The sequence below is a fragment of the Streptomyces sp. NBC_00669 genome (genome assembly GCF_036226785.1).
GTDB lineage: Bacteria > Actinomycetota > Actinomycetes > Streptomycetales > Streptomycetaceae > Actinacidiphila.
In genome coordinates this window covers 747563-803439 of record NZ_CP109018.1, presented here as the reverse complement: position 1 = coordinate 803439, position 55877 = coordinate 747563, and the positions used below count along the sequence as shown (strand labels likewise).

53 protein-coding genes (2 of these 53 running past the window's edge) are annotated in these 55877 nt (G+C 73.8%); 22 read left to right on the top strand and 31 right to left on the bottom strand.

Annotation, left to right across the window (positions count from 1 at the left end; genetic code table 11):
• From OG896_RS03270 to OG896_RS03260, 3 genes are all read left to right on the top strand, one after another.
• Nucleotides 1-660, top strand: partial view of a pyridoxine/pyridoxamine 5'-phosphate oxidase gene (locus OG896_RS03270; RefSeq protein WP_329362207.1) — the 3' portion only. It extends 66 nt beyond the left edge of the window; 660 of the gene's 726 nt are visible here — the last part of the coding sequence; its start codon lies off the left edge, out of view; the stop codon is at nucleotides 658-660.
• 159 nt (nucleotides 661-819) lie between these two features.
• Complete coding sequence (locus OG896_RS03265; protein WP_329362206.1) at nucleotides 820-1914, top strand: EamA family transporter; 1095 nt, start codon at nucleotides 820-822, stop codon at nucleotides 1912-1914.
• A 259-nt stretch (nucleotides 1915-2173) separates the two neighbouring features.
• Nucleotides 2174-3265, top strand: coding sequence for a DMT family transporter (locus OG896_RS03260; protein WP_329362204.1), 1092 nt, complete (start codon nucleotides 2174-2176; stop codon nucleotides 3263-3265).
• On the opposite strand, the gene OG896_RS03255 is transcribed toward OG896_RS03260, so the two are convergent.
• On the bottom strand, nucleotides 3254-3898 hold the full coding sequence (locus OG896_RS03255; RefSeq protein ID WP_329362202.1) for an FMN-binding negative transcriptional regulator: 645 nt from the start codon (nucleotides 3896-3898) through the stop codon (nucleotides 3254-3256). The two genes, OG896_RS03260 and OG896_RS03255, sit on opposite strands and share 12 nt — an antisense overlap.
• Complete coding sequence (locus OG896_RS03250) at nucleotides 3892-4653, bottom strand: pyridoxamine 5'-phosphate oxidase family protein (RefSeq protein ID WP_329362200.1); 762 nt, start codon at nucleotides 4651-4653, stop codon at nucleotides 3892-3894. Before OG896_RS03250 ends, OG896_RS03255 begins: the two co-directional genes overlap by 7 nt.
• A gap of 35 nt (nucleotides 4654-4688) precedes the next feature.
• Between OG896_RS03250 and OG896_RS03245 the strand changes: the two genes are divergently transcribed.
• Nucleotides 4689-6020: an aminotransferase class I/II-fold pyridoxal phosphate-dependent enzyme gene (locus OG896_RS03245; protein WP_329362198.1), complete on the top strand. Its 1332-nt coding sequence runs from the start codon at nucleotides 4689-4691 to the stop codon at nucleotides 6018-6020.
• 113 nt (nucleotides 6021-6133) lie between these two features.
• Here the strand turns inward: OG896_RS03245 and OG896_RS03240 are convergent, their stop codons facing one another.
• Both OG896_RS03240 and OG896_RS03235 read right to left on the bottom strand, forming a co-directional pair.
• Nucleotides 6134-7108, bottom strand: coding sequence for a serine/threonine dehydratase (locus OG896_RS03240; RefSeq protein WP_329362196.1), 975 nt, complete (start codon nucleotides 7106-7108; stop codon nucleotides 6134-6136).
• 70 nt (nucleotides 7109-7178) lie between these two features.
• Nucleotides 7179-8192: a DMT family transporter gene (locus tag OG896_RS03235; RefSeq protein WP_329362194.1), complete on the bottom strand. Its 1014-nt coding sequence runs from the start codon at nucleotides 8190-8192 to the stop codon at nucleotides 7179-7181.
• Nucleotides 8193-8264: 72 nt separating this feature from the next.
• Between OG896_RS03235 and OG896_RS03230 the strand changes: the two genes are divergently transcribed.
• Nucleotides 8265-9179, top strand: a complete 915-nt coding sequence (locus OG896_RS03230) for a LysR family transcriptional regulator (protein WP_329362192.1) — start codon at nucleotides 8265-8267, stop codon at nucleotides 9177-9179.
• 140 nt (nucleotides 9180-9319) lie between these two features.
• On the opposite strand, the gene OG896_RS03225 is transcribed toward OG896_RS03230, so the two are convergent.
• Together OG896_RS03225 and OG896_RS03220 are read right to left on the bottom strand one after the other, a co-directional pair.
• Nucleotides 9320-9817: a Rieske (2Fe-2S) protein gene (locus OG896_RS03225; protein WP_329362190.1), complete on the bottom strand. Its 498-nt coding sequence runs from the start codon at nucleotides 9815-9817 to the stop codon at nucleotides 9320-9322.
• A 78-nt stretch (nucleotides 9818-9895) separates the two neighbouring features.
• Nucleotides 9896-12001 (bottom strand): S9 family peptidase, encoded by a 2106-nt coding sequence (locus OG896_RS03220; RefSeq protein ID WP_329362188.1) that lies wholly within the window; start codon nucleotides 11999-12001, stop codon nucleotides 9896-9898.
• A 32-nt stretch (nucleotides 12002-12033) separates the two neighbouring features.
• On the opposite strand from OG896_RS03220, the gene OG896_RS03215 reads away from it, so the two are divergent.
• From OG896_RS03215 to ung, 6 genes are all read left to right on the top strand, one after another.
• Nucleotides 12034-12852 (top strand): HipA family kinase, encoded by an 819-nt coding sequence (locus OG896_RS03215; protein WP_329362187.1) that lies wholly within the window; start codon nucleotides 12034-12036, stop codon nucleotides 12850-12852.
• Entirely contained in the window at nucleotides 12849-13232 is a 384-nt protein-coding gene (locus OG896_RS03210; protein ID WP_328472549.1) for a DUF3037 domain-containing protein, read from the top strand. Before OG896_RS03215 ends, OG896_RS03210 begins: the two co-directional genes overlap by 4 nt.
• A gap of 218 nt (nucleotides 13233-13450) precedes the next feature.
• Nucleotides 13451-14212, top strand: coding sequence for a 3-oxoacyl-ACP reductase FabG (fabG, locus tag OG896_RS03205; protein ID WP_328472551.1), 762 nt, complete (start codon nucleotides 13451-13453; stop codon nucleotides 14210-14212).
• A 37-nt stretch (nucleotides 14213-14249) separates the two neighbouring features.
• Nucleotides 14250-15011, top strand: coding sequence for an SDR family oxidoreductase (locus OG896_RS03200; RefSeq protein ID WP_329362183.1), 762 nt, complete (start codon nucleotides 14250-14252; stop codon nucleotides 15009-15011).
• Between the two features lie 110 nt (nucleotides 15012-15121).
• Nucleotides 15122-16087, top strand: a complete 966-nt coding sequence (locus tag OG896_RS03195) for an aldo/keto reductase (RefSeq protein ID WP_329362181.1) — start codon at nucleotides 15122-15124, stop codon at nucleotides 16085-16087.
• A gap of 165 nt (nucleotides 16088-16252) precedes the next feature.
• On the top strand, nucleotides 16253-16927 hold the full coding sequence (gene ung / locus OG896_RS03190) for a uracil-DNA glycosylase (RefSeq protein WP_329373643.1): 675 nt from the start codon (nucleotides 16253-16255) through the stop codon (nucleotides 16925-16927).
• 73 nt (nucleotides 16928-17000) lie between these two features.
• Here the strand turns inward: ung and OG896_RS03185 are convergent, their stop codons facing one another.
• Nucleotides 17001-17417, bottom strand: coding sequence for a hypothetical protein (locus tag OG896_RS03185; protein WP_329362179.1), 417 nt, complete (start codon nucleotides 17415-17417; stop codon nucleotides 17001-17003).
• Nucleotides 17418-17552: 135 nt separating this feature from the next.
• Here OG896_RS03185 and OG896_RS03180 point away from each other — a divergent pair, with 135 nt between their 5' ends.
• On the top strand, nucleotides 17553-18494 hold the full coding sequence (locus OG896_RS03180; protein ID WP_329373642.1) for a Gfo/Idh/MocA family protein: 942 nt from the start codon (nucleotides 17553-17555) through the stop codon (nucleotides 18492-18494).
• Here OG896_RS03180 and lnt read toward each other — a convergent pair.
• From lnt to OG896_RS03165, 3 genes are all read right to left on the bottom strand, one after another.
• Complete coding sequence (lnt, locus tag OG896_RS03175) at nucleotides 18472-20181, bottom strand: apolipoprotein N-acyltransferase (protein WP_329362177.1); 1710 nt, start codon at nucleotides 20179-20181, stop codon at nucleotides 18472-18474. The two genes, OG896_RS03180 and lnt, sit on opposite strands and share 23 nt — an antisense overlap.
• A 334-nt stretch (nucleotides 20182-20515) precedes the next feature.
• Complete coding sequence (locus tag OG896_RS03170; protein ID WP_329362174.1) at nucleotides 20516-21061, bottom strand: DoxX family protein; 546 nt, start codon at nucleotides 21059-21061, stop codon at nucleotides 20516-20518.
• Between the two features lie 137 nt (nucleotides 21062-21198).
• Nucleotides 21199-21795, bottom strand: a complete 597-nt coding sequence (locus OG896_RS03165; RefSeq protein WP_329362172.1) for a histidine phosphatase family protein — start codon at nucleotides 21793-21795, stop codon at nucleotides 21199-21201.
• A gap of 392 nt (nucleotides 21796-22187) precedes the next feature.
• Here OG896_RS03165 and OG896_RS03160 point away from each other — a divergent pair, with 392 nt between their 5' ends.
• Nucleotides 22188-23618 carry a dihydrolipoyl dehydrogenase family protein gene (locus tag OG896_RS03160; protein ID WP_329362170.1) on the top strand — a complete coding sequence of 477 codons (1431 nt, stop codon included), beginning with the start codon at nucleotides 22188-22190 and terminating at the stop codon, nucleotides 23616-23618.
• Between the two features lie 103 nt (nucleotides 23619-23721).
• Here OG896_RS03160 and OG896_RS03155 read toward each other — a convergent pair whose 3' ends face one another.
• Nucleotides 23722-24432, bottom strand: a complete 711-nt coding sequence (locus tag OG896_RS03155; protein ID WP_329362169.1) for an SDR family oxidoreductase — start codon at nucleotides 24430-24432, stop codon at nucleotides 23722-23724.
• Nucleotides 24433-24554: 122 nt separating this feature from the next.
• On the opposite strand from OG896_RS03155, the gene OG896_RS03150 reads away from it, so the two are divergent.
• Both OG896_RS03150 and OG896_RS03145 read left to right on the top strand, forming a co-directional pair.
• Entirely contained in the window at nucleotides 24555-25142 is a 588-nt protein-coding gene (locus OG896_RS03150; RefSeq protein WP_329362167.1) for a TetR/AcrR family transcriptional regulator, read from the top strand.
• A 471-nt stretch (nucleotides 25143-25613) separates the two neighbouring features.
• On the top strand, nucleotides 25614-29723 hold the full coding sequence (locus tag OG896_RS03145; protein WP_329373640.1) for an ABC transporter ATP-binding protein: 4110 nt from the start codon (nucleotides 25614-25616) through the stop codon (nucleotides 29721-29723).
• Between the two features lie 161 nt (nucleotides 29724-29884).
• Here the strand turns inward: OG896_RS03145 and OG896_RS03140 are convergent, their stop codons facing one another.
• Together OG896_RS03140 and OG896_RS03135 are read right to left on the bottom strand one after the other, a co-directional pair.
• Nucleotides 29885-30586 carry a response regulator gene (locus tag OG896_RS03140; RefSeq protein ID WP_329362165.1) on the bottom strand — a complete coding sequence of 234 codons (702 nt, stop codon included), beginning with the start codon at nucleotides 30584-30586 and terminating at the stop codon, nucleotides 29885-29887.
• Entirely contained in the window at nucleotides 30583-32202 is a 1620-nt protein-coding gene (locus OG896_RS03135; RefSeq protein ID WP_329362164.1) for a sensor histidine kinase, read from the bottom strand. The genes OG896_RS03140 and OG896_RS03135 overlap by 4 nt, the downstream gene beginning before the upstream one ends.
• A 299-nt stretch (nucleotides 32203-32501) precedes the next feature.
• On the opposite strand from OG896_RS03135, the gene OG896_RS03130 reads away from it, so the two are divergent.
• The 3 genes from OG896_RS03130 (at nucleotide 32502) to OG896_RS03120 (ending at nucleotide 35373) form a co-directional block, all read left to right on the top strand.
• The gene (locus OG896_RS03130; RefSeq protein WP_329362162.1) at nucleotides 32502-33317 is read left to right on the top strand and encodes an ABC transporter ATP-binding protein; all 816 of its coding nucleotides are present in this window, start codon (nucleotides 32502-32504) and stop codon (nucleotides 33315-33317) included.
• The gene (locus OG896_RS03125) at nucleotides 33307-34182 is read left to right on the top strand and encodes an ABC transporter permease (protein ID WP_329362160.1); all 876 of its coding nucleotides are present in this window, start codon (nucleotides 33307-33309) and stop codon (nucleotides 34180-34182) included. Before OG896_RS03130 ends, OG896_RS03125 begins: the two co-directional genes overlap by 11 nt.
• Nucleotides 34183-34308: 126 nt before the next feature.
• Nucleotides 34309-35373 (top strand): ABC transporter substrate-binding protein, encoded by a 1065-nt coding sequence (locus OG896_RS03120; RefSeq protein WP_329362158.1) that lies wholly within the window; start codon nucleotides 34309-34311, stop codon nucleotides 35371-35373.
• A gap of 122 nt (nucleotides 35374-35495) precedes the next feature.
• Here OG896_RS03120 and OG896_RS03115 read toward each other — a convergent pair whose 3' ends face one another.
• The 9 genes from OG896_RS03115 to ku all read right to left on the bottom strand — a co-directional run bounded on the left by OG896_RS03115 (nucleotide 35496) and on the right by ku (nucleotide 45112).
• Entirely contained in the window at nucleotides 35496-36431 is a 936-nt protein-coding gene (locus OG896_RS03115; RefSeq protein ID WP_329362156.1) for an NADP-dependent oxidoreductase, read from the bottom strand.
• 5 nt (nucleotides 36432-36436) lie between these two features.
• Nucleotides 36437-37330, bottom strand: a complete 894-nt coding sequence (locus tag OG896_RS03110) for a GNAT family N-acetyltransferase (protein WP_329362154.1) — start codon at nucleotides 37328-37330, stop codon at nucleotides 36437-36439.
• Nucleotides 37331-37473: 143 nt separating this feature from the next.
• Nucleotides 37474-38490 carry a transporter substrate-binding domain-containing protein gene (locus OG896_RS03105; RefSeq protein ID WP_329362152.1) on the bottom strand — a complete coding sequence of 339 codons (1017 nt, stop codon included), beginning with the start codon at nucleotides 38488-38490 and terminating at the stop codon, nucleotides 37474-37476.
• 149 nt (nucleotides 38491-38639) lie between these two features.
• Nucleotides 38640-39485, bottom strand: a complete 846-nt coding sequence (locus tag OG896_RS03100; RefSeq protein WP_443056916.1) for an amino acid ABC transporter ATP-binding protein — start codon at nucleotides 39483-39485, stop codon at nucleotides 38640-38642.
• Nucleotides 39482-40489 carry an amino acid ABC transporter permease gene (locus OG896_RS03095; RefSeq protein WP_329362150.1) on the bottom strand — a complete coding sequence of 336 codons (1008 nt, stop codon included), beginning with the start codon at nucleotides 40487-40489 and terminating at the stop codon, nucleotides 39482-39484. Before OG896_RS03095 ends, OG896_RS03100 begins: the two co-directional genes overlap by 4 nt.
• Before the next feature lie 552 nt (nucleotides 40490-41041).
• Complete coding sequence (locus OG896_RS03090; protein ID WP_329362148.1) at nucleotides 41042-41587, bottom strand: hypothetical protein; 546 nt, start codon at nucleotides 41585-41587, stop codon at nucleotides 41042-41044.
• Nucleotides 41588-41718: 131 nt separating this feature from the next.
• A complete protein-coding gene (locus tag OG896_RS03085) occupies nucleotides 41719-42330 on the bottom strand; it encodes an acyl-CoA-like ligand-binding transcription factor (protein WP_328472591.1) in 612 nt (203 codons plus the stop codon).
• Entirely contained in the window at nucleotides 42327-44027 is a 1701-nt protein-coding gene (locus OG896_RS03080) for a DHA2 family efflux MFS transporter permease subunit (RefSeq protein ID WP_329362146.1), read from the bottom strand. The genes OG896_RS03085 and OG896_RS03080 overlap by 4 nt, the downstream gene beginning before the upstream one ends.
• A gap of 110 nt (nucleotides 44028-44137) precedes the next feature.
• Nucleotides 44138-45112, bottom strand: a complete 975-nt coding sequence (gene ku, locus OG896_RS03075) for a non-homologous end joining protein Ku (RefSeq protein ID WP_329362144.1) — start codon at nucleotides 45110-45112, stop codon at nucleotides 44138-44140.
• 38 nt (nucleotides 45113-45150) lie between these two features.
• Between ku and ligD the strand changes: the two genes are divergently transcribed.
• Nucleotides 45151-46038, top strand: a complete 888-nt coding sequence (gene ligD, locus OG896_RS03070) for a non-homologous end-joining DNA ligase (RefSeq protein WP_329362142.1) — start codon at nucleotides 45151-45153, stop codon at nucleotides 46036-46038.
• 95 nt (nucleotides 46039-46133) lie between these two features.
• On the opposite strand, the gene OG896_RS03065 is transcribed toward ligD, so the two are convergent.
• The 4 genes from OG896_RS03065 to OG896_RS03050 form a co-directional block, all read right to left on the bottom strand.
• Nucleotides 46134-46628: a DUF1269 domain-containing protein gene (locus OG896_RS03065; protein WP_329362140.1), complete on the bottom strand. Its 495-nt coding sequence runs from the start codon at nucleotides 46626-46628 to the stop codon at nucleotides 46134-46136.
• Nucleotides 46629-47148: 520 nt separating this feature from the next.
• Nucleotides 47149-48390 carry an IS4 family transposase gene (locus OG896_RS03060; RefSeq protein WP_329362138.1) on the bottom strand — a complete coding sequence of 414 codons (1242 nt, stop codon included), beginning with the start codon at nucleotides 48388-48390 and terminating at the stop codon, nucleotides 47149-47151.
• A gap of 45 nt (nucleotides 48391-48435) precedes the next feature.
• Nucleotides 48436-49113 carry a hypothetical protein gene (locus OG896_RS03055; RefSeq protein WP_329362136.1) on the bottom strand — a complete coding sequence of 226 codons (678 nt, stop codon included), beginning with the start codon at nucleotides 49111-49113 and terminating at the stop codon, nucleotides 48436-48438.
• A gap of 164 nt (nucleotides 49114-49277) precedes the next feature.
• The gene (locus tag OG896_RS03050) at nucleotides 49278-49946 is read right to left on the bottom strand and encodes an alpha/beta fold hydrolase (protein WP_329362133.1); all 669 of its coding nucleotides are present in this window, start codon (nucleotides 49944-49946) and stop codon (nucleotides 49278-49280) included.
• A 279-nt stretch (nucleotides 49947-50225) separates the two neighbouring features.
• Between OG896_RS03050 and OG896_RS03045 the strand changes: the two genes are divergently transcribed.
• Complete coding sequence (locus OG896_RS03045) at nucleotides 50226-50942, top strand: helix-turn-helix domain-containing protein (protein ID WP_329362131.1); 717 nt, start codon at nucleotides 50226-50228, stop codon at nucleotides 50940-50942.
• Between the two features lie 44 nt (nucleotides 50943-50986).
• Here OG896_RS03045 and OG896_RS03040 read toward each other — a convergent pair whose 3' ends face one another.
• The 5 genes from OG896_RS03040 to OG896_RS03020 form a co-directional block, all read right to left on the bottom strand.
• Complete coding sequence (locus OG896_RS03040; RefSeq protein WP_329362130.1) at nucleotides 50987-51424, bottom strand: VOC family protein; 438 nt, start codon at nucleotides 51422-51424, stop codon at nucleotides 50987-50989.
• Nucleotides 51425-51647: 223 nt separating this feature from the next.
• Nucleotides 51648-52082 carry a DUF779 domain-containing protein gene (locus OG896_RS03035; RefSeq protein ID WP_329362128.1) on the bottom strand — a complete coding sequence of 145 codons (435 nt, stop codon included), beginning with the start codon at nucleotides 52080-52082 and terminating at the stop codon, nucleotides 51648-51650.
• 329 nt (nucleotides 52083-52411) lie between these two features.
• Complete coding sequence (locus tag OG896_RS03030; RefSeq protein WP_329362126.1) at nucleotides 52412-53137, bottom strand: hypothetical protein; 726 nt, start codon at nucleotides 53135-53137, stop codon at nucleotides 52412-52414.
• Nucleotides 53134-53601, bottom strand: a complete 468-nt coding sequence (locus OG896_RS03025; protein WP_329362124.1) for a hypothetical protein — start codon at nucleotides 53599-53601, stop codon at nucleotides 53134-53136. The genes OG896_RS03030 and OG896_RS03025 overlap by 4 nt, the downstream gene beginning before the upstream one ends.
• A 252-nt stretch (nucleotides 53602-53853) precedes the next feature.
• Nucleotides 53854-54723, bottom strand: a complete 870-nt coding sequence (locus OG896_RS03020) for an alpha/beta fold hydrolase (protein ID WP_329362122.1) — start codon at nucleotides 54721-54723, stop codon at nucleotides 53854-53856.
• Between the two features lie 100 nt (nucleotides 54724-54823).
• Between OG896_RS03020 and OG896_RS03015 the strand changes: the two genes are divergently transcribed.
• Together OG896_RS03015 and OG896_RS03010 are read left to right on the top strand one after the other, a co-directional pair.
• Nucleotides 54824-55258, top strand: coding sequence for a winged helix-turn-helix transcriptional regulator (locus tag OG896_RS03015; RefSeq protein ID WP_329362119.1), 435 nt, complete (start codon nucleotides 54824-54826; stop codon nucleotides 55256-55258).
• 457 nt (nucleotides 55259-55715) lie between these two features.
• Nucleotides 55716-55877 carry the 5' end (the start) of a GH92 family glycosyl hydrolase gene (locus OG896_RS03010; protein ID WP_329373637.1) on the top strand. 3144 nt of this gene lie beyond the right edge of the window, so only the first 162 of its 3306 coding nucleotides appear in the window; its start codon is at nucleotides 55716-55718; its stop codon lies off the right edge, out of view.

Here is a 55877-nt window from a genome sequence, read left to right as displayed (position 1 = left end):
GCGCTGCTCGCCCGTACCCGGGCCGCGCCCGTGCTCGCCGGGCCGCTGCCGCACCTCGACCCGGCGGCCGTGCCCGACGCCCCCGGGCCGCTGTTCGCGCAGTGGCTGGACGCGGCGCTGACCGGCGCGGTGCCCGAACCGCACGTCATGACGCTCAGCACGGCAGCGGCCGACGGCACGCCCAGCGCCCGCGTGCTGATCCTGCGCGGCATCGACACCGCCGACTGCGCCTACGACTTCGCGTCCGACTCCCGCAGTCGCAAGAGCCGCGACCTGGCCGCCAACCCGCGTGCCGCGCTGACCTGGTACTGGCCCGCGCAGGGCCGGCAGATCCGGATGGCGGGACCGGTCGGCGTGCTCGGCCCCGATGCCACCGCCCGCGACTTCCTCGGCCGCGGCGAGCACGCGCGCGCGGCCGCGTTCGCCGGTCCGGTGAGCGCGCCGCTGTCCGGGCCGGAGCAGTACGACGAAGCGCTGCGGGCCGCCCGCGAGCTGGTCGCCGCCGAGCCCGGCCGGGTGCCCGCCACGCACACGGTGTACCGGCTGCGGGCGGCCGAGGCGGAGTTCTGGCAGGCCGACCCGGCGCGTTTCCACGTACGGGTGCGGTACGAACGCCGGGCGGCGGGGGAGGGCTGGGCGCGGACGCTGCTGTGGCCGTGACCGCGCGCGAGCCGACGCCGGGACCGCCGTTCCGCGGGGCGTCACCGCCCCGACCAGCGGGTTCCGGATGATCGGCTTCCGGATCGGGGCGGGCGGACGGGGCTCGGCAGCGGCGGCGTTCGAGGTGACGCTGCTGTCGGGGACTGCCATCATGTCCTGATGCGGTCAACTCAGGTGCGGAGCGGCGGGGTCGGGCTCGCACTGCTGTCCGCCGTGGCCTTCGGCGGTTCCGGGGTGGCGGCGAAGCCCCTCATCGAGGCCGGGTTCGAACCGTTGCACGTGGTGTGGATGCGGGTGGCGGGCGCCGCGCTGGTGCTGCTGCCCGTCGCGGTGCGGCACCGCCGACTTCCGCTCCAGCGGCCCGGGTTGGTGATCGGCTTCGGGCTGCTCGGCATCGTCGGCGTCCAGGCGCTGTACTACCTGGCGATCGCCCGCATACCGGTCGGCGTGGCCATCCTCGTGGAGTACCTCGGCCCGGCGCTGCTGCTCGGCTGGGTGCGGTTCGTGCAGCGGCGGAAGGTGCGGCGCGCCGCGGTGGTCGGCGTGGTCCTCGCGGTCGGCGGCATGTGCTTCGTGGTGGGGATCTGGTCCGGGTTCGCCTTCGCGCCGGTCGGCCTGCTCTGCTCCTTCGGCGCGGCCTGCTGCCAGGTCGCGTACTTCGTCCTGGCCGACCACGGCGCGCAGGATGGCGCGGCCGCGTCGCCGGGGTCCCCGGACCGCGAGCGCGCGGGCGACGGGCTCGCGGACGGGCTCGGCGACGGGTTCGTGGACGGGCTTGGAGACGGTTCCGACGGCGGGGGAGCCCCGGACCCGGTCGCGGTGATCGCGCACGCGCTGCTGTTCGGCACCGCGTCCCTCACCCTGGTCGCGCGCCCGTGGGACATCGCCTGGACGTCGCTCGCCCACCAGGTGCCGCTCGGCGACGCGGACGTTCCCGGAATCCTGCTGGTGGGCTGGATCGTGCTCGTCTGCACGGTCGTGTCGTACCTGACCGGCGTGATGGCCGTGCGGCGGCTCAGCCCGCAGATCGCCGCGGTCGTCTCCTGCGTCGAGGCCGTCGTCGGCGCGGTGCTGGCCTGGTTCCTGCTCGGCGAACACCTGGGCACCCCGCAGCTGTTCGGCGGCGCGCTCGTGCTGGCCGGTGCGTTCGTGGCGCAGACGGCCCTGCCCGCGGCAGCGGGGGAGCCCGCCCCGGCCGCGTCCCCGACGGCTCCGGAACCCTGCGTCGAGCCGGACCTGGCGCCCCGGCGGTAGCGCGCCGCGACCTGGGGCGGTGCGGTCAGGGCGGTCAGCGCGGGCGGGCAGAGGCGCGACGCGCGGCCGGTCCCGGCCTGCGGTGGGGGCTAGGGTGGGGACATGCACCTGACTGTTCTTCCGCCTCCCGCCGCCTGACGCGGGCGGCGCGGACCCGGTAACGGCTCGTCGAGGCGCCGGCAGGCGCCGTACGGCCATGTGTGCTGCCCGCAGACGGTGACGTTCGTTTCTCAACTCACCTTTTCGCGGGAGACTTCCCTTGTCACGTTCGCAGGTTTCGGCTGCCCGGATCACGTCCGGGCAGGGACTGCTGTATGTGGTGTTCGCGGCGACCGCGTGGGGCACGGCGGGCGCCGTCGCCGCGGTCCTCTACCGCGGGAGCGGCCTCGGCCCGCTCGCGCTGACGTTCTGGCGGGCCGCGGGCGGCTTCGTCCTGCTGCTGGCGGCCCGCAGGCTGCGCCCGGGTGCGGGTGCGGGTGCGGGTGCTGGTGCTGGTGCCGGTGCCGGTGCCGGTGCCGGTACGGGTACGGCCGTACGGCCCGTCCTCGCCGCGGTGCCGGCGGCGCCCCGGTGGGGCCGGTTCGTCCGGATCGCCGTGACCGGCGCGGGGCTCACCCTCTTCCAGGTCGCGTACTTCTGCGCGGTGCGCTCGACCGGGCTCGCCGTCGCCACGGTGGTCACGCTGGGCTCGGGCCCGGTGCTGATCGCGCTCGTCGCCCGGGTGGCGATGGGCGAACGCATCGGCCGGGGCGGCGCGGTCGCGGTGGCCGGGGCGCTCGCCGGGCTCGCCGTGCTGGTGCTCGGCGGCGGTGGCACGCAGGTGCGGCCGGCCGGGGTGGTCCTGGCGGTGCTGTCGGCGGCCGGGTACGCCGGGATCACGCTGCTGACCCGGTGGCACGGCAGCCGCGGGGCGGCAGGCGACCCGCTGACCACCTCGCTGTGGTCGTTCGGGATCTGCGCGGTCGTGCTGCTGCCGGCCGCCTGGTCGGAGGGGCTGCTGCCGCACGCCGAACACCTGGGCCGCACGCTCGCGTTGCTCGGCTATCTCGCCTCCGTGCCGACCGCGTTCGCCTACGCGCTGTACTTCGCGGGGGCGGCCGTGCTGCGCGCGGCGACGGTCTCGGTGGTGGCGCTGATCGAGCCGGTCTCGGCGGCCGCCCTCGCGGTCACCCTGCTCGGCGAGCGGCTGACCGCCGCCACCCTGGCCGGGACGCTGGTGCTGCTGGCGGCGGTCGGGGTACTGGCCTGGGAGGAGGCGCGGCAGCAGCCCGCGGGTTCCGGTCCGGCGGGTCCGGCGGGTCCGGCGGGCCCGGCCGTGTCGTCCGTGTCGTCGGGGCCGTCAGTCGGCTGACAGCCGGCGCAGCTGGTGGGCTCGCGCGGCCGCGTCGCCGGGAGCGGCGCGGTCGGCGAGCAGGCCGGTGACACGGCGCCGTACCTCCTCGGGCTTGTTGCCGCCGTACTTGAACTTGGCCCGCACCCGCGTGACGTCGATCCGCACCCCGCGGATGCCGGCGAGCATCCGGCCGAACGGCTCCTGGCCGGGCGCGACCCGGGCGGTGCCGCCGTCGGGCTGGAAGTGGGCGACCTGGCGCCGGAGCAGGTCGGCCTTGACCTGCGGGTCGTCCAGGATGTGGGCGGTGCCGAGGAGTTGGACGGCGGCGTAGAAGCTGGTCGGGGTGCCGTACTCGGAAGGGTCGCCGGGCGCGGCGTGCCAGGGGCCGGGGACGAAGGTGTAGTCGTCCACGACGCTGAGGGTGACCTGGGGCGCCGCCTCCAGCGCGGGCCACAGCGGGTTGGGCCGGGCCAGGTGCAGCAGCACCTCGCCGTGCGCACCGGGCGCCGGGTCGTACACGAAGTGGGCGGGCTGGACGAAGGGCGGCTCGCCGTCGAGGCCGTTCACCGCGAGCTGGCCGAAGTCGTGGGCGGCCAGCCACTGCTGCCACTCGGCGTCGTCGGTGGCCGCGTCCCAGGGGTGGATCAGCATGCGGCGGGGTCCTTCCGGTCGGCGCCGCGCGGGCCGGCGGGCGCGAGGTAGCCGGGCAGGGGCACGGACGGCGCCTGGTAGCCGGCCGGCACGGGCGCGGCGTAGGCGGGTGCGACCGGGACCACGCCGGCCCAGTACGGCAGGTCGAGGTCCTCCGGCTCGTCGTTGGGCCCGCCGGTGCGCATCTTCGCCGACACCTCGCGCAGGTCGAGCCGGATCACGGCGGTGGCGGCCAGTTCCTTCGCGTTGGCCCGGCGGGAGTCGTCGGCCCGGCCGGGCACGGCCTGCTCCACGATCGCGTCCAGCGCCAGGGCCCGCTCCTGCGGGTCGGTCACCTGGTGGGCGGTGCCGTGCACCACCACGGAGCGGTAGTTGATCGAGTGGTGGAACGCCGACTTCGCCAGCACCAGCCCGTCGACGTGCGTCACCGTCACGCACACCGCGAGCCCCGGGTCGCTGCGCGCGCCCCGCAGCGGCCGAGAACCCGTCGACCCGTGCACGTACAGCCGCTCGCCGCTGCGCGCGTACAGCGTCGGCAGCACCACCGGTGCGCCGTCGCGGACGAAGCCGAGGTGGCAGAGGTAGCCCTCGTCGAGGATGGCGTGCACGACCGCGCGGTCGTACGAGGCGCGGTCCGCGGAACGGGTCGGGACGGTGCGGTCGGTGGTGGGGTACGGCGGCGGTGCGGGCGCTGCCGGCTGTGCGGGTTGTTGCGGTGGCGGTGGTGCGTCGGGGGAGGCCGGTGTGGCGGTCATGGCGCGATCCTTTGAACTAGTGCATAATATTGTTTGTGCTAGGAGAGTACTCAATCAGCGGGCGTGGCGCATCGACAATCGCCGCCGACATCGAACGCGCGGTCGGCGCGGGCGCGTTGCGGCCGGGCACTGTCCTGCCGCCGCTGCGCGAACTCGCCCGCGACCTCGATGTGAACCCCAACACGGTGGCCGCCGCCTACCGGTTGCTGCGCGACCGCGGGGTGATCGAGACGGCGGGCCGCCGCGGCAGCCGGGTGCGGGCCCGCCCGGCCGTCGCACCCCGCGAGGCGATCCGGATCGACGTGCCGTCCGGCACCCGCGACCTGTCCACCGGCAACCCCGACCTGGCGCTGCTCCCGCCGCTGGCCGACGCTTTGGCCGAGGCCGCTGCCCACCACGCCATCGCCCCCGGGCTGTACGGCGGCACCGTCATCGACGCCGACCTCGCCGAACTGGCCCGGGCCGCCCTGGACGCCGACGGGGTGCCCGCCGGCCCGATCGGCCTCACCTCCGGATCGCTCGACGCCATCGAACGGGTCCTCGCCGCCCATCTGCGCCCCGGCGACGCGGTCGCCGTCGAGGACCCCGGGTGGGGCAGCGTGCTCGACCTGGTGCCGGCGATGGGACTGCGCGCGGTGCCGGTCGCCGTCGACGACGAGGGGCCGGTCACCGCGGAGGTGGCCCGCGCGCTGGCCGCCGGCGTACGCGCCCTGCTGGTCACCGACCGGGGCCAGAACCCGACCGGCGCGGCCCTGTCCGCGGCCCGCGCGGCGGAACTGCGCGCCCTGCTCGCCACCCACCCGCACGTCCTGGTGATCGACGACGACCACCTGCACGGTCTCGTGGACCTTCCCCTGCACTGCCTGTCCGGCGCCACCGACCACTGGGCGCTGGTCCGCTCCACCGCCAAGGCGTACGGCCCGGATCTGCGGCTGGCGGTGTTCACCGGCGACGAGGTCACCGTCGCCCGGGTGCGCGGCAGGCACCGGCTCGGCGTGGGCTGGGTCAGCCACCTGCTGCAACGGGCGGTGGTGCACCTCTGGCAGCACCACGCCGTGGACCCCGAGCGCACCGCCCGCTCCTACGCGGTGCGGCGCGAGGCCCTGCTCGGGGCGCTCGACGAGCGCGGGGTCGCCGCCCATGGCCGCTGCGGCCTGAACGCCTGGGTGCCGGTCGCCGACGAGACCGGCGCGGTCGCCGGGCTGCTCCAGCACGGCTGGGCCGTCGCGCCCGGCGCCCGCTTCCGGGTCAACTCCCCGCCCGGTGTGCGCATCACCGTCTCCCCGCTCGGCCTCGCCGACATCGACCCGCTCGCCGACTCCGTCGCCGCGGTGCTCCGCTCCACGGGTGCGAGCCGCTTCGGCTGAGCCCGCTGCCGGTGCCCGCCCAGGCCGCCGCGCGCCGGCCGAGGGGCACGGCAACCCCCGGGCGGTCGGGCCGCTTCCGAGCCGCGGCCCTCAGCGGGCGACGGCCGGTGTCCTCAGCGCGCGGCTGCCGGTGCCAGCAGGTCCGTCGGGTCGGTGTTCGCCCCGCACAGCACCACCGCGATCTTCTCGCCCGGCGCCGGACGGTAGCCGCGCGAGGGGTCGTCGGTGGGGAGGAGCGCGGCCAGCGCGGCGGCGGCGGCGTGCTCGACCACGATCCGGCGCTCGTCCCACAGCGACCGGCGGGCGGCGATGATCTGCTCGTCGCCGACCAGCACCGACCGGGCGTTGTCCTGCCGCACCGCGGCCAGCGCCCCCTGCCAGGCGCGACGCGCCCCCAGCGCGTCCGCGGCGACGGAGTCCACGCTTGCGTCGACCAGCTCTCCCGCCTCCAACGCGGCGTTGAGCGAACGGCAGTTCTCCGGCTCGACGGCGACCGCCCGCACCCCGTGCTGCCGCGCGGACGCCGCCACGCCGGCGAACAGCCCGCCGCCGCCCACCGAGACCACCACAGTGTCCAGGTCCGGTATCAGCGCGTGGATCTCCTCCATCAAGGTGCCCGCGCCGGCGCTGACATACGGGTCGGCGTACGCGTGCGCGGCCAGCGCCCCGGACTCCGCGGCGAACTGCTCGCACGCCTCCAGGGCCTCTGCGTACTGCGTGCCGGCCAGGCGCACCTGCGCGCCGTACTCCCTCAGCCGGGCGACCTTCAGCGCCGGGGCGTTCTGCGGCAGGAACACGGTGGCGGTCAGCCCCTGGCGGCGGGCCGCCCACGCGCACGCCAGCCCGGCGTTGCCACCACTGGCGATGCAGACGCCGGCCGCGGGCAGGGTGCCCGCGTCGCGGTGCGCGGCGATGAAGTTCTGCGCGCCGCGCGCCTTGAAGGAGCCGGTGTACTGCATGTATTCGAGGGCGAACCAGACCTGCGGGTCCTGCGGTCCGCCCGTCGGCGGGACGACGGTGACGGGTCGGACCTGGCCGGCCACCCGGTCGGTGGCGGCCTTGACGTCTCCGTAGCTGATCTCGTGCACGTGGCGCTCCGTAGCGATAGGGGGAGGCAGCGCGGGCACCGGTCGCGGCCCGCCGCGCCGCACCGACACGCTACGCCCGGGCGCCCTTCGGCCGCCGCTGGGTGAGTGCCGCGCCCACCAGGATCACCGCGGCGCCCACCGGTTCGTTCCAGCTCAGCGACTCGCCGAGGAGCAGCACCCCGGCGGCGGTGGCGACGATCGGTATCAGGTACGTGACCATCGACCCGATGGTCGGACCCTTCTCCGCCACCAGTCCGTACTGGACCAGGAACGCCATGCCCGTGCCCAACGCGCCCAGCGCCAGCACCGACAGCACCGACTTCGCCGGATACGACGACGGCATCGAGGTGAAGAACGGCGTGACGAGCAGGAGTTGCAGGGTGCCCAGCGACAACTGGCTCGCGGACATCGCCAGGTTGGAGCTGCCGCTGCCGCTCAGGGTGCGCCGGACATAGGCCCAGCCCACCGCGTAGCTGATCGCCGCGGCCAGCGCCATCAACGTGCCCTTGGGGTCCTGGCCCGCGAAGCCCTGCCAGGCGCCGAGCACGGTCAGCACACCGGCGAAGCCGAGGCCGACCCCGGCGAACCGCTGCCGCGACGGCCGGTCCTCCGACAGCGCGACCAGCGAGACCAGCATCGAGAACAGCGGGGTGGCCGCGTTGCATATCCCCGCGAGCATCGACGGGATGGTCTGCTCGGCGGTGGCGAACAGCGTGAACGGCAGTGAGTTCAGCAGGAAGGCGGCGACGAACAGATGCAGCCAGGTCCGGCGGCCGCGCGGCAGCCGCTCTCGCTTCACCGCGACCGCGGTGGCCAGGACCGCGGTGCCGAAGACCATCCGGCCGAGGGTGACCTGGAGCGGTGCGAACGCTTCGTTGCCCACCTTCATGAACAGGAAGCTGAAGCCCCACACCAGGCCCAGCGCGGCGAAGCGGACCCGCCAGTCCAGCAGCCGCCGCAGCCCCTGCGACGGTGACCCGGAGGCGGGCACCGGGACGTCCGCGACGGACACCTGGACGGGTGGCTCGACAGGCGACTCGACGGGCGGCTCAACGGCCGTGCCGCGGACGGCGGAAGTCTTCATGAGTCCACGATGACGGCTGCGACGTCGTAGAACAAGCGAGAATTTCTGCACAGACGACGTAGAATCACTTACATGTTGTCACTCGAACGGCTCCGCATCCTGCACGCCATCGACACGTACGGCTCGGTGAGCGCCGCCGCCGAGGTGCTGAACGTGACGACCTCCGCGGTGTCGCAGCAGATGGCGAAGCTGGAGCGGGAGACCGGCCAGCCGCTCCTCGGCAAGAACGGCCGGGGGGTGCGGCTCACCGACGCCGGACGCCTGCTGTCCGGGCACGCCGAGCGGATACTGTCCCTGGTCGAGCTCGCCCACTCCGACCTGGAGGCGCACCGAGGCGTCGCGGTCGGAGAACTGCGCGCCGGGGCGTTCCCGACCGCGGTGCGCGGACTGTTCCCCGCCGCGCTCGCCGACCTGCGCGCCGCGTACCCGCAACTGCGCACCGTCGTCCACGAGTTGGAACCGCAGGAGTCGCTGGCCCGGCTCGGCCGCGGCGACGTCGACCTCGCGGTCGTGCTCGACTGGTACAACAAGCCGCTGTCGCTGCCCGGCGGGCTCGCCAAGGCCCCGCTCTTCGACGACATCGTGGATGCCGCGCTGCCGCTGGGGCACCGGCTGGAGGGCCGCACCGAGATCGAGCTGGACGAACTCGCCGACGACGACTGGATCGCCTGGCCGGACGGCGGCTTCTGCCACGAGTGGCTGCTGTTCACGCTGCGCGGCAAGGGTATCGAGCCGCGCGTCGCCCACCACGCCGAGGAGCACGCCACCGTGCTGGCGCTGGTCGCGGCCGGGCTCGGCGTCGCGGTGATGCCCCGGCTGGGCCGGGACCCCATGCCGCCGGGCGTGCGCATCATGCCCGTCCGCCACACCATGCAGCGCCATGTCTACGCGGTCTGGCGCGAGGACGCCGACCGCCGCCCGGCGATCCGCGCCGCCGTCGACGCCCTGCGCGCGTCCGCGAACGCCTACCGGCCGCCCGCCTCCTGACCGCGGCGAACCACCCGGCGGGCGGGGGAGAAGCGGCGCGAAGGGCGCGGAGGCGAGGCGGAACGGAAGGAGCACAAGGGCCGGAAGGGGCCGGTCCGGGTTCGGGGCCCGCCCCGAGAACCCGGACCGGCGTGCGGGGATCAGGCGAGCGTGACCTCGTCGCCCGACACGGTGACGTTCTTCGCGGGGAGCGCCGTCGTGGCCGGGCCCTTGGCCACGGAGCCGTCGGCGACATGGAAGGCGCTGCCGTGGCACGGGCAGATGATCTGGCCGTCGGACACCTTGGCGACCGTGCAGCCCTGGTGCGTGCACACCGCCGAGAAGGCCTTGAACTGCCCGCTGCTCGGCTGGGTGACCACGACCTTCTGGGCGGCGAAGATCTTCCCGCCGCCGACCGGGATCTCCGAGGTCTTGGCGAGCGGGCTGCCGCCTCCCCCGCCCCCGGCGGCCGGGGAGCCGGAGTCGGCGCCACCGGACGGCGCCGGCGAGGCGGACGAGCTGCCGGCGGCGTCGTCGGAGGAGTGCGAGGAGGAGCCGGAACCGCAGGCGGTCAGAACGGCGGCGAGGCCCACGCCACCGGCCGCCGCGACAACGCCGCGGCGGGTCGGTGACTCGGGGATTCCGGAGCTTTCTGCCATGGGGTTGCATCCTGTTCGTGGATCGGACCGGACGGCGGGGCCCTCGCCGGCCGGCAGCGTGCTGTCACGCGTACCCGTTCATACGGACGGTCGCGGCGCGGTGTTCAACGCGTCGCGGAGGAATCTCAACTGGTGTCGCAGCAGCCCCTCCACCATCACCGGATCGCTCGGTCCGTGCGTCGCGTGCGACAGCGGCAGCACCTGGTGGTAGCGGCCCGCGGCCAGCAGCGCCGCCGACAGCCGCAGCGTGTGCGCGGCCACCACGTTGTCGTCGGCGAGGCCGTGCACCAGCAGCAGCGGCCGCTCCAGCGCTTCCGCCGACCCGATCGGCGAGGAGCGGTCGTACGCCTCCGGGTCCTCGTCGGGGTGGCCGAGGAACCGCTCGCGCCAGTGCGTGTCGTACAGCCGCTGGTCGCTGGGGCCCGCGCCGCTGATCGCCGCGTGGAAGACGTCCGGGCGGCGCAGTACCGCCATGGCCGCCAGGGTGCCGCCGAAGCTCCAGCCGCGGATCGCCACCCGGCCCAGGTCGAGGTCGGGGCAGTGCGCGGCGGCCGCGTGCAGCGCGGTCACCTGGTCCTCGACGGGCGCGCTCATGGTGTCCTTGTGGACGGTCTTCTCCCACCGCGGGCCGCGCCCCGGGGTGCCGCGCCCGTCGGCCACCACCACCGCGAAGCCCTCCTCCGCGAACCACTGCGCCTCGGCCAGCGGCCAGGTCGCCGCCCGCATCACCAGCTGGAGCGCCGGCCCTCCGTAGGGCGCGAGCAGCACCGGCAGCGGGCCCGAGCCCGGACGGTGCCAGGACGGCAGCAGCAGCGCGGTGCGGATGTCGTGCTCGCCGGCCCGCAGCCAGGTCACCCGCGGGGTCACCACCGGCGTGGCTCCCAGGGACGGCACCCGCAGCTCGCCGCCGGGCCGCAGCAGCCGGATGTCGCGGCCTTCTTCGGTCAGCGACGACAGCAGCAGCGTGTCCCCGGCCCGCTGCCCGGTGTGCACCCCGGGGCCCTCGCTGAGCGGCGCCGCGCCGCCGTCCGGGTGGTAGGTCCACAACTGCTCCTCGGTCGGCTCCCCGGACGCCGCGAACAGCACCGACTCGCCGTCCACGGAGAGCACTTCGCGGATCTGCACGCCCTCCGGGGTGACCGGTTCGCCGCCGACGGTCAGGTGGCGGGTCCCGCCCATGTCCGCGGTGTGCACCAGGGCGCCGGACGCGGTGCGTGCGGGCGTGCCGGGCACCAACTCCACCCACGCCGGGTCGCGTTGCTCGTGCAGCAGCCGGGTCGCCCCCGTCGCCGGATCGGCCGCCAGCACCCGTACGGTCCGCTGGTCGCGGCTCTGCACGCTCAGCAGCGGGCCGTGCGCGTCCCAGCCGACGGTCGCCAGGTATTCGTAGCCGGCCCGGTCCCAGTCGACCTCCGTACGGTCGCCGGTGCCGTCCGCGGCCAGGAGGTGCAGCGACACGTCGGCGTTCGCGGTGCCGGCCGCCGGGTAGGCCATCTCGCGCGGGTGGTGCTCCGGGTCCACCTGGTCGGCGATCCACCAGCGTGCCACCGGTGCGTTGTCCACCCGCGCGACCAGCAGCCGGCTGCCGTCGGGGGACCACCAGTAGCCGCGGTGCCGGTGCATCGACTCGGCCGCCACGTGCTCGGCCAGCCCGTACGTCACCTCGCCGCTCTCCGGCTCGGCGAGCGCCAGGTCCGCGCCGCCCGCCAGGTCCAGGACGTGCAGCGCGCCGTCGGTGACGTAGGCGACCCGGCGGCCGGTCGGGTCGGGCCGCGGGTCCACCACGGGACCCGCGGTGGCGAGCGGGCGCGGCGGCCGGACACCGGCCGGATCGGCGGTCCACAGCGCGCCGTCGAGCGCGAACACGATGAGGCGTACGGCCGCGTCGGTCGCGTAGCCGACGATCCCGGTGGCGCGCTCGCGGGCCCGCTCGCGCCGGATCAGCTCGGCCTGCGGCACCTCGGCGGCCGGTTCCGCCAGCGCGGCCGGGTCGGCGAGCAGGTGCTCGCCGTCGGCGTCCAGCCGCCACAGGCGGCCGACGCGGTCCTCGGGGCCGCGGGTGCGCACGTACAGCACCGACGAGCCGTCGGGCGAGAGGGTGAAGCTCCGGGGGACGCCCAGGGAGAAGCGCTGGGTACGGGCGAACTGGCCTGGGAAGTCGCGATGATCGGTGATCTTGTCCATAAGGGCAGTCTGCTCCCCGTTAACCTGGGGGGATGTTGAGAGAAGTGACCGGCATCCGCTACGTCACGCCGCTGCGTGAAGGCGGTTCCGTGCCGGGCGTGGTCGAGGCGGACGACCTCGGTACCTACGTCGTGAAGTTCAGCGGCGCGGCCCAGGGGCGCAAGGCGCTGGTCGCCGAGGTGATCGCGGGCGAACTCGGCCGTCGACTGGGCCTGCGGGTGCCCGAGTTGGTGCGGTTCGACTTCGATCCGGTGATCGGACTCGGGGAGCCCGACGAGGAGATCCAGGACCTGCTCAAAGCGAGCGGCGGTCTCAACCTCGGAATGGATTTCCTGCCCGGCTCGCTCGGCTTCGATCCTCTGGTGTTCACCATGGAGCCCGAAGAGGCCAGCCGCATCGTCTGGTTCGACGCGCTCATCGCCAACGTCGACCGATCGTGGCGTAATCCTAACATGCTGGTCTGGCACCGGGACGTGTGGCTGATCGACCACGGTGCCTCGCTCATCTGGCACCACAACTGGAAGTCGGCGCCCGCCGCGTCCGCCAAGCCGTACGACGCCACCGACCACGCGCTGTCCCGCTTCTCGCCCGAACCCGCGGCCGTCGCACCCGAGTTGGCCGCCCAGGTGACGGAGTCGCTGCTCACCGAGGTGACCGGCCTGGTGCCCGACGAGTGGCTGCTCGACGAGCCCGGCTTCGACTCTCCCGACGACGTGCGCGCCGCCTACCGCGAACTGCTGGGCGCCCGCGCCGTCGACGTCCACGAACGCATCACCACCGGTCGCGTCCAGGCGAAGCAACCGCCGCCGGAGTGGCTGCGCACCTGGGTCGAGGGGAAGAACGCGGAATGAGCGGGCGGGACGTCTTCGAGTACGCACTGGTGCGGGTGATGCCGCGGATCGAGCGCGGCGAGCTGATCAACGCCGGGGTGCTGGTGTACTGCCGCGCGCAGTCCTATGTCGGGGCCCGGGTGCACCTGGATGTCGCGCGACTGCGCTGCCTCGACCCCGAGGTCGATGTGGACGGCGTGGCCGCCGCTCTGCGTGGCTACCAGGGGATCTGCGAAGGGGGCGATTCCGCCGGGCAGGCGGCCGGGGACGACCCCGGGCGCCGCTTCCGCTGGCTCACGGCTCCGCGCAGCACGATCGTCCAGCCCGGGCCGATCCACACCGGGCTCACGCCCGACGCCCGCAAGGAGGCCGACCGCCTCCTCGACCTCCTGGTGCGGTGACCCTCCTTTCGCGGAAGGAGCCGCACATGTCCAGGGGGCGGGGAACCGCGTGACAAGCCACCCACTCGCAGGTGGTCCCTGAACCCGACGGGACGGGGCACCCCGGGGGGTCCTGTTGACACCACCATGCGGCGCTCCTACGGTTCGGGGCGGGACCTACTAAGCGGTCGCTCATGTCGGGGCGGGCGCGTCATCGGGCCGAGGTTGAGGAGACGAAGATGTCCACCACCGAGCAGCGCGTCGCGATCGTGACGGGCGGCGCCCGCGGTATCGGAGCAGCGACCGCGGTCCGGCTGGCCGCCGAGGGCCGCGCCGTCGCCGTGATCGACCTGGACGAGGGCGCCTGCAAGGAGACCGTGGAGTCGATCACGGGCGCGGGCGGCCGGGCGCTCGCGGTCGGGGCGGACGTCTCGGACGAGGCCCAGGTCGAAGCGGCCGTCGCCCGGGTGGCCGAAGAACTCGGCGCGCCCACGATCCTGGTGAACAACGCCGGCGTGCTCCGCGACAACCTGCTCTTCAAGATGTCCGCGGCGGACTGGGACACCGTGCTCAACGTCCACCTGCGCGGCGCCTTCCTGATGACCCGCGCGGTGCAGAAGCACATGGTGGACGCCAAGTTCGGCCGCGTGGTGAACCTCTCCTCGTCCTCGGCGCTGGGCAACCGCGGCCAGGTCAACTACTCCGCCGCCAAGGCGGGCATGCAGGGCTTCACCAAGACCCTCGCGATCGAACTCGGCAAGTTCGGCGTCACCGCGAACGCGGTCGCCCCCGGCTTCATCGTCACCGACATGACCGCCGCGACCGCTGCCCGGGTCGGCATGGGCTTCGAGGAGTTCCAGGCGGCGGCCGCCACCCAGATCCCGGTCCAGCGGGTCGGCCGGCCCGAGGACGTCGCGGGCGCCATCGCCTTCTTCACCGGCGACGCGGCCGGCTTCGTCTCCGGCCAGGTGCTGTACATCGCCGGCGGACCCCTCGACTGACCCGCGCACCCCACCAGTAGCGAAGGCGTACCAGCACATGACTCAGCTCCCCCCGGAGAGCGGCCGCGCCGCGATCGTCACCGGCGCCAGCCGCGGCATCGGGTATGGGATAGCCCAGGCACTCGTCGCCCGCGGCGACCGCGTCTGCATCACCGGCCGCAACGAGGACGCGCTCAAGGCGGCCGTCGAGAGCCTGGGCGGCGGCGACCGGGTGATCGGCGTGGCCGGCAAGGCGCACGACGAGGCGCACCAGGAGGCCGCCGTCGGCCGCGCGATGGACGCGTTCGGCCGGCTCGACCACCTCGTCAACAACGCCGGCACCAACCCGGTCTTCGGCCTGCTCACCGACCTCGACCTCGGGGTCGCCCGCAAGGTCTACGAGACCAACGTGCTGTCCGCGCTCGGCTTCGCCCAGCAGACCTGGCGGGCCTGGCAGCAGGAGAACGGCGGCTCGATCGTCAACATCACCTCCATCGCCGGCCTCGCCCCGTCCCCGTTCATCGCCGCCTACGGCATGAGCAAGGCGGCCATGGTCAACCTCACCGTGCAGCTCGCCGCGGAGATGGCCCCCAAGGTGCGGGTCAACTCGATCGCCCCCGCGGTGGTGAAGACGAAGTTCGCCGCGGCGCTGTACGAGGGCCGCGAGGAGGAGACGGCCGCCGGGTACCCCCTTCAGCGGCTCGGCGTGCCCGAGGACATCGGCGGCGCGGCGGCGTTCCTGCTGTCGGACCAGGCCGGGTGGATCACCGGGCAGAACCTGGTGATCGACGGCGGCCTCTTCCTCAAGGCCGGCAGCTGACCGGTCGAGGCGCTTGCCTTCGTCCGTACTCCAAGGTGCACAGTCCTCGGAGGCGGTCTCCTCAGGGGCCCGCCTCCGAGGACCTTCCACCTGTACGGAGTGACGCACCCATGCGCTACCGCACCCTTGCCGGCGGCCGCGGACCCCAGGTCAGCAACCTGTGCCTGGGCATCCTGCCGTTCGGCTCCACCGTCGACGAGCAGACCTCCTTCGCGGTGCTCGACCGCTTCGCCGAGGCCGGCGGCACCTTCGTCGACACCTCCAACAACTACTCGGTCTGGGCGCCCGGCGGCACCGGTGACGAGAGCGAGCTGCTGCTCGGCCGCTGGCTGCGCGCCCGCGGCGCCCGCGACCGTACCGTGGTGGCCACCAAGGTCGGCGCGCGCCCGCCGGAGGGCAGCACGCAGGTGTGGCCCGACGCGTGGGAAGGGCTCTCGGCGAAGGTGGTCCGGGCCGGGATCGAGGGCAGCCTGCGCCGCCTGGGCACCGACCACGTGGACCTGTACTACGCCCACATCGAGGACCGCGCGGTCCCGGTCGCGGAGACCGTGGAGACCTTCGCCGAGGTCGTCCGCAGCGGCGCCACCCGGCTGATCGGCGCGAGCAACCACGCCGCCTGGCGCGTCGCCGAGGCACGGCAGTACGCGGCCGCGCACGACCTGCCCGGCTACACCTGCGTCGAGCAGCGGCACACCTACCTGTGGCCGGTGCCCGGCGGCGAGTGGGGCGCCCAGTGGTACGCCCGCGACGACATGCAGGACTTCGTCGCGGCCCACGACGACCTGACGCTCATGGCGTACGGCCCGCTGGTGCACGGCGCCTACACCCGCGCGGACAAGCCGCTGCTCGCGCCGTACGACCACCCGATGTCGCAGCGGCGGCTGGCGGTGCTGCGCGAGGTGGCCCGCGAGGCCGGCGCCACCCCCAACCAGGTGGTGCTGGCCTGGCAGATGGGCGGCCTGCTGTCGATCGTGCCGGTGGTCGGGGTGAGCAGCGTCGCCCAACTCGACGAGGCGCTGGGCGCGGTGGACCTCGACCTCGATCCGGAGCTGAGGGCCCGGCTGGACGCGGCCTGACAGCGGCTCGACCGCGGCCTGACAGCGGCCTGATCGCGGCCTGACCGCCGTCCGGGTGCGTGCCGGCCGGGGCGGGAGGAGGGACGCGGCGGGGATTGTCAGTGGGGCGCGGTAGTTTCGGAACCAGTAACCGATCGCGTACCGGAGGTTCCCGACGTGCCCAGCATGCTGCCCGACTCCTGGCAGGCCGTACTCGGCGAGGAGTTGGACAAGCCCTACTTCCAGCAGCTCACCGACTTCGTCGAGGCCGAGCGGCAGGAGCACCACGTCTTCCCGCCGCGGGACGAGGTGTTCGCCGCCCTGGACGCCACCCCGTTCGACAAGGTGAAGGTGCTGGTGCTCGGTCAGGACCCGTACCACGGCGCGGGCCAGGGCCACGGGCTGTGCTTCTCGGTGCGCCCCGGGGTGCGGACCCCGCCCTCGCTGCGGAACATCTTCAAGGAACTGAAGGACGAGTTCGGGTACCCGGTGCCGGACAACGGCTATCTGATGCCCTGGGCCCAGCAGGGCGTCCTGCTGCTCAACGCGGTGCTGACGGTCCGCGAGGGCGAGGCCAACTCGCACAAGGGCAAGGGCTGGGAGAAGTTCACCGACGCGGTCATCCGGGCCGTCTCGGACCGCCCCGACCCGGCCGTCTTCGTCCTGTGGGGCAACTACGCGAAGAAGAAGAAGCCGCTCATCGACACCGACCGCCACACCGTCATAGAGGGCGCCCACCCGTCGCCGCTGTCGGCGAAGCTCTTCCTCGGCAGCCACCCCTTCACCCAGATCGACGACGCGGTGAAGGCGCAGGGCCACGCCCCGATCGACTGGCGCATCCCGGACCTCGCGTCGGCGTAGCGGGACCGGGCGCGGGACCGGATACGGGGCTGAGCGCCGGCGTGGGTGCCGGTCCCGTCGCCGGCCCGGGCGGTCAGGGGCGGTAGACCTCGCGGCAGATCGAGGACGCCTGGCCGCCCGGTGCCCAGCCGCCGTACGTCTCGCCGAGCCCGCACATGTCGGGCGCGGCGGGGCGCGGCAGGCGGCCGGAATGGTGGGTGCGGGGAGCGGCACGCCGTGGCGCCGGGTGCGGGGGAGCCGGCGCGGGCGCGGCCGGGGCGCGATGGTGCCGTGGGTCCGGCGAGGGGGTGTCCGGACGCGCGGTGGCCAGCACCCGGTGGGCCGGAGCCGGCACCACCCGCACATCGTCGGGCCGCTCGGGCCGCCCAGGTGCCGACGGCGGCGGTGCGGGCGGCCTGGTCGGCGGGGCGGAGACGGTGGTGCACCCGGCGAGCGCGCACACCGCGCAGATCACGAACACCGGTGCCAGGAAAGGGAATGGGCCACGCACCCGCTCCACTGTGCCGCACCCGGCGTCGTCCGGGTATTCCCCGCAGGAGTGAACGCGCGGCACCCCCGTATGCTGCGGGGACATCGCACGGCCCGGAACGCACCAGGAGCACGCATGGCACCGCGCAGCGCCCCCTTGAAGATCGGCGTCATCGGGCTCGGTGACATCGCGCAGAAGGCGTACCTGCCGGTGCTCGCCGCCCAGCCGGGCCTCGAACTGCACCTGCAGACCCGTACCCCCGCCACCCTGGCCGCGGTCGGCGACGCCCACCGGCTCCCGCACCGGCACACCACGTTGGGCGCGCTGCTCGACCAGGACCTCGACGCGGCCTTCGTGCACGCCCCCACCGCCCACCACGTGGAGATCGGCACCCGCCTGATCGAGGCGGGCGTACCGGCGTACGTCGACAAGCCGCTCGCGTACGACCTGGACGGCGCTCGCCGGCTGGTGGACCTCGCCGAGGCGCGCGGGGTGCCGCTGGCGGTCGGCTTCAACCGCCGCTACGCGCCCGGGTACGCGCAGTGCCTCAGCCACCCGCGCGACCTGATCCTGATGCAGAAGAACCGGGTCGGGCTCGCCGAGGACCCCCGCACGGTCGTCTTCGACGACTTCGTGCACGTCGCCGACACGCTGCGGTTCCTTGCGCCCGGGCCGATCGAGCAGGTCCGGGTCTCGGCCCGGGTGCATGACGGGCTGCTGCACCATGTGGTGGTGCACCTGTCCGGTGACGGCTTCACCGCGATCGGGTCGATGAACCGGATGAGCGGGTCCACCGAGGAGAGCCTGGACGTCAGCGGTGCCGACACCCGCCGCCAGGTGTTCAACCTCGCCGAGGTGATCGACCACAAGGGCCAGCCCAGCGTCCGGCGCCGCGGCGACTGGGTGCCGGTCGCCCGGCAGCGCGGCATCGAACAGGCCGTGCTGGCCTTCCTCGACGCGGTCCGCGCCGGCACGCCCCTCGACGCCCGCGACGCGCTGCGCACCCACGAGCTGTGCGAGCGCATCGTCGCGGAGATCACCGGCGGCGCCGCGCCGGGCACGGACTTCGCCGGGGCTACGGGCGCGGGTATCGGTTGAGCGCGGGTTCCGTCGGGTCGGGCGGGTCCGTCGGGCCGGTCGGATCGGTGGGTTCCGTCGGGCCGGTCGGACTGGTCGGGCCGGTTGAGCCGGTCGGGTCCTTCGGCGCCGCGGGCGCCTTCGCTGTCGCGGTGGCGGCCGGTTCTGCTGCGGTGACCCGGCGGCGCACCCCGCGGACCGCCTCGTACGCCGCGGCGGCGAGCACCAGCAGCAGCGCCAGGTGCGGCACCCAGTCACCGAACCGTACGTAGGGGCTCGTGCCCGTGGCGGTCGGCACGTCGTACACCGTTGAGGTGCTGCTGCCCGTGCCGACCCAGTGCCCGACGGGCGCGCCCCCAGGGCCGTAGACCGCGCTGATGCCGGTGAGGGTGGCGTGCACCATCGGCCGCCAGGTCTCCGCGGCCCGCAGCGCCGCGAGCGAGGCGTGCTGCGCGGGCGCCCAACTGCCCTGGAACGACGAGGTGGACGACTGGGCGACCAGGAGCCGCGCGCCGTCCGCCGCCAGGTGACGGCTCATGTCCGGGAACGCCGACTCGAAGCAGACCAGCGGCCCGAACCGCAGGGTCCCGGTGTCCATCACGACCTGCCGGCTGCCCGGCCTGCGGTCCTGCCCGGCGGCCTTCCCCACGGAGGTGGCCCAGCCGAGCAGCGAGCGCATGGGGATGTACTCGCCGAACGGCACCAGCCGCATCTTGTCGTACGTGGGGCCGGTCACGCCGTGCGGGCCGACCAGTTCCGAGGTCTTGGAGATGCCGGTGCCGTCGGCGCGTTCGGCGTCCACGTTGACCAGCAGGTCGGCGCCGACCAGGCGGGAGAGCGCGGCGAGCGTGGCGGTGGTGCCGGGGTGGTTCGACAGGTCGACGGTGACGCTGCTCTCGCCCCACACCACCAGGTCGGGGCGGGTGCCGGCGAGCTGCCGGGTGAGACGGACCTCGCGGGCGAACCGGGCGGCCGGTCCGGCGATCATCCCGGGCTGCACGACGGCGACCCGGACCGGTGCGGCGCGGTGCGGGCGCGGTGCCCACAGCCATACGGTGCCCGCGGCCACGGCGGCGGCGAGCAGCGCCGCGGCGGCCGTGCGGCGTGCGGACGGCATCGCGCACAGCACCGCGAGGGCCGTGTTGGCGAGCACGATCAGGGCGCTGACCAGCCACACCCCGCCGATCGAGGCGAGGCGCAGGGCCGGGGTGACCTGCCACTGGCTCGCGCCGAGCAGGCCCCAGGGGCCGCCGAGGTACTGCCAGGAGCGAACGAGTTCGATCAGCAGCCAGCCGCTCGGGAGGAGGGCCAGGGCGGCGCCGACGGCCGGGCGGCCCCCGTTGCCGAGCAGCCGCCGGACCAGCCAGCCCCACGGGGCCCACAGGGCGCCCAGCAGCAGGGCGAGGACCGGGAGAAAGACGGTCAGGCTCGGCAGCAGCCAGTTGTGGACCGCGAGCATGAAGCCGGCGCCGCCGAACCAGCCGTCCAGGGCCGCCCGGCGCCCGGTCGGCGCCGAGCGGATCAGGAGGAGCCAGGGGACCAGGGCGAAGTAGGCGAACCACCACAGGGAGGGGGTGGGGAACGCCAGCGCCGGGAGGGCGCCGCATGCGGCGGCGAGCAGTGAGCGAGCCCAGGGGGTGCGCTGCGCGCGGCGCACGAGGGGGCGGAGTTCGCGTGGACGGGTGGGGGGCTGGGCCGTTGGCGTCATCCGGTACTCCCGTTCTGGGCCCTGCCCCCCGGGTGCCCCCGGTCTGTCTGTTCAGGGACCACCTCGCGGTGGGGGTTGCTCGCGTTTTCCCCGCGCCCCTTGGACGGTGCCCCTTGCGGTGGTGGGTTCACCTTCTCGCGGTGGTGGGTTGCTCGCGCGGTTTTCCCCAGAGCTTCGCCTGGGAGGGACCCCCGCGCGCCTTGCGGGGGCCGTCCTTTCGCGGAGGGGGCCGCACATACCTACCCAGGGGCGCGGGGAACGGCGCGACCAGCCCACCACCGCGAGGTGGTCCCTCGACCGACAGACCGGGGCACCCGGGTGGGTCAGGCCGGAACTAGGTCGCGTCCTCGGAGGTGGCGGCTTCGCGGGAGTCGTTGGCCACCGCGCGGTTGCGGGTGGTGACGACGGTGGCCGCGCCCAGGGCCGCGGCGCTGAAGGCGGCGGCGATGACCCAGGGCCGGTCGAGGCAGTGGTCGCTGAGGTGGTCGAGGGAGAGCCGGCCGGGCCCGGCGAGGCCGAGCGCCGCGGCGGTCCAGCCGAGGAGCGCCGGGTGCTCGAAGCCCCCGGACATCGCGAAGAACCCGGCCGGCGCGTGGACGGAGACGGCGCCGGCCATCGCCCCGGCGGCGGCCGCGCCGGCCGCCGGAGTGGCCAGGCCCAGCGCGAGGAGAGCGCCGCCGCCCGCCTCACCGAGCCCCGCGGCGACCGCGGCCGGCTTGCCCGGGCGGAAACCCATGTGCTCCATGGCGCCGGCGGTGCCGGCGAGCCCGCCCCCGCCGAACCACCCGAACAGCTTCTGCGCGCCGTGCGCGAAGAGTACGGACCCGGCGCCGAGACGCAGGGCGAGCAGTCCGATGTCCGTGCGGTACGCACATCTCATGGCCGCGTCCTTTCGATTGCCCGGCCCCCCTCCGACGGAAGGGCCCACCCGGCCAGTGTGTGCGGGTGGTCGGCCATCGCGCCGCGCCAGGCGGTCTGTCCGGGCGAAACCTCGGGACGGCAGGCGGTCGCGGGCCGTTACGGGAGGCGGTTCCAGGCGGTCAGCACATGGTGCCCGTGTTCCGTGCCGAGCCGGCTCACCGTGCCGGTGGCCAGCTGGAAGAGGGCGCCCTCGGCGGGCGGCAGGCCGAGCCGCCGGGCGGTGAGCACCCGCAGGAAGTGCGCGTGCGCCACGAGGACGACGTCGCCGCCGTCGCCGTTGGTGAAGGCCGCCTCGACGCGGGCCAGTACGCGGTCGGCGCGGTCACCGATCTGCTCGGGGGTCTCACCGGGATGCCCCTCGGGCCCGGGGATGACGCCGTCGGTCCAGATCTCCCAGGCCGGGCGGGTCCGGTGGATGTCGCGGGTGGTGACGCCTTCGTAGCCGCCGTAGTCCCATTCGTGCAGGTCGGGGTCGATCCTCACGTGGTCGAGGCCGGCCAGTTTCGCGGTCTGCTGCGCGCGCTGCATCGGGCTGCTGATCACGCACCCGATGTGCCGGGAGGCGAGCAGCGGCGCCAGCGACCGGGCCTGCTCCTCGCCGTGCTCGGTGAGCGGCAGGTCGGTGTAGCTGGTGTGCTGACCGGACTGCGACCACTCGGTCTCGCCGTGCCGGATCAGGACGAGCTCACCCATCGGACACCTCCCGTGGCGCCCCACGGCGCCCGTTTGTGATCATATGCCGACCGCGCGCCGTGACCACCGCGCGGGCCGGTCGTACACCCCGTCAGCAGAACGGTGGGCCGGGCGAAAGCCTTCCCCTCACGTTCCGTCAGTACGATGGCGCGGGCCGCTCCGGTTGCGGCGTCGGCGGGTTCTCGGTCGGATCGAAGCGGCGTACGGGCGTACGCGGTGGGTCGCGGCGCCCGCCGAGGCGCGCTGTGGGCGACCGTGGGGACGGACGGGTGGACACGGCCACCGGTAGGCGCCACGTCCCTCGGCACACGGGCACAGGGCACACGGGCACAGGGCACAGGGCACATGGGAACGCGCGGGAACGCGCGGCAGCGACCAGTACAGGAGCCGGAATGAACGACACACCCCGCACGTACGACGTGGTCGTCATCGGAGCGGGCCCGGTCGGGGAGAACCTGGCCGAGCGGACCCAGGCGGCCGGGCTCAGCACGGTTGTCGTGGAGAGCGAACTCGTCGGCGGCGAGTGCTCGTACTGGGCGTGCATGCCGAGCAAGGCGCTGCTGCGGCCGGTGGCGGCCCGCGCCGACGCGCGCCGGCTGCCGGGGCTGGCCGCGGCCGTGGGCGGGCCGCTGGACTCCGCCGAGGTGCTGGGCCGCCGTGACGAGTTCACCTCGCACTGGAAGGACGACGGCCAGGCGGAGTGGCTGGACTCCGTGCACGTCGACCTGGTGCGCGGCCGCGGGCGGCTCGACGGGCCCCGCCAGGTCGTGGTGGACACCCCGGACGGCGGTACGGTGCGGCTGGCCGCCCGGCACGCGGTCGCGGTCTGCACCGGCACCACCGCGGCGCTGCCCGACCTGCCCGGGCTGACCGACGTACGGCCCTGGACCAGCCGCGAGGCGACCAGCGCCAAACAGGTGCCCGAGAGCCTGGTGGTGGTCGGCGGCGGCGTGGTCGCCGTCGAGATGGCGACCGCCTGGCAGGCGCTCGGCGCGCGGGTGACCGTCCTGGTGCGCGGCGGCGAACTGCTGGGCCGGATGGAGCCGTTCGCGGGGGAGATGGTCGCCGGCGGGCTGCGGGAGGCCGGGGCCGAGGTGCGGTTCGGGGTGTCCGTGACGTCCGTGGCGCGCGAGGGCCGCGAGGTGCGGGTCGGGCTGGACGACGGCGGCGAGCTGACCGCCGACGAGATCCTCTTCGCGGTCGGCCGCGAACCGCACACCGCGGACCTCGGCCTCGACACGGTCGGGCTCACGCCGGGCGACTGGCTCACGGTCGACGACACCTGCCAGGTCACCGATGTCGCCGACGGCTGGCTCTACGCCGCGGGCGACGTCAACCACCGCGCGCTCCTCACCCACCAGGGCAAGTACCAGGGGCGGATGGCCGGTGCGGCGATCGCCGCGCGCGCCCAGGGCCGGCCGCTGGACGACGCGCCTTGGGGCGCCGACGTCGCCACCGCCGACCACGGCGCGGTGCCGCAGGTCGTCTTCACCGACCCCGAGGTCGGCTCGGTCGGCCTGACCGCCCAGGAGGCCGAACGCTCCGGGCGGCGGGTGCGCGTCGTCGACTACGACCTCGCGCGGGTGGCCGGGGCGAGCCTGTACGGAGACGACTACCGGGGCCGGGCCCGCATGGTGGTCGACCTCGACCGCGAGGTCCTGCTCGGGGTCACCTTCGTCGGGCCCGGGGTGAGCGAGCTGGTGCACTCCGCGACGGTCGCCGTGGTCGGCGAGGTGCCGATCTCCCGGCTCTGGCACGCGGTGCCGTCCTACCCCACCATCAGCGAGGTGTGGCTGCGCCTGCTGGAGACCTACCGGGGGTAGCCCGGGGGGGAGCCGGGCCCCCGGCGAAGCCGCTGCCCGCCGCGCCGGGCCCGCCCGCCGCTCCTTCGTTCCCCGACTTCGTGCCTCGCCGCTCGCGTGACTGCTAGGCGGAAGGGGCCAGTTGGGGGTAGAGGGCGGCCGGGCCGGCGGAGAGGGCCGACTTGACCTGCCGGGCGGTGGCGTCCGCGGTCACCTCGAAGTCACCCGCGGCGAAGCCGTCGAGGGCGGCGCGGACGATGTCGGCGGGGTCGGACTTGGGCGCCCGCACGTCGGCGATGAGGTCGGTGTCGACGTAGCCCATGTGCAGCCCGGTCACCTGGGTTCCCTGGGCGGCGAGTTCGACGCGGAGGGCGTTCGTCAGCGACCACTCCGCGGACTTCGCGGCGCAGTACGCGGCGCTCGCCGGGAGGGAGATCCAGGACAGCGCCGAGAGCACGTTGAGCAGGCCGCCGCCGCCACCCCGGGCGAGGACGGGGGCGAAGGCGCGGCTGACGGCGAGCGTGCCGAAGACGTGCGTGTCGAACTCCCTCCGGAAGTCCGCGAGATCGCCGTCCAGCAGCGAGGCGCCGGTGGAGATCCCCGCGTTGTTGACCAGGAGGGTGACGTCGCCCGCCTGCTCGGCCGCGGCGCGCACGGAGCCGGCGTCGGTGATGTCCAGCCGCAGGGGGACCGCGCCGGGCACGGCGACCTTCCTGGGGTCGCGCGCCGCCGCGTAGACCTTGGCCGCGCCGCGTTCGAGCAGCGCCCGTACGAACTGCTCGCCGATGCCGCGGTTGCCGCCGGTGACGAGGGCGACGGAGCCGTCGATCTTCATGGGATGTCCTTCGGTGAGGGGAAGCCGGTGCGCCGGCCGCGGGAAACCGATCGGTTTCCTCTACTGCCCCACCGTAGACCGATCGGTTTCCGCTGTCGAGTCCGGGCGCTAACCTGGCGGGTATGACCACGACGGCGAAGCCCTCCTCGCGTGACCGGCTGCTGGACGCGGCGGCGGAGCTGATCTACCGGCAGGGTGTCGGCACCGGCATCGACGCGCTGTGCAAGGCGGCCGGGGTGTCCAAGCGGTCGATGTACCAGCTCTTCGACGGCAAGGACGACGTGCTGGCCGCCGCGCTGGCCCGGCAGGAGCCGCGGCTGACCGCGCTGCTGGTGCCGCCGCCCGGGAAACCGGCCGCCCCGCGCGACCGCATCCTCTACGTCTTCCAGCGGTTGGAGGAGGCGGCCGCCTCGCCCGACTACCGGGGGTGCCCCTTCCTGGCGGCGCAGGTCGAGCTGAAGGACCCCGGGCACCCCGCAAGCGCGGTGGCCGCCCGCAGCAAGCAGGCGCTGACCGACTTCTTCCGGGCCGAGGCCGAGCGCGCGGGTGTGGCCGAACCGGGGCTGCTGGCACGCCGGTTGGCCATCGTGTACGACGGCGCGAGTGCCCGCGCGGGCATCAGGTCCGAGGTGCTGGACGGCCTCGCGGTGAGTACGGCCGCGCTGCTGCTGGACGCGGCGGGCCTCGCGGCGGGCGACGCCGGTTCGTAGACGAATTCCGCCCTCCGGCTCGACGTACGGCGCCCCGCCCGCCGCGGGCACGAACCACCCCCCGTTCGGGGCGCGTTGGCGCGGTCGGCGGGCGCGGCGGGCGCGGGGGCGCACACCACGGCAGCCACGAGTACGCCACGTGCACGGATCGTGGATCAACGCGCTCAAAGGTTGGGGATACATGATGGGCCGGGCCCGGTGGCACGCCCGGAGGGACGGGGGCGCCGTCGGGCCGGGCGGTTGCGGTGCTTTCGGGTGCGCGGGGAGCGTGCCCCCGGCCCGTACCCGTCCGCGCGTCCGTCCGCGTACGCGCACCCCGTAGCCGTTCCGTTGGGCGAGGAGACGAAGTCCCATGATCCGCAAGGCCGACCGCCAGCCGTCGCACCCCGACTCCTGCCACGTGCCGGCGACGGCGGACGCCCGGTGACCGGCCGTACGGAGCAGACCGACCGTACGAAGCCGACCGGCCGCATGGAGCAGGCGACAGACGGGACGACCGCTGAACCGGCGGAGCCGGCCGCGAGTTGGGTGCGCCGGCTCGGTGCGTACTGCCTGCGGCACCGCCGGGACGCCGTGCTGGCCTTCGGCGCGGCCGTAGCCGCCGCCATCGCCACCGCGACCCTGCCGCTGGTGCTGCGGCATGTCGTGGACCACGTCGCCTCGGGCCGAACCGGGTCGCTCACCGTGTGGACGCTGGTGCTCGCCGGGCTCGGCGCCGTCCGCTTCGCCGGTGGCTTCACCCGCCGCTACACCTCGGGACGGCTGTCGCTGGGCGTCCAGTACGACCTGCGCAACGACGCGTTCGCGGCGCTGCTGCGGCTCGGCGGCGCCCAGCAGGACAGCCTGCGCACCGGCCAGATCGTCAGCCGCTCGATCTCCGACATCACCCTCATCCAGTCGCTGCTCCAGTTCCTGCCGAACATGACGAGCAACGCCCTGATGTTCCTGGTCTCGCTGGTCTTCATGGCGTGGCTGTCGCCGTTGCTGACCGTGGTCGCGCTCGTCGTCGGCCCGCTGCTGTGGCTGATCGCGCTGCGCAGCCGCCGCGACCTGTTCCCCGCCAACTGGCACGCCCAGCAGGAGGCCGCCGAGGTCGCCTCCGGTGTCGAGGCCACCGTCACCGGCGTGCGGGTGGTCAAGGGCTTCGGGCAGGAGCAGCGCGAACTGCTCGGCCTGGAGCGGCGCGCCCGGCGGCTGTTCTCCTCGCGGCTGCGGGTCGTGCGCTACAACAGCCGCTACAACCCGGCCCTGCAGGCGGTGCCCGCGCTCGGCCAGGTCGCGGTGCTCGCCTTCGGCGGCTATCTCGCGCTGCACGGCCGGATCTCGCTGGGCACGTTCCTCGCCTTCACCAGCTACCTCGGCTCGTTCGTCACCCCGGTCCGCCAGGTCGCCACCCTGCTCACCGTGTGGCAGCAGGCCAGGGCCGGCACCGAGCGCGTCCTCGAGGTCATCGACGAGGCACCGGTGATCACCGACGCGCCGGGCGCCCGCGAACTGCCCGACGAGCCGCCCGCGCTGTCCTGGCAGGACGTCACCTTCGGCTACGGCGACGGGCAGCCGCTGCTGCGCGGCTTCAGCCTCGACATCGCCCCGGGCGAGACGGTCGCGCTGATCGGACCGGCCGGCTCCGGCAAGTCCACCGCGGCGGCGCTGCTGCCGCGCTTCTACGACGTCCCGGCCGGCGCGGTGCGGGTCGGCGGCACCGACGTACGCGAGGTGACGCTGGACTCGCTGCGCGGCCGGATCGGGTTCGTCTTCGAGGAGAGCCTGCTGCTGTCCGACACCGTGCGCAACAACATCGCCTACGGCGAACCCGGCGCGAGCGAGGAGCGGATCAGGGCCGCCGCCCGGGTGGCCCGCGCGGACGAGTTCATCGAACGCCTCCCGCAGGGGTACGACACGGTCGTCGGCGAGCAGGGCCTCACGCTCTCCGGCGGGCAGCGGCAGCGCGTCGCGCTCGCGCGGGCGCTGCTGTGCGACCCGGCGGTGCTCGTGCTCGACGACGCGACGTCCGCGATCGACGCCCGGGTGGAGTCGGAGATCCACGCGGCCCTGCACGAGGCGGTCCGCCGCCCCACCACGCTGATCATCGCCCACCGCCGCTCCACCCTCGAACTCGCCGACCGCATCGCGCTGTTGGACGGCGGCCGGGTGGTCGACACCGGGACGATGGACGAACTGCGGTCCCGCTCGCCGCTGTTCCGCTCGCTGCTGTCCGCGGTCGACGTCCCCGAACCGGAGGCGGAGCGCGCACTGGGGACCGGGACCGGGGTCGGGCCCGAATCCGCTGCCGGGGCGGGGGACTTGGGCGCGCCGACGGGTGTCGCGGCCCTCTCCGCCGCCGACGACGACGGTCCGGACCCGGCGGCCGCGGTCGCCGCCTCCGCCACCGCCGCGCTCGGCACCGACCAGCCGCGCGGCACCGTATCGGAGCGGACCGACCCCGCCGCCGGGACCGATCCGACCGGTGCGTCCGATCCGACCGGTCCGGCCGACGGGTCCGTACGGGCCGGATCGCCCGTGCGGGCGGGGGCGCGCGACGGCGCGGGGGACGAGACGCCGGCCGTCACCGCGGAACTGTGGCGGCGCCCCGACACCGAGGACGCGTCGGCCGTCGGTGAAGTCGCCGCGCTCCGGGCCGCGCAGGCGATCTCGCTCTCCTCGGCCACGGCCGGGCGCGGCCGCGGACCGGGCGGCGGAGTGCTCGGCGCCGCCCCGCCCACGCCCGAACTCCTCGCCGGACTGGCGAAGATGCCGCTGCGCGACGCCGATCCGGGGGTGCCCGCCGACCGTGCCAGGGCCGCGGACCCGCACTTCGGGCTGCGCCCGCTGCTGCGGCCGTTCCGGTCGGCGCTGCTGCTGGGCCTGGCCCTGGTCGCCCTCGACGCGCTCGCCCAGATCATGGTCCCCGTGCTGGTCCGCCAGGGCGTGGACGACGGCGTGGCGCACCACGCCGGCCGGGTGCTGCTGGAGGCGGCGGCCGCCGCCGCGGCCGTGGTCGCCGCGGACTGGCTGATCGGCGTCGGGCAGATCCGCACCACCGGGCGTACCGGCGAGCGCCTGCTCTACACGCTGCGGGTCAAGACGTTCGCCCAGCTCCAGCGGCTCGGCCTGGACTACTACGAGCGCGAACTCGGCGGCCGGATCATGACCCGGATGACCACCGACGTCGACGCGCTGTCCAACTTCCTGCAGACCGGCCTGATCACCGCGGTGGTCAGCCTGCTCACGGTCTTCGGCGTGCTCGTCACGCTCCTGGTCATCGACGTCGGGCTCGCGGTGGTGCTGCTCGGTGCGCTGCCGCTGCTGGTGGTCGGCACCGCGGTCTTCCGCCACCACTCGGTGCCCGCCTACCACGAGGCGCGGGAGCGGGTCAGTGCCGTCAACGCGGCCCTCCAGGAGAACGTCACCGCGATCCGCGTCACCCAGGCGTTCCGCCGCGAGAGCCGCAACGCCGAGGACTTCGCCCGGCTCGCCTGGTCCTTCCGCGACTCGCGGCTGCGCGCCCAGCGCTACATGGCGACGTTCTTCCCGTTCGTGGAGTTCCTGGGCACCCTGTCCACCGCGGCCGTGCTCGCGGTCGGCGCCGGCCAGGTCCGCTCCGGCACCCTCACCGCCGGCACCCTGATCGCCTTCCTCCTCTACGTCGACCTCTTCTTCTCCCCGATCCAGCAGTTCTCGCAGGTCTTCGACGGCTACCAGCAGGCCGTGGTCGGGCTGGGCCGGCTGCGCACCCTGATGCGCACCCCGACCGGCACGCCCGTCCCCGAACAGCCGCTCGCCGTCAGCCACCTGAAGGGCGAGGTGGTCTTCGACGACGTGTCCTTCGGGTACGCGGGCGGCGGCGGCCAGGAGGTGCTGCACGGTGTCTGCCTGCGGATCGCGCCCGGCGAGACCGTCGCGCTGGTCGGCGCGACCGGTGCGGGCAAGTCCACCGTGATGAAGCTGATCGCCCGGTTCTACGACCCCACCACCGGCGCGGTCCGGGTGGACGGCCACGACCTGCGCGGGCTGGACCTGGCCGGATACCGCGGCCGGCTCGGTGTGGTGCCGCAGGAGGCCCACCTGTTCAGCGGCACCGTGCGTGACGCCATCGCCTACGGCCGGCCCGACGCCACCGACGCCGAGGTGGAGGCGGCGGCGCGGGCGGTCGGCGCCCACGAGATGGTGGCCACGCTCCAGGCGGGGTACCTCCAGCCGGTCGGCGAGCGGGGCCGGAACCTGTCCGCGGGCCAGCGCCAGCTCCTCGCGCTGGCCCGGGCCGAACTCGTCGACCCCGACGTGCTGTTGCTCGACGAGGCCACCGCGTCGCTCGACCTCGCCACCGAGAGCAGGGTCACCGCCGCCACGGACGCGCTCACCCGCAGGCGCACCACGCTCGTGGTCGCGCACCGGCTCACCACGGCGGCCCGGGCCGACCGGGTGGTGGTGCTGGACCACGGCACCGTCGTGGAGACCGGTACGCACGCGGGGCTGCTCACCGCGGACGGGACGTACCGGAAGCTGTGGGACGCCTTCCGGCAGCACGGCGCGTCGGCGACGGTCGACCAGCTCGCGGGGTCCGAGACAGCGGGGTCCTGACCTGGGGGAGGGCCGACCCGACCGGGAGCCGTGTCCTGCCGGTCGATGGACCGCCCGCCGGTGGGAGGGTCCGCCTCCCCGTGCGCGCCGGGTCAGGCCGCTCCGGGTCGGGCCGCTCCGGTGAGGCGGCTCCGGTCAGGCCGTCCGGGCCATGCCTCCGGTCAGGCCGGCGTCGCCGCCCAGGCGTACAGGTGCTCCGGGCGGCCGGTGTCCCCGTACTTCAGGGTGAGCCGGACCCGTCCGGCCTGTTCCAGGTGCTTGAGGTAGCGCTGCGCGGTGGAGCGGCTGAGCCCCGACCGCTCGGCGACCTCGTGCGCCGACAGCGCGGCCCCGGTCTCCCTCAGCACGCGCCGGATGAGTTCGGCGGTCGGGGCCGAGTGGCCCTTGGGCAGCGCCGCCGGCGAGGCGGAGGCGCTGCGCAGCGCGCCGAAGATCCGGTCCACCTGTTCCTGGCCGGCCTCGCCGTCGCCCCCGGACGCCATGCCGTCCACGGTGCGCCGCAACGCCGCGTACCCGTCGAGCTTGGCCCCCAGGTCCGCGAAGCCGAACGGCTTGACCAGGTACTGCAGCGCACCGAGCCGCATCGCCGCCTGCACGGTGGCCAGGTCCCGGGCCGCGGTCACCATGATCACGTCGGCACAGTGGCCGAGTTGGCGCATCCGCCGCACCAGGGTCAGACCCGGCTCGTCCGGCAGGTAGTGGTCGAGCAGCACCAGGTCCACGCGGGTGCGTTCGAGGGTGGCCAGCGCGTGCGCCGCGGTGTGGGCGCGCGCTGCCACCCGGAAGCCCGGAACCTTGGCCACGTACGCCGAGTTGATCTCGGCCACCCTGAAGTCGTCGTCCACGACCAGGACTTCGATCACCGTGCACCTCCGGGCAGCGCGGCGGACATGTCGGCACCGAACTCCGCCGGGGCCAGCGCCTCGGGCAGCACGACGGTGAACACCGCGCCGCCGCCCGCGCGGGCGCCGACCCTGGCCATGCCGCCGTACCGCTCGGCCAGCCGCCGCACCAGCGCCAGGCCGAGCCCGCGCCCCCGGTGGCTCGGCGACTTCTTCGTGGTCCAGCCTTCGGTGAAGACCCGCTCCCGCAGTTCGGGGGGAACCCCGGGTCCGTCGTCGCTCACCCGCATCACGAGAGTGGTGTGTTCGACCCGCAGTTCCACCTCGACCTCCGACGCCGTCGCGTCCAGCGCGTTGTCGATGAGGTTGCCCAGCACCGTCACCGGATCGCGCGGGTCCACCACCCGGTCCGGCAGCCACGTCGTCGCCGAGATCCGCAGCCGCACCCCGCGTTCGGCGGCGATCGCCGTCTTGCCGACCAGCAACGCCGACAGCAGCGGTACCTGCACCCGGTCGGCGACCTGCTCCGCCGAGGCGCGGCGGGTGTCGGCGACCTCGGCGACGTAGTCCACGGCTTCCTCGTAGAGTTCCAGTTCGAGCAGGCCCAGCACGGTGTGCAGCCGGTTGGCGTGCTCGTGGTCCTGGGCCCGCAGGGCGTCCAGCAGGCCGTGCGTGGCGTCCAGTTCCCGGCCGAGCAGTTCCAGTTCGGTACGGTCCCGCAGCGTGACCACGGCGCCGCCGTCCTCGGTCGGCATGCGGTTGGCGATCAGCACCCGGCTGCCGCTGACGGTCAGCAGATCGGAGCCCTCCGCCTCCCCGGCCAGCACGTCGGTGGTCCGTCCCGGCGGCAGCAACGCGTGCAGCGGACGCCCCGCCGCGTCACCGTCCAGGCCCAGCAGGCGCTGCGCCTCGTCGTTGACCAGCCGGACCCTGCCCTGCGAGTCGAGCGCCACCACCCCCTCCCGGATGCCGTGCAGCATCGCCTCGCGCTCGTCCAGCAGCGCCGAGATGTCGGCGAACGCCAGTCCGCGGGTGGCCCGCTGGACCCGCCGGGAGGCCCACACCGCGGCCACCACGCCGACGGCCAGTGCCGCCCCCGCGTACAGCAGCAGCCCGGGTACGGCGGCGAGCAGCCGGCCGCGGACGCTGTCGTAGGCGATGCCCACCGAGACCGCGCCGACGATCCGCCCGGAGCGGTCCCGCAGCGGAACCTTGCCGCGGGCGCTGCGCCCCAGCGTGCCCCGGTCGATCTGCATGATGTCTTTGCCGCCCAGCGCCACGCTCGGGTCGGTCGAGACATGCTCGCCGATCCGCCCGGGGTCGGTGTGCGACCAGCGGGTGCCGTGGGTGTCCATGACCACGATGTAGCTGGCGCCGGTGGCCAGCCGGATGCGCTCCGCCTCGGCCTGCACCGGTCCGTCGGGGGTCGGCCGGGAGGAGACCAGCGCCTGGGCGACGTCCGGGTCGGCCGCCACCGTCTGCGCGATGGCCAGCGCCCGGTGCATGCCCTGGTCGTCGAGTTCGTGGCTGAGCGGAGCCAGGAAGAGACCGGTGGCCAGCGCCGTGACGCCGACGGTGATCGCGAGCTGCATCCGCAGGACCTGCGCCGAGACACGGCGCGGCCACCTGATCCGCATAGCGCTGCCCTCCGACTCCCACTCTGACTTCGACTTCGATTCCGGCTCCCCCCGGCCGTCCGCCCGGGCCGGTCCCGCGGCCCTCCGGCGGCGACGGCGTCGGCGCCGGCGGCGGTTCACGCGCCGACGTCCGTGTCGTCACCGCAAAGTAGACGCCGTCGCGCCCGTTGGGCAGTCCTCGGGTCGATTTCGTCGTCCGCGCGCGAGCAGAACGAGCAGAACACCGCTCTGTGCGCAGAAGGGGCCCAGCGCTCACAAGGCTGTCAGGACCGGCGGAGACGCTTCTAACGTCCAGCGCCATGACCATCGACACGAGCCCCGCCATCGAGCTGCGGGGGGCGGGCAAGGCGTTCCGGACACCGTCCGGGGCCCCGCACACCGCCGTACGGGATCTGGACCTGACCGTGGGACGCGGTGAGTTCGTCGCCGTCGTCGGACCCACCGGATGCGGCAAGTCGACCACGCTGACCCTCGTCAGCGGCCTGGAGGAGCCGACCGAGGGCGAGGTCCTCGTCGGCGGTGAGCCGGTACGCGGAATCGGCGCCGACGTCGGCTTCGTCTTCCAGCAGGACGCCGTCTTCCCCTGGCGGACGGTGCTGTCCAACGTGACGGCCGGCCCGCGCTTCCGCGGCGCCGCGAAGGCCGAGGCCAGGGAACGGGCCCGGGACTGGCTGGCCCGGGTGGGCCTGACGGCCTTCGAGGACCGCTACCCGCACCAGCTGTCCGGCGGCCAGCGCAAGCGCGTCGCGTTGGCGGCCACCTTCGTCAACGACCCGAAGATCCTGCTGATGGACGAGCCGTTCTCCGCACTCGACGTGCAGACCCGGGCACTCATGTCCGACCAGCTGCTCGACCTGTGGGCCGGTACCGGATCGTCCGTCGTGTTCGTCACCCACGACCTGGAGGAGTCGATCGCGCTCGCCGACAAGGTCGTCGTGATGACCGCGGGCCCGGCCACCGTCAAGGAGGTCTTCACCATCGACCTGCCGCGCCCCCGCAGCGTCGAGGAGGTCCGGCTGGAGCCGCGGTTCCTGGAGATCTACCGCGAGATCTGGTCGTCGCTGGGCGAAGAGGTCCGCATCACCCGGGAAAGGGGCGCCGGACATGCCGCCTGAGTCCGTATCCCTGCCGGCGCCGGCCACGGGCAAGCCGACCGGCGCCGCCGAACGCACCAGGTCGCGGGCTCGCGCGGCCCGCAGGCACGCCCTGCTGGTCAACGGCTGCCGGCTGCTGGTGCTCGTGCTCTTCCTCGGCCTGTGGGAGTGGTTCTCCCGGACCGGCGTCATCGACGCGTTCAACTTCTCCATGCCCTCGCAGGTCGGGGACCAGATCCGCACCTGGGTCCTGCACGGCACGGCCCAGGGATCGCTCGGCGAGCAGATCTGGACCACCCTCCAGGAGGCCCTGTACGGCTGGGCGATCGGTGTCGCGGCCGGCGTGCTGCTGGGCGTCGCCCTCGGCCGGGTGCGCATCCTCGCGGAGGTCTTCGGGCCGTATGTGAAGGTCCTCAACGCCATGCCGCGCATCGTGCTGGCACCGATCTTCCTCATCTGGTTCGGCCTCGGCCCGGCCTCCAAGATCGCCTCGGCGGTCGTGCTGGTCTTCTTCCCGGTGTTCTTCAACGCCTTCCAGGGCGCCCGCGAGGTCGACCGCAACCTGGTCGCCAACGCCCGCATCCTCGGCGCGAGCAACCGCCAGGTCACGTTCCAGGTGGTCATCCCCTCGGCCACCTCGTGGATCTTCACCAGCCTGCACGTCAGCTTCGGCTTCGCGCTGATCGGCGCGATCGTCGGCGAGTACATCGGCGCCACCAAGGGCCTCGGGCTGATGGTCTCCACCGCCCAGGGCACCTTCAACTCGGCCGGGGTGTACGCCGCGATGGTGATCCTGGCCGTCGTGGCCCTGATCGCCGAGGGGCTGCTCACCTTCCTGGAGAAGCGGCTCTTCCGCTGGAAGCCCGTTGAGTCCGGCGCCCGTTGAGCCCGGCACCTGTCGAATCCGGCGCCCGCGTCGAACCCGGCGCCCGTTGAGTCCGGCGCCTGTCGAGTCCCGCCGGCCCGCCGAGCGGGTCCGCGCCGCCCCACCACCACACAAGGACGTGACCCCATGCGCACTCGCACCACGATGATCGCCCTGGCCGGCGTGCTCGCGCTGACCGCTCTCACCGCCTGCGCGAACGACGCCTCGTCGGGCTCCGGTTCGGCCTCCGACGCCGGCGCGGCGCCGGGCGCCGGCAAGGACGCCACCAAGGTGAAGATCATGGTGGGTGGCCTCGACAAGGTCATCTACCTGCCGGCGATGCTGTCCCAGCGGCTCGGCTACTTCGCGGCCGAGGGCCTGGACGTGACGCTGATGACCGAGCCCGCGGGCGTGGACGCCACCACCGCGCTGGTCTCCGGCGACGTCCAGGGCGCGGTCGGCTTCTACGACCACACCCTCGACCTGCAGACCAAGCACAAGTCCGTGGAGTCCGTGGTGCAGTTCGCCCAGGCGCCCGGCGAGGTCGAGGTGGTGTCGAAGAAGGCGGCCGGCGACATCACCTCCGCCAGGGACTTCAAGGGCAAGCGGCTCGGGGTGACCGGGCTCGGCTCCTCCACCGATTTCCTCACCAAGTACCTGGCGGTGCACAACGGGCTCCAGGTCAGCGACTTCACCCCGATCGCGGCCGGGGCCGGCCAGACCTTCATCGCCGCCATGCAGCAGGGGTCGATCCAGGCCGGCATGACCACCGACCCGACCGTGGCGCAGATCCTGGACAAGGGCATCGGCAAGGTGCTCTACGACATGCGCACGCCCGAGGGTTCGCGGAAGGCGCTCGGCGGCCTCTACCCGTCGTCCAGCCTGTACATGAACACGGACTGGGTGAACGGCCACAAGGACACCGTCCAGAAGCTGGCCAACGCGTTCGTCAAGACCCTTCGGTGGATGTCGACCCACAGCCCGGCGGAGATCGCGGCGAAGATGCCCGCCGACTACGCGCAGGGCGGCGCGAAGCTGTACGAGGAGTCGATCAGGTCGACGCTGCCGATGTTCACCGCCGACGGTGTGATGCCGGCGGACGGTCCGGCGACCGTGGAGAACGTCCTCAAGGCGTTCAACCCCAACCTGAAGGACGCCACCGTGGACCTGGAGAAGACCTACACCACGCAGTTCGTGAAGAACGTCGAGTAGCGGGGCCTGGGCCGCGGGCCCGCTCCTCGGCCGTCCTTCCGGCAGCGCCGACCGTACGACCGGACCGGTCGCACGGTCGGCGTCGTCGCACGGTCGGCGCGTCGGGTGCCGTACCGGCCGCTCTACGCGTCGAACTCGATGACGATCTTGCCCCGGGCGTGGCCGTCCTCGACCGCGCGCAGCGCCTCGCCGGCCTGGGCGAAGGGGAAGGTGCGGGTGACCAGCGGGTCGAGGTCGCCGCCGACGACCAGGCCGGCCAGGTCGTCCAGCACCTGTGCGGTGCGCTTGCGCACCACCGGGCTGCCGCCCAGCTCGGCCACGGTGCCGCGGTCCCCGGCGCTCACCAGCTTGGCCGGGTCGGCGAGCAGCGCGGCCACGTCCCGCAGCGGCTCGCCGCCGACCAGGTCCACGATCCCGTCGACCCCGCCGGGCGCGGCGGCCCTGACCCGGTCCGCGACCCCCGGCCCGGAGGTGACGTGCACCGCGCCCAGCGACTCCAGGAACTCCTTCTTCGCCGCGCTCGCGGTGCCCAGCACCGTCAGGCCGTCGTGCCGGGCGATCTGCACCGCGGCCACGCCGACCCCGCCGCCGGCGCCGTTGATCAGCACGGTGCTCCCAGGGGGGAGGGCGAGCTGGCGGACCGCGTCGTAGGCGGTGGCCGAGGCGACCGGCAGCGACGCCGCGTCCGCCCACGACAGCGCGGCGGGCTTGTGCGCGGTGACCGATGCCAGCAGCAGGGCGTACTCGGCGTAGCCGCCGGCGACGGTGTTGCCGAACACCTCGTCGCCCACCGCGAACCGGGCGGTGTCGCCGTCGCCGCTGTCCGGGCCGACCTCGACCACGACGCCCGCCGCCTCGTTGCCGAACACCGCGGGCAGGTCGGGGACGGGCGCGCCGACCGGCCGGAAACCGGCCCGCCGCTTCCAGTCGACCGGGTTGACGCCGGCCGCCCTGACCTCGACCAGTACCTGTCCGGGCGCGGGCACGGGCCGCGGCAGGTCGGCGAAGGACTCGGCCTCGGGGCCGCCGAGTTCGGTGAACACATACGCCTTGGGCATGGCTGCTACCTCGCGTCGAGGGTGGATGAGGGACGGGGAACCGGTCCGGATACGGCCCCGGGTGCCGCGGCGGGTGCGGCGGAAGTGCTGGGGGGAGCGGCAGGAGTGGCGCCGGCGGACGGGTCGGGTGGGGCGGTGGTGCGGTCCGCGTCCAGGTCCGGCACCCGGACCAGGCGGAAGACGGTGGTGCGGCGGAGCGTGAAACCGATCGACTCGTACAGCTTGACCGCTGAAGTGTTCGCGGCGGCGGCGTGCAGGAACGGCGTGTCGCCGCGCGCGCCGATCCCGGCCGCGACATGGCGGATCAGCCGGGTGGCCAGGCCCTGGCCGCGGTACGCCGGGTCGGTGCACACCGCGCTGATCTCGGTCCAGCCCGGCGGGTGCAGCCGCTCCCCGGCCATCGCCACCAGCGCGCCCTCGCGCCGGATGCCGACGTACGCGCCCATCTCGACGGTGGCGGGCAGGAACGGCCCGGGCCGGGTCCGCTCGACCAGGTCCAGCATCTCCGGGACGTCCGCGGGGCCGAGCGGCACCGCCTCCGGGTCCAGCTCGCCGCGCAGCGTGGTCGCCACGAGCTGCACGCCCGGGATCGCGTCGCCGCCGGTCCACCCCTCGGGCAGCTCGGCGACCCCGGCGACGGTGAAGGTGTTGCCGGGCCCGATCAGCGTGGCCAGGTCGGCCCACGCGCGGGGGTCGGCCGTGTCGGCGACGGCGACGAACGGCGACACGTCACGGCGGTAGCGGCCCGCCCGGCCGACGAACTCCGCCAGGTGCCGGTGCGCTCCGCTCATGGAGGCCCAGGCGGCGTTGTCCAGGACGTGTCCACCGGATGTCTCCGCCGGGTCCTGCGGGAGGGGTGCGTACGGTGGCGGTGGCGTGGTCCGAGGGCTGGTCGACATGTTCGCCGTGACTCTCCGTTCCGGGTGCGGTGCGTTCGGCGCCGGTGGGCGCCTGCGGGTGCTCGTGCGGGTCAACGCCGACCCGGCCCGCGGAAAATCCCGCGGAGCCGGTCGGGATCGGGACAGCCGGTGTCGCGCCGAGGTCAGGAGTTGCTCAGCGGCAGGCCGGGCGGGTTGATCCGCGCGCTCGGCACCGCCTCGTCGCTGAGGTTCCACGCGGCCAGCCACTGGGCGTACTGGCCGTTCTTGATCAGGTAGTCGATGGCGTCGGAGAGCGGCTTGACCAGGCCGTCACCCTTCTTGGTGGTGGCGCAGATCAGGCCCTGCAGGCTCGCCCCTGCGCCGGAGAAAGTGCCCGCGCTGCGGGTGGCCTGCGGGCTGCCGGCGGTCTTGGCGACGTGGTAGGCGACACTCGGGTTCGGCGCGAAGTAGGCGTCGATGTGGTGGGAGTTGAGTGCCAGGTAGGTGCTGTTCGCCTCCTGGTAGTACTTGATGGTCAGCTTCTTGCCCTCCGCCTTGAGCCGGCTCTGCCACTCCAGCAGGATCTTCTCCTGGTTGGTGCCGGAGCCGACCGCCACCGTCTTGCCGGCCAGCTCGTGGAAGTCGCCGGTGAAGGTCCACGGGTCGTCCTTGCGGACCTCGAAGCCGAGGTTGTCCTGCCGGTAGGCGGCGAAGTCGTACTTCTGCTTGCGCTGCTCGGTGTCGGTGATGTTGGAGAACCCGACGTCGGTCTTGCCGCTGTCGATGCCGATGAAGAGGTTGTCCCAGGTGGCGTTGGTGAGCACCGGTTCGAGCCCGAAGACCGCCGCGACGAGCCGGCCGAGGTCCGGCTCCGAGCCGGTCAGCGTCTTCTGGTCGGTGCCGGTGTAGCCGATCGGCGGGGACCCGGCGGGGAGGAAGCCCAGACCCACCACGAGCTGCTTGCTGTCCCGTACGGACTTGGGCAGTTCGGCGCGGATCGAGGCCACCTCGGGCACCTTCAGGGTGGTCTCCTTGGCGGCGCCGTTGGACAGCGCGCCGACCACCACCGTGCCCTTGGCGTCCGCCGCGGCAGGGGCGCTGGAGCCCGCGCCGTCGTCGCTGCCGCAGGCGGCCAGGCCCAGCAGGAGTGATGTCGCGGCGGCGGCGCTCAGGACGAGTCGGGAAGCGGTACGGGGCATGACGGCCTTCCTAGGCAGGGGTGACGGGAACAGCGGCGGGAACAGCGGCGGCAACGGGCGGACCCGGGACCGGAGACGTGGTGGCGGCGCGGGACGGGCCGGCGCGGGCGGCGTCGCGAGCGGTGGCCGGCCCGCGCCGGGCGGCTTCCTCACAGGACGCGGCTGAGGAACTCCCGGGTACGGGCATGGCGCGGGGCCGACAGCACCTGCGCGGGCGGCCCCTGCTCGACGATCCGGCCGCCGTCGAGGAAGACGACGCTGTCGGCGACCTCCCGGGCGAAGCCGATCTCGTGGGTGACGACGATCAGCGTCGTGCCGCTGGTGGCCAGGTCCTTGATCACCGCGAGCACCTCGCCGACCAGTTCGGGGTCGAGCGCCGAGGTCGGCTCGTCGAAGAGGATCACGCCGGGTTCCAGGGCGAGCGCCCGGGCGATGGCGACCCGCTGCTGCTGCCCCCCGGACAGCTGCCGCGGATACGCCTCCGCCCGGTCGCCCAGGCCGACCCGCGCCAGCAGCTCGCGGGCGGCCTCGCGCGCCTGCGCCCGGCTCTTGCGGCCGGTCGCCGCGGGCGCGGCGGCCACGTTCTCCACCGCGGTGAGATGCGGAAAGAGGTTGAAGTTCTGGAAGACGAAGCCGATCCGGCCGCGCTGCGCCAGGATCGCCCGCTCGCCCAGCTCCTTGAAGCGGCCGCGGTACCGGCGCACCCCGATCGGCTCACCGCCGACCTCGACATGCCCGGCGTCCAGCTTCTCCAGGTGGTTGATCGCCCGCAGCAGCGTGGACTTGCCCGAGCCGGACGGCCCGAGGATCACCGTCACCTCGCCGGCCGGCACCGTCAGGTCCACCCCGGCGAGCACCTGCTGCGCGCCGAACCGCTTGTACGCGCCTCGTACGGTGACCGCGACCGGCTGCACCGCCCCGCCTCGCACGGTGCTGTCACGCACGGCGCTGTCCTGGGCGTTGCCGTCCCGCACCGGGCCCGCCGCCGCGCTCATCGGGCCGTTCCCGTCGCGAGCCGGGCCCGGGCCCGGACGTCGAAGAACGCGGCGCGCAGCCGTTGCAGCGGCGTCGGTGGCAGCGTCCGCAGCGCGCCGCGGGAGAAGTACCGCTCCACGTAGAACTGCGCGACGGACACCACGCTGGTCAGCACCACGTACCAGACCGTCGCGACCAGCAGCAGCGGCACGATGTCGCTGGGGTAGGTGCTGCCGAGCGTCTCCACCCGGCCGAAGACGTCGAGCAGCGAGACGTAGAAGACCAGCGAGGTGCTCTTCACCAGGCCGATGAGCTGGTTGACGTACGCCGGGACGATCGCCCGCAGCGCCTGCGGGAAGATGATCCGGGTGAACTGGTAGCGGCGTGGCAGCCCGAGCGCGGCCGCCGCCTCGTGCTGGCCCTGGTCCACCGACAGCAGCCCGCCGCGCACCACCTCGGCGGCGTACGCGGCCTCGTTGAGGCTGATGCCGACCACCGCGACCACCAGGCTGGTGGCCGCCCTGGTCTCGTCGAAGTCCACGAGGTGCGGCCCGAACGGCACCCCGAGGCTCAACGTGGCGTAAAGCGCCTGGAAGTTGGCGAGGAACAGCAGCACCACGATCAGGGGTATCGAGCGGAACAGCCACACGTACACCCAGCTCACGACCCGCAGCACCGGGCTGCGCGACATCCGTGCCAGCGCCAGCACGATCCCGGCGAGCAGCCCGAACACCGCGCTCCACGCGGTGACCTGGAGGGTGACGCCGAGCCCGTGCAGGATCACCGGCCGCAGGAACCAGTAGCGGAACCTGCCCCACTGGAAGAACTGGTTGGTGGCCAGGCCGTGCGCGATCTGCGCGACCACGACCAGCACGGCCACGGTGAGCACCCATCTCCAGGGGTGGCGCAGCGGCACCACCCGGTGCTCGTCGGCCTGATCCGACGTGGCGTCAACGTCCTTGCCGTGTACGGGTGCGGGTGGGTCGACTGCGGTGCGGGAGGCGGCGCGGGGCAGGTCGGACATGGGGCGACTCCGGCGCGGGGAGGACGCTCGCACGCAGCACGCGCTCACGGACCAGGGCGGCGCGCGCGGCGGGAGCGGGACGGTGGAGGGTGGACGGGCGAGAGCGGGAAGCGGGGTGGAACGCGGCCCGCGCGTGCGGTCGTACGCGAGCGGCGGGCATGACGTGCGACAGGTGACATGTGACGTGCGTCGGGAGCGGCGGTGCGTGCCGTGGTGCGGTGCGTGCCGTAGTGCGGTGTGTGCCTCAACGGGCCCGCGGCCCGGGGGAGTTCAGCTACTACAGAGCGCGCTGCTGACGCGCAGCAGGTCGATGTGCCGGGCCAGGACAGGGCGGTGCGGACGGTGGCATCGCCACTGCTCCGAACCGACTGCCTCGGTCATCCCGCCCACCTTCGCCCGCCCGCCGCTGCGGGCCTCGCGTGCTGCTCGCGGCCGGGCGGAAGCGCCCTGACCCCGGCGTCAACGTAAGCAGCGCCGCCACGGGTGTCAACGCCAGGCCCGTCGCTATGCCCCGGTGTGCTCGGGTTTCGCGACGCGGGTTTCATCCCCCGTTCAAAAACCCGCCCGACGACCGGGCGGGCGTCCGCCGGTGCCGGAGGCCGGCGGCCACGACAACGTGACACTGCCGCCGGCCGGCAGCGCGTGCCAGCGTGCGGCGAAGTCGTCCAGGCGGACCAGGATGCGCTCGACGAGCCGGGACCGGCTGATACCCGGCTCGATCGAGGAGAACCAGTCAGGGAGATCCGCGCGATGGCCCGCCCGCAACTGCCACAACGGCTCGCACAGGGAGGCCAGTGTCTCGGACCGGGCCATGTCGGCGTGCTCGGCCCTGTCCGGCTGCCGCTTCGCTTCCCGGCGTGCCAGCCGCTTCCTGACGGCAGGGTCGGCTGCCCAGAAGATGTTGCTCCGCCCGGCCGCGATCCGGCCGAAGACCGCGCCGGACAGGCCCGCCTCGGCCTCGACCAGGAAGTGCACGGCGTCGTGCGGCAGGTAGTCGTCGTAGCCCGGCCCTTGCCGTGGTGCCAGCTCCGGGCCGCGTTCCCGAACGACGGTCATCTGGTACCGCCGCCCTGGCGCCTTGGTGAACGTCACGTCCATGGTCGGCACGGTACCCACCGTCGCGGGTGGATCGCACACGGTTATCCCGTGGGTGCCGGTTCGGGGGGCCAAGGCTGGGCGCCTCGCGGTCCCCGAAACGCCCTTCGCGGCCGGACGCCGCCCCGGCCCGCCTACAGCCGCAGGCCCTGGGCGAGCATGCGGAAGGGGGCCTCGTAGAGGGCGGGGAGGTCGGGGACACCGTCGCGTTCGACCCAGTAGCGGACGACCGCCGTGGACACCGCCATGATCGCGGCGGCCGCGGCGTGCACGTCGAGGTCGTCGGGGCCGCGGCCGGTGCGGGCCATGATCACCTCGGCCAGGCGGTCCTGGCTGCGCTGCAACTCGTCCCACGAACGGGCCCTGATCGCCGGGTCGTTGAAGCCGAGCCGGGTGCGCAGCAGCAGTTCGTCCAGGTCCGACTTGATGACCGGGCCGAAGGAGTCCGCGAGCGCGGCCAGCAGCGACTCCATGATCGGCTCGCCGGCCGGGCGGGCCAGCAGCGCGTTCGCGAGCACGGAGTCGTAGTCGTCGACGAGGACCACGTCCTCCTTGGTCGGGTAGTAGCGGAAGAACGTGCTCGGGGAGACCTCGGCCGCCTCGGCGATCTGGTCCACGGTGGTGGCCTCGTAACCCTGCTCGGCGAAGAGCCGGTACGCCTCCCGCCTGATCGCCTCCCGGGTGCGCTGCTTCTTGCGCTCCCGCAGGCTCGGTGCCGCCACGGCCGGAGTCTCCTCAGTGCTCATGCCACCGATTCTCCGGGTCCCGCGCTGCCGGAGGCCACCCCGTCCGCCGTGTCGGCCGAGGACCGGTCCTCCCGCACGGGCGCGGCCGGTGAACCGGGCGCCGGCGCGGACGAGGGGAGCAGCAGCAGCCCGAGTACGCCCGCCAGCGCCGCGCACACGCCGCAGGTCAGCATCACCAGGTCCATGCCGTGGACGAAGGCGGCGTGCGCGGAGGCGAGCAGGCCGGGGTCGTGCAGCCGGGCGGCGACCGCGTCGGCGCCGGTGACCGAGTCCCGCGCGGCATGGGCGGACGAGGCGTCCAGCCGGTGGACGGCGAGCCGGCCGAGGTAGCCGGCGCTGAGCACGCTGCCGAGCGCGGCCACCCCGAGCACCCCGCCGACCTGCTGGACGGTCTCCAGCAGGCTGGTGCCCTGACCCGAGCGCTCCGCGGGCAGCGAGCCCATCACCAGGCCGGTCGCGGGCACCATCGCACTGCCGAAGCCGAAGCCGATCAGCGTCAGCCACACGGCGGCGAAGCCGTAACCGTCGCCCGCCGCGGTGGTCGCGCCGAGCAGGGCCCCCGCGGCGAGCAGCAGCAGCCCGGCCGGGATCACCAGGCGCGGCCCGAACCTCTTCGCGATCGGCTCGCTGAGGGTCGCGGCGACCATCAGCCCGGCGATCAGCGGCAGGATGCGCAGGCCGGTGCCGAACGCGTCGTGCCCGAGCACGGATTGGAGGTACTGCGGCACCACGAACAGGATGCCCATCACCGCGAAGTTCACGAACACCGCGAGCAGGGTGCCCCAGCGGAACGCCCGGTCGGCGAAGAGGCCGAGGTCGACCAGGGGGTGCGCGGTGCGCCGCTGCCGTATCAGGAAGACGGCCAGCACCGCGGCGCCGCCGACGATCCCGGCGAGCACCTTCGGGCTGCCCCAGCCGTCGTCCGGCACCAGGATCGTGCCGTAGACCAGGGCGGTGATGCCGGCCACGCTCAGCACGGTGCCGGTGACGTCGAAGGGGCCGGGCGCCGCCGGGGCGCGGTCGTGGTCGCCGGGCAGCAGCCAGACCGCGGCGAGCAGCGCGATCACGGCGACCGGCACGTTGAAGACGAACACCGAGCCCCACCAGAAGTGGTTGAGCAACCAGCCGCCGACCAGCGGGCCGACCGGCATGCCGAGCGCGGTGGCCGCGGTCCAGGTGGCGATCGCCTTGGGCAGCTCCCGCCGGGAGAAGATCCGCGGCAGGATCGCCATCGACAGCGGCATGATCATCGCGGCGCCGGCGCCGAGCACGGTACGCACCGCGATCAGCTCGTCCGGCGACCCGGCCCTGGTGCCGGCGAGCGAGGCGAGGCCGAAGAGCGTGATACCGCCGACCAGCAGGCGCTTGTGCCCGTACCGGTCGCCGAGCAGCCCGACCGGCAGCATCACCACCGAGAGCGCCAGCAGGTAGCCGCCGCCGATCCACTGCAACTGGGCGCTGCTGGCGCCCAGTTCACCGGAGAGCGTGGGCAGCGCGACGTTGATGACGGTGCCGTCGAGTCCGATGATCAGCACGCTCAGCGTCAGTGCGGCGAGGGCCAGCCAGCGGCGTGGCGAGTCCGCGAGCGGATGCGGCGGCGGGGACGGGGGCTTGGACAGGGGTGTCGAAACGCGCTGGGCGCGCCGAGCGGGGTCGGCTGACGGGGAGGGCGGTGCGGTGTCCGCGGGCATCGGCATGAGCAGCCTCCTGGGAGTGGACCGTATAAAGACAGTACACTCTCAAAAAGCTGTGTCACATCAAATGAAAGTTGACTTTCACTATGTCGAGGATGGTGGCGGCGCGCCGCTCAGCTCGCCTTTCGTCCGGACGAGGCCGTCTTGCGTGCCGCGGTCTTCTTCGCGGCGCCGGACTTGGTTCCGCCCCGGGTCCCGCCGGCCTTGGCGGTGCTCGACTTGGCCGAGCCCGCCTTGGCCGCGGTCTTCTTCGCACCGGCCCGCTTGCCCGTCGCGGTCTTCTTCGCGCCGCCGGCGCGCCCACCGGACCGCCCGCCCGACGGTTGCGCCTGCTCCACGGACGCCCGCAGCGCCGCCATCAGGTCCACGACGTTCCCGCCGCCGGCCTCCTCGCTCACCGTCGGCGGCTCCGCGCCCTCCAGCTTCGCGGTCACCAGCGCCTCCACCGCCTGCGCGTACTCGTCGTGGTACGCGGTGAGGTCGGCCTCGCCCAGCGCCTCGATGAGGGTGTCGGCGAGCTTCAGCTCGGAGTCGCTGATCTTGACGCTGCCCTTCGGCGCCGCCTCGGCGGGGTTGTTCAACTCGTCGGGCCAGCGCAGGGTCTGGAGCAGCAGCACGTCGTCGCGCGGCCGGATCAGCGCCAGGTGCTCGGAGTTGCGCATCGCGAACTTGCCGACCGCGGCCTTCCCCGACCGCTCCAGCGCCTCGCGCATCAGGACGTACGGCTTGTTCGCGCCCGCCGAGGCCGGGGCGAGGAAGTACGGGGTGTCGAGCTGCATCGAGTCCACCGACGTCATGTCCACGAAGCCGCTGACCTCGATGGTCTTCGCGGTGGGCAGCGGCAGTGCCTGGAGGTCGGAGTCGGTGACCTGGACGAGCTGGTCGTCCGGGGTCTCGTAGGCGCGGCCGATGTCCGAGGCGGTCAGTACCTCCTCGTCCAGCTCGCAGGTCTTCTGGTAGCGGACCCGGCCCTGGTCGGCCAGGTGGATCTGCCGGAAGCTGATCTTGTGGCTGGAGACGGCGGAGCCGAGCTTCACCGGTATCGAAACCAGGCCGAAGGCGAGGTTCCCCGACCAGACGCTGCGCATAGCGTGTCCTTTTTGTCAGGCTATGGGACCTTTATGATATGCCGATCACCGAGGTCGAGGGCCGCCGGGTCAAGCTCAGCCACCTCGACCGCGTGCTCTGGCCGGAGACCGGCACCACCAAGGCGGAGCTGCTGGAGTACTACGCCACCGTCGCCGGCGTCCTGCTGCCGCACACCAGCGGCCGGCTGGCCAGCTTCGTCCGCACCCCCGACGGCGTGGACGGCCAGCGCTTCTTCCAGAAACGCCCGCCCGCCGGTACGCCCGAGTGGGTGAAGACCACCGAGCGGGTGCGCAGCAACGGCGAGCTGATGGACCAGGTCGAGGTGAACGACCTCGCCACCCTCGTCTGGGCCGGCAACCTCGCCTGCGTGGAGATCCACACCCCGCAGTGGCGCGCCGCCGACCCCGACACCGCCGACCGGCTGGTGCTCGACCTGGACCCGGGCCCGGACCGTACGGTCGTCGACTGCTGCCGGGTCGCGCTCGACCTGCGCGAGCGGCTCGGCGCCGACGGGATCGCGGCCTGGGCGAAGACCAGCGGCTCCAAGGGGCTGCACCTGCTGGCCGCGCTGCGCGGCGCCACCCCCGACCAGGCGCGCGCGTACGCCAGGACGATCGCCCGCGAGCTGGAGGCCGCGCACCCGGACCGCGTGGTGTCGCGGATGGCCAAGGCGGACCGCGCCGGCCGGGTCTTCATCGACTGGTCGCAGAACTCGGCGAGTAAGACCACCGCCGTCCCCTACACGGTGCGCGCCCGCGCCCGGCCCACCGTCTCCGCGCCGCTGACCTGGGACGAGGTCGCCGCCGCCGAGGAACCGGGCCAACTCGACTTCACCATCGGAGAGATGCCCGCCCGGCTGGCCGAGGTCGGCGATCCGCTCGCCGCGCTGCTCGAACCGGGCGGCGCGAGCGCGCTGCCGGGGTGAGCGTACGGGCGTGGCGGACGGGCCGCCGTCACGCTGCCGCGCGGGCCGCCCGTCGTAGCGCCTACTGCTGCCGTGCTGGCCGCCCGTCGTGCCGCCTACTGCTGCTGCGCGCCCGCCAGGTGCTCCGCGAGCTCCTTCTCGTCCTCGTCGCTGAGCGAGGTCTTCAGCAGGGTGCCACCGTAGGGGCGCATGGCATCGGCGAACTTGTCCTCGGTGATCTTGGCGGCCATCACCACCACCGCCGACGTGCCCGGCTTGAGCATCTCCTGCACCTGGTCGCGGAACTGGTCGTCGATCCCGGACTTGCCCAGCTTGCCGAGCAGTCCGCCCATCGCCGCGCCGGCCAGCAGGCCGAGCCCGGGCACCAGGAAGAGGATGCCGAAGACCATTCCCCACAGCGCGCCCGACGCCGCCGAGACCCCGACGATCTTGCTGGGGGTGTCGACGTGGGTCTTGCCCTCCGCGTCGACCGAGACGACGGCGAGCCCGTTGAGGTTCACCACGTAGTCCTGCTGGAGCTTCTGCACCCGTTCGTAGGCGTTCTCGGCGGTGCTGTGATCGTCGTAAGCGATCACGATGAGTTCGGACATCGGGGCCTCCTCGGTGGCGTGGGCGACGTGAGGAACCCTATGTCCGAAATGTCGGCACGGCCACGCGGTGCCGGACGGCGGGGCCTGGGCCGTGTTTTGGAAGTCCCTCCCCCCTGCCTTCGGCGGGGGAGGTGCCCCCATCCCGTGGCGCCTGATACGCACGCTCGCTTCGTTGTCGGGCTTGTCCGAGTAGGCCCACTACGAGGACAACCCTCCGCCTTGCGATCTGGGGGCACCTCCCACGCCGCAGGCTGTGGGGGAGCACCAGACGCCACGGGCCCCGCCCTTTGGGCGGACGGCGCTACTTCCAAAACACGGCCTAGGCGCAATACCGGTGATTTAGGTTATTTTCCGGCGGGTTGGGTTGGCTTTGGTCGGGCCGACCAGTTGGACGGTGGGGGTGTTGGGGCGGGGCGGGTGGTTGTGCTCGGCTCGTTTCAGTGCCCAGTTCGACATCTTGCGTTTGATGACGCGGGGGTTGGAGCGTGGCCGCCGTGCGGGTAGGGGCCGTTCGGTGATTTCACGCAGACTCTGTCTGAGTGTGTGGGTCAGGCGGGAGGGGGGAAAGTGCCGCCTGCCCGGTGACGTGGCGGCGGACGATGCGCAGGGTGCGGGTGAAGGAGATCCGGTCGGGGTCGTGTCCGGCGTGTATGGCGGCTTGATGCATGAGGTCCCGTAGGGCGTGGTGGACCAGCAGGAACGCGAAGATCTCCTGTTCGACCCCGCGGGGGTGCTGGGAGCGCAATACGATCCCGGGGCTGCCCTGATGGTTCTTGATCTCATCGAGTGTGTTCTCGATCTCCCAGCGCTGGGCGTAGAGGGCGGCGAGTTCGCCCGCCGGGGCGTCGGCGGGGTCGAGGATGGTGGTGATCAGCCGGTAGACGTCCCCGTCAGCCCCGCCCGGACCGAGCGTGTACTCGATCACTCGAACCTGTTCGGGGTCGGCTCGGCGGTGTTTGTCTCGGGTGGCGACGATCTGCGAGAGATAAGAGCCGTCCTCCAACGCGGCCAGGACCGGCAGCACGATGACGCTCCGCACCCGCCACAGCAGGTCAGCGCCTCCGGCCTTGGCCGCCCGCCACAGGTCCAAGCCGCAAAAACCCCGGTCGGCCAGTACGAGCATGTCCCCGGTCAAAGCAGGGAAGATCCGCCGGGCCAGGGCGGTCTCATGCACCGACAACGGGCCGGCCTCGGCCGCGAACACGGCATGGGTGCCGCACTCGGCCAAGGCCGCTACTCTCACCTGTGGATACGCGCTCCTGCCCTGCCCGCGGCTGCTGCCCGGACGCCCGAAGAACTCCGCGTTCGCGGCCGTGTCCGGCACGTCGAAGACGGTGCCGTCCACCGCGACCAGCCGCCACCGGCCATACCAGGCACCCGGGGTCCGCGGGACCGCCACCGGTCGGCAGACCCGGTCGAACAAGACCCGCAACGGCTCCGGCCCCAGCCGCAGACGCGCACGGCCGATCGCCCCGGTGGTCGGCACCCGCCAGGCCTTCACCCAACGGCCCTCACGCTCCAGCCCCTGCACCAACAACCGGGCCACCTCCTCGTAGCCCTGCCCGAAGAACAGGCACATCGCCAGGACGAAATACATCACCACCCGAGCCGGCAACAGCCGGTTCCGCTGCTCGACCCGACCACACTCGGCGACGACCTCGTCGATCAACTCGGGCGGGAAAGCCCGCGTGAGCACCCCCAACGCGATCCGATCCGAGAACCGCTCAACCCCCGACGACTTCACCTGTCCAGGCCTTGGCACACACCGACCAACGACCAGACACCACCAAAGTCACCAGTATTGGGCCTAGCCGCGCGGCTCCCCGTGCCAGCGCCACTTCTCCAGTCGTGGCCGGCCCGGCAGTTCGGCCCGGCCGGTCGACCACAGCAGGGCCGGCCACGGGGCGGCGTCCGTCGGGGCGTCGGGGAAGAGCCGGTGCAGCACCCGCCGGCAGAGGTGGTCCGGCGGCTGCCACGGCAGCCCGGACCCGGAGGTGACGTCATGGGTGTGCACCAGGGTCTCCACCACGCCCATCGCCCCGAACCCCTCGGGGTCGGAGACGCCGAAGACGTGGTGGGCGCGGAGCCGCGGCGAGCTGGTGCGCACCATCGCCACCAGCAGGGCGCCGCACGCCTCCAGCGCCTGGAGCAGCCCGTCCCGGCCCTCCTCGCGCGCCACGAAGATGGTGCTCGACGGCCCGTCCGGCCGCATCTGCCGCCAGGAGACGGGCACATGCGTGGTCACCGGCGGCACCGCCGGGCCGATCTGGAGCGCGTACGCGAACAGGTCGTCGGCCAGGTGCTCGGTGGTCTCCCAGCACGACCAGGTCAAGTCGCCGGCCGGACGGTCCCAGCCGTCCTCCGGCACGGACGAGAGCGCGCGCACCGACAGCTTCACGGCCAGTGCCACGTCGTCGGGGCCGACCGGCCCGGGGGAGTGGGGAGTCGGTGTGCCTGTCGTCGGTACCGCGGGTGAGGGGTCCACGTCCGGCACCGTATGCGGAGGACGGCACGGTGCCAAACCGTTTGCGCGGCAAGGTGGTCGGTCCGCGGTGCGACGCGCCCGGGTCGACCGTCGGCCAACCGGTCGGCCGGACGGCGGTCGTCCGGCTTCGCGCTCTCGCCGCCGGGCCTGCCGCCGTCCGTGCCTCATTCGCCGAGCAGCAGCGCGGCGACCGCCTCCGGGGCTTCGTGCATCGCGTCGTGTCCGGTGGGGAGTTCGTGGACCCGCCACTCGGGATCGGCTCGGAGCCGGGCGCGGAGCCCGGCGAACGGCGTCCGGTCCTCCCATCCCGAGCAGTAGACGAACTCCCGGCGGGGGACCCGGGCGAGCGCGCCCGTGAGCCGGATCGTCTGCAGGAACGAGGCGAGGGGATGGGGACGGCGGCGGGGGTCGCCGCCGTCCGGCGGTCGGACGGAGTAGCCGGTGGCCGCGGCGCCGGCCGCGAACACCTCCCGGAAGTGGTCGTTCGTCGACGACCAGCACGACTCGCCGTCGCGCGGTACGTAGGCGTCGAGGTGCACCAGTCGCTCGATCCGGCCGCCGGCGCGGTCGGCGGCGGCGGCGATCACCATCCCGGCGTAGCTGTGGCCGACCAGCGTCACGCCGGTGAGGTGGTGGCGATCGAGGTGCCGCAGGACGTCGCCGGCGTGCGTGTCGAGACCGGCGGTCGCGACCGCCGCGTCGTCGTCGTCCGGCCGCAGGCCGGTCAGGGTCAGCGCGTGAACGCTGTGACCGGCACGCTCCAGCAACGGCACCACCGCCTCGAACGACCAGGAACCCTTCCAAGCACCGGGTACGAGGACGAATGTCGCCATGTGAGTCTCCTTCTCTCCCAACTCGCGACATCGAGGCACGCTGCCTCGATGGCATGCGGCGCGGCCAGGCGCGCTGCGCGCCTGAGGACCACTCCGCATGCAGGAAGTGTCACGGGATCAGGAGATGGCTTGCCACCGCTAGGATGCCAACCGATGCCCGCTCGCCGCCAACCTCGCCCGATCGCCGGTGTGACGTCACATGTGTGGCCCTCCGGCGGGCGGCACCTGTGGCCCTCCGGCGGAACGAGCGCGTGGCAGTCACACGCACGAGGACACCTGGTGTACGCGGCCGGCGGGGTCCTGGCGGTGCGCACCGAGCGCGGCACGTCGATCGTTCCCGCCAACCGGGTCGCCTGGACCCCCGCCGGGTTCACGCACGACCACCGCGCGCACGGCCACACCGACATGCGGATCGTCTTCCTCACCCCGTCGCTCGCCCGGCTCGTCCCGGACCATCCCGCCGTGTTCCTGGCCTCCGGCCTCGCCCGCGAGGTCCTGCTCGCCCTGACCGGCCCCCGCAACTACGACGACGCGACCGGCTACAGCCGCTCCGCACGCTCGCGCCTGCTCCGCGTCCTCGTCGAGGAACTCCGCGAAGCCCCCGAACAGCCGCTGCACCTGCCCGAACCGCGGGACGACCGGCTGCGAGCCATCGCCCGGATACTGCACGAGACGCCCGCGGACAACGCCACGCTGGCCGAACTAGGGAAGGCGATCGGCGCCAGCACCCGCACCCTCAGCCGGCTCTTCCGCAACGAACTCGGTATGACCTTCTACGAGTGGCGCACCCAACTGCGCGTCCACCACGCGCTCGTGCTCCTCGCCGAGGGCCAGGACACCACCCGGACCGCCTACGCCTGCGGATGGGCCAACCCCAGCAGCTTCATCGAGGCGTTCACCCACATCATCGGCACGACCCCGGGCCGCTACCGGACCGGGCGCCAGAGCACCGACCCCACACCTCGACCCCCGACGGCGGTCACGTCCTCGGAGTGACCCGCACGCCCACCCGGGCACCTCCCCCTTCGTGCGAGTGCCGCCTAACTCCCGGCCGCCGCCGCGACGCAGAACTCGTTGCCCTCCGGGTCGGCCATCACCACGTGATGGCCCGCGAACTCCCGGAGGACGGTCCCGCCCGCGCGGACCAGGCGCGCGGACTCCGCCGTGATCCGCGCCCATCGCTCGTCGGGACCGCCGTGCCCGGGCACGCGGATGTCGAGGTGCAGCCGGTTCTTCGCCGTCTTGGGCTCGGGGACCTTGAGGATGCTCAGGCGGGGCCCGGCGCCGTCGGGATCGCAGAGCCACGCGGCGTCGTCCACGGAGTCGTCCGCCGGCAGGTCGAACTGCGCGAACCACTCCGCGCGCGTCCTGAACGGAGCCGGCGGCGGCTCGTCGACGTATCCGAGGGCCGTCTTCCAGAAGGCGGCGAGGAGTTGCGCGTCGGCGCAGTCGAGGGTCAGGTCGATGTCGGCAGCCATGCTGGGACCGTACCGCGGGGCTCTGACAAGCGCCTTCCGGCCAGGATCGCGAGCTCGGGGTGCCGATTCAGGTGCGAACTCGGCACGGACCGGTACGGACCCGGTACGGACCTGGTTGCGGATGGGGGAAGGCGACGAGGAGGCGGTGACTCCCGGCCGCGACAATCCGCTGACGTTGCACGCGGTGCCGCTGAGGTGAGGTGAGGCGGGCGGGGCGGGCGGACTACGACGCGGTGGCGTCCGCGCCGGTGAGCGGGGAGGGTTCGGCGGCCAGCCGGGCGAGTTCGTCGTCGGTGAGCAGGCGTGAGCGCAGCAGGAAGCGCACGCCCTCGGGGGCCTCCAGCGAGAAGCCGCTGCCACGGCCCTTGACCACGTCGACGGTGAGGTGGGTGTGGCGCCAGTAGGCGAACTGGCTCGCGCTCATCCAGAACGGCGTGTCGCCCGCCACCCTGCCGAGCAGCACGTCCGCGCCGCCCACCCGGAACTCGCCGCGCAGGTAGCACATCGGGGAGCTTCCGTCGCAGCAGCCGCCGGACTGGTGGAACATCAGCGGGCCGTGCCGATCGGCGAGCCGGCCGAGCAGTTCCTCGGCGGCGGGGGTCAACTCGACCCGGCGAACCGGCTCGGCCGGGTCCGCGGGGGAGGCCGGGGGAGTCATCGCGGCCCTCCGTTCCAGGCGGGGCGGCCGGCCGGCGGACGCGCGGTCCCTGGTCCGCACCCCGATCGCCGCTCCCACGGCGGTCCGTCCCGTTCCCTCGATGCTACTGCCGAACTCCCCGGCCGAACCCGCTCGTCGGGGCCCGCGTTGCGCGGCGCGGGCCGGTCGTGGCCGGTGTCGGCCGGCGGTGGCCGGTGTCGGCAAGGGAGTTCGGCCGCGCAGGGCCCCGGGTCCGTACGTCAGTGGTCGCCGCGGCCCGAGGGTGACGTGCGGGCAGGGACGGGGCCCACCGGGGCACCGGGTGCGCCCCGCTCAGGCGGCCCGCCCCATCACCACGCGGCGTCACCGGTACGGGGCGGGGGAGTCGGCCGGGTGCACGCGGCGCCCGCGAGGGCCAGGGCGGCCAGGTCCTCCAGGACCGCGGCGGGCCAGTCGTCGTGTCCGCGCAGGGACCACCGGCGGCGCCAGCGGGCGCCCGCGAAAGCGGCGGCGACCGCCGCGGCCCCGCCGACCGCGCCGGCGGTGGCGAGCAGGACCGGCCCGGGTGAGGAGGGCGCGGGCCTCTCCGCCGAACCCGACGCCGAGTCCGCCGAACCCGCTGACCCCGACCCCGAACCCGCCGGCCGCACCGAACCCGCCGAACTTGCCGAACCCGCCGACCCCGACGCCGAGTTCGCCGAACCCGCCGGCCGCGCCGAACCCTTCCCGTCGTCCGCCGCGCGCCGCCGGCCGGGTGGCGGCGCGAGCACCCGCACGGCGTCCGCGGCGAGCACCGCGGCCGCCAGGCCGCCGAGCACGACGCGGGGCACCAGCCCGGCGGCGGTCAGCCGGCTCGGGGTCGCCGGCAGCTTGTCGGCGATCAGCTCACCGACGGCAGCGGTCACCGTGCCGATCACGGCCGGCCGCCCGGCCAGCAGGTCCAGCGGTTCCGGGGCGGTCTCGGCCCGCCCGCTCACCGCGACGGCAGCCGTCCCGATCTGGCTGCGCGCCCCGGACGCGGCCCCGACCAGCCCGGCGCGCACAAGGCCGGCCCGTACGCCGGCGGGCGCTCTCACGCGCGCCGCTCCCCGGCCGTCACGACACCGTACGTCGCGAGGCCGTACAGCAGGTGCGGTATCGCGTCGGAGACCCAGTCCGCGCCCGACCACGTGCGCGGGTCGCTCACCTTCAACTCGGCCATGGACAGGTCGGTGACCGCCATGGCGAGCGCCCCGGTGAGGACGCCGCCCGCCCAGAGCGGCAGCCGCACCCCCGCCTTCCGCAGTACGGCGACGGCCGTGCCCACCCCCACGCCGGTGGCGATCCCGGACAGCGCCGCCAACGCGCTCACCCGGTTGTCGCGGGTCTGGCCGGTGCCGTCGATGGTGACCCCGGCCCGGTCCGCCAGCGCCTCCACGGTCGCCTCCGGAACGGTGCTCGCGGGTCTGCCGCGCAGGGCCATGTCGCCGTACGTGACGGCGTTGAGCACGGTCGTCCCGGCGGCTCCGGCGAGGCCGCCGCGCAGTAGCGTTCGCATCATGGTCCCCGGGTGACCCGCACCCGAGGGCGTGAAACACCGCGACGCGTGGTTCCGTCCGGTCGCGTCCCGTTCGAGCGCGACCCCACCCGTCACCGAACGGAACGCAGCCCGGATCGCGCCGTAGCCGATGCGGTCACGCGACGCTGCGTAGCGGCGTCGCCCTTTCGGGTGATGGCCACGCCCTACGTACCCCTGTGCCGGCAGGGGCGAGACGGTCCCGCTGTGACGGGTGGTCGCCGCTCCGGGCCGGGCTCACCCCAGGAACGGCTTGATCAGGCCGAGCAGCGCCTCCGGGCGGTGCAGCGGGATGATGTGGCCGCAGTCCTCAAGGACGTGGCCCACGAGATCGTCGGTGATCGGCCGCAACTGCCGTTCGAGCGCGGCCCCGACAGGGTGCGCGCCGATCGCCATCGTGGGCACCGTCAGCCTGCCGGTGGCGGCGGCCCGTTGGATCTGCCGGGCGCCGGCGGGCATCGCGCGGTAGTACGAGAAGGCGCGGCGCAGCGCGTCGGTGCCGGTGTAGGCGCTGACGAAGGCGTCGCGGAGGTCGGGGCGGAGCCCCTCCCCGAGGGTGCCGGCGTCGAGGAACCAGTCGATGTAGCGGGCTTCGTGGCCGGTGAGCACGTCTTCCGCGAGGCCGGGCACGGCGTGGAAGCCGAACCACCACGGTGCCCCGCCGGCCAGGAAGTCCTCGGCACCCGGCAGCGTCCCCAGCAGCGACTCCATGACCACCAGCCGGCTGACGAGGTCGGGGCGGCGCATGGCCAGCAGGAAGGCGGGCGGGGTGCCCGCGTCGATGCCGACCACGGCCGCGGAGGTCTCGCCGAGGGCGGCGAGGAGGGCTTCGGCGTCGGCGGCGAGGGTGCCGGCGTCGTAACCGCCGGTCGCGGGCCCGCTCGCGCCCAGCCCGCGCAGGTCGGGGGCGATCACCCGGTGGTCGTGGGCGAGTTCGCCGATGACGTCGGTCCACAGCTGCCAGGTGTGCGGGAACCCGTGCAGGAGGAGGACGGTGGGGCCCTGTCCCGCGGTCGCCACGTGGAGTTCGACGCCGCCCGCCTCGACGCGGCGCAGCACCACCTCGGGCGGGCCGCTGCGGGCGGTGGTGCGGGGGACGGGGGACATGGGCGACCTCCCAGGCGGTTACCAATGGTGACAACACCACCGTAGGTAACTACGCTGGACCGGCCAAGACCGCACTCGTGCCACAGGTGGTGAGCTCCAGGTGACCGCCCCTTCCGTCCTCTCCTCCCCGTCCGGTCCGCCCCAGGGCCGCGGCGACCTCTTCGACCCGCTGTGCCCGACCCGGCGCCTGCTCGACCGGATCGGGACCAAGTGGACGTCGATGGCCGTCAAGGTGCTGGCGGAGGCGTCCCCGGACGAGGTGCGCTTCGCGGAACTCCAGCGCCGTATGGCGGGCGTCTCGCAGAAGATGCTGTCGGTCACGCTGCGCGGGCTGACCCGCGACGGTCTCGTCAGCCGTCGCGTCGAACCCACGGTGCCGCCCCGTGTCCACTACCGCCTCACGGAGTTGGGACTCTCCCTGGAGGGCCCGCTGTCCGCGGTCAGGGACTGGGCCGAGCAGCACATGGCCGAGATCGACCGCGCCCACGCACGGGCCGACGCCCAACCGTCCGACGCCCACCCGTCCGACGGCTGAGGGGGAGCGGCCCACGTTCAAGCCGCTGCACGGGCGTTCGATCCCGCGCGGCGAGGCCGGTTCGGAAACCCGCCGGGCCTCGCGCGCCGGCCGCCGGACCGGCCGCGCCCACCCGTCGGCCCCTCGCCCCCCGACCTCCCCCTGATCGCCCCCGAGTGACGCCCCGTCACCAGCCCCCCGCGTCCCCCGCACCCGCGACAGCCCCCCGCTTACACGCAGTTGACCGTGTTTGTCCGCCCCGGCCGCAGAACTTTCCTTGACACTCCTGCGCGGTCGGAGCAACATCGTCTTTCACTTCCTGACAACGTTGTCGGGTTCGGTCCCGTCGCCCCGCCCGCCGGGGGGAGAGGCCGTTCCCCTGCCGATCACCCGTACTCCACGAAGGGCAGGATTGGTGCCAGACTCAACCCCGCACCGGACGGTCGGAACCCGCCGCAGGCGCAGAGCCGTCTGCGCGCTGGCCGCGGCGACCGCACTCCTCGGGCTCGGCCTCGGCGCCGGGACCGCCGACGCGGCGCCCTCGCACGGCGCGCCCGCCGACCCGGCCTCGGCCGTCAACCCGCTGATCGGAACGTCGAACGCGGGCAACACCTACCCCGGCTCCGTGGTGCCGTTCGGC

Bases quoted from the DNA above. Each gene is read 5' to 3' on its own strand.
- OG896_RS03080 (WP_329362146.1), bottom strand. From the start codon at position 44,027: ATGCCGATGCCCGCGGACACCGCACCGCCCTCCCCGTCAGCCGACCCC.
- OG896_RS03115 (WP_329362156.1), bottom strand. From the start codon at position 36,431: ATGCCCAAGGCGTATGTGTTCACCGAACTCGGCGGCCCCGAGGCCGAG.
- OG896_RS03090 (WP_329362148.1), bottom strand. From the start codon at position 41,587: ATGGACGTGACGTTCACCAAGGCGCCAGGGCGGCGGTACCAGATGACC.
- OG896_RS03065 (WP_329362140.1), bottom strand. From the start codon at position 46,628: ATGTCCGAACTCATCGTGATCGCTTACGACGATCACAGCACCGCCGAG.
- OG896_RS03230 (WP_329362192.1), top strand. From the start codon at position 8,265: ATGTTGTCACTCGAACGGCTCCGCATCCTGCACGCCATCGACACGTAC.
- OG896_RS03265 (WP_329362206.1), top strand. From the start codon at position 820: ATGCGGTCAACTCAGGTGCGGAGCGGCGGGGTCGGGCTCGCACTGCTG.
- OG896_RS03135 (WP_329362164.1), bottom strand. From the start codon at position 32,202: ATGCGGATCAGGTGGCCGCGCCGTGTCTCGGCGCAGGTCCTGCGGATG.
- OG896_RS03095 (WP_329362150.1), bottom strand. From the start codon at position 40,489: ATGTCCGACCTGCCCCGCGCCGCCTCCCGCACCGCAGTCGACCCACCC.
- ligD (WP_329362142.1), top strand. From the start codon at position 45,151: ATGCCGATCACCGAGGTCGAGGGCCGCCGGGTCAAGCTCAGCCACCTC.
- OG896_RS03160 (WP_329362170.1), top strand. From the start codon at position 22,188: ATGAACGACACACCCCGCACGTACGACGTGGTCGTCATCGGAGCGGGC.
- OG896_RS03120 (WP_329362158.1), top strand. From the start codon at position 34,309: ATGCGCACTCGCACCACGATGATCGCCCTGGCCGGCGTGCTCGCGCTG.
- OG896_RS03050 (WP_329362133.1), bottom strand. From the start codon at position 49,946: ATGGCGACATTCGTCCTCGTACCCGGTGCTTGGAAGGGTTCCTGGTCG.
- OG896_RS03105 (WP_329362152.1), bottom strand. From the start codon at position 38,490: ATGCCCCGTACCGCTTCCCGACTCGTCCTGAGCGCCGCCGCCGCGACA.
- OG896_RS03110 (WP_329362154.1), bottom strand. From the start codon at position 37,330: ATGTCGACCAGCCCTCGGACCACGCCACCGCCACCGTACGCACCCCTC.
- OG896_RS03255 (WP_329362202.1), bottom strand. From the start codon at position 3,898: ATGCTGATCCACCCCTGGGACGCGGCCACCGACGACGCCGAGTGGCAG.
- OG896_RS03150 (WP_329362167.1), top strand. From the start codon at position 24,555: ATGACCACGACGGCGAAGCCCTCCTCGCGTGACCGGCTGCTGGACGCG.
- OG896_RS03250 (WP_329362200.1), bottom strand. From the start codon at position 4,653: ATGACCGCCACACCGGCCTCCCCCGACGCACCACCGCCACCGCAACAA.
- lnt (WP_329362177.1), bottom strand. From the start codon at position 20,181: ATGACGCCAACGGCCCAGCCCCCCACCCGTCCACGCGAACTCCGCCCC.
- OG896_RS03170 (WP_329362174.1), bottom strand. From the start codon at position 21,061: ATGAGATGTGCGTACCGCACGGACATCGGACTGCTCGCCCTGCGTCTC.
- OG896_RS03100 (WP_443056916.1), bottom strand. From the start codon at position 39,485: ATGAGCGCGGCGGCGGGCCCGGTGCGGGACGGCAACGCCCAGGACAGC.
- OG896_RS03125 (WP_329362160.1), top strand. From the start codon at position 33,307: ATGCCGCCTGAGTCCGTATCCCTGCCGGCGCCGGCCACGGGCAAGCCG.
- OG896_RS03235 (WP_329362194.1), bottom strand. From the start codon at position 8,192: ATGAAGACTTCCGCCGTCCGCGGCACGGCCGTTGAGCCGCCCGTCGAG.
- OG896_RS03020 (WP_329362122.1), bottom strand. From the start codon at position 54,723: ATGTCCCCCGTCCCCCGCACCACCGCCCGCAGCGGCCCGCCCGAGGTG.
- OG896_RS03215 (WP_329362187.1), top strand. From the start codon at position 12,034: ATGTTGAGAGAAGTGACCGGCATCCGCTACGTCACGCCGCTGCGTGAA.
- ku (WP_329362144.1), bottom strand. From the start codon at position 45,112: ATGCGCAGCGTCTGGTCGGGGAACCTCGCCTTCGGCCTGGTTTCGATA.
- OG896_RS03220 (WP_329362188.1), bottom strand. From the start codon at position 12,001: ATGGACAAGATCACCGATCATCGCGACTTCCCAGGCCAGTTCGCCCGT.
- OG896_RS03200 (WP_329362183.1), top strand. From the start codon at position 14,250: ATGACTCAGCTCCCCCCGGAGAGCGGCCGCGCCGCGATCGTCACCGGC.
- OG896_RS03155 (WP_329362169.1), bottom strand. From the start codon at position 24,432: ATGAAGATCGACGGCTCCGTCGCCCTCGTCACCGGCGGCAACCGCGGC.
- OG896_RS03130 (WP_329362162.1), top strand. From the start codon at position 32,502: ATGACCATCGACACGAGCCCCGCCATCGAGCTGCGGGGGGCGGGCAAG.
- OG896_RS03035 (WP_329362128.1), bottom strand. From the start codon at position 52,082: ATGACTCCCCCGGCCTCCCCCGCGGACCCGGCCGAGCCGGTTCGCCGG.
- OG896_RS03025 (WP_329362124.1), bottom strand. From the start codon at position 53,601: ATGATGCGAACGCTACTGCGCGGCGGCCTCGCCGGAGCCGCCGGGACG.
- OG896_RS03085 (WP_328472591.1), bottom strand. From the start codon at position 42,330: ATGAGCACTGAGGAGACTCCGGCCGTGGCGGCACCGAGCCTGCGGGAG.
- OG896_RS03225 (WP_329362190.1), bottom strand. From the start codon at position 9,817: ATGGCAGAAAGCTCCGGAATCCCCGAGTCACCGACCCGCCGCGGCGTT.
- fabG (WP_328472551.1), top strand. From the start codon at position 13,451: ATGTCCACCACCGAGCAGCGCGTCGCGATCGTGACGGGCGGCGCCCGC.
- OG896_RS03040 (WP_329362130.1), bottom strand. From the start codon at position 51,424: ATGGCTGCCGACATCGACCTGACCCTCGACTGCGCCGACGCGCAACTC.
- ung (WP_329373643.1), top strand. From the start codon at position 16,253: ATGCTGCCCGACTCCTGGCAGGCCGTACTCGGCGAGGAGTTGGACAAG.
- OG896_RS03195 (WP_329362181.1), top strand. From the start codon at position 15,122: ATGCGCTACCGCACCCTTGCCGGCGGCCGCGGACCCCAGGTCAGCAAC.
- OG896_RS03165 (WP_329362172.1), bottom strand. From the start codon at position 21,795: ATGGGTGAGCTCGTCCTGATCCGGCACGGCGAGACCGAGTGGTCGCAG.
- OG896_RS03210 (WP_328472549.1), top strand. From the start codon at position 12,849: ATGAGCGGGCGGGACGTCTTCGAGTACGCACTGGTGCGGGTGATGCCG.
- OG896_RS03145 (WP_329373640.1), top strand. From the start codon at position 25,614: ATGGAGCAGGCGACAGACGGGACGACCGCTGAACCGGCGGAGCCGGCC.